Origin of the sequence: Kiloniella sp. (genome assembly GCF_048259265.1) — a bacterium.
Classification (GTDB): domain Bacteria; phylum Pseudomonadota; class Alphaproteobacteria; order Kiloniellales; family Kiloniellaceae; genus Kiloniella.
The window spans coordinates 57,672-115,342 of the sequence record NZ_JBLXHT010000006.1 but is presented as its reverse complement, the minus strand read 5'-3'; the positions used below and the strand labels follow the sequence as shown (position 1 = coordinate 115,342).

The window sequence follows — 57,671 nt, the reverse complement described above, 5'->3', positions numbered from 1 at the left end:
TACGTGCTTCAAGCTTCACAAATCAGATTTTTGTTCGATCAAAAGGGTGAAAGGCTTTGTTGTTCATCTTCAGTGGAACAAAAACCTTCAGCGAAAGCCAAAAGTTCCAAATCTGATCCATGCGCCCCCATCAACGAGAGCCCAAGCGGACAACCATCAACTGTTGCTAATGGCATCGTAATCTGTGGATTGCCAGCTAAACCAGATGCAGAGGTCAGCGACAAAATATTGGATCTGTGTATATTCAACACATCCGGATCTTCCTTAATTCGCGGCGCGATACCGGGCGAAGATGGCAGACAGACAACGGTCTTGGCGGGGATAAGAGCTTTCATACGCGCCTTGAAAAGTGATCTTTTCTCAAGCGCATCACTTACCTGTTCATCGGTGATTGTTTTGCGCCAATCCATCCGCTGTTGAATGCCCGGTCCCATCTTGGGCTTTACACGGTCAAACCATTCCCCATGGGTGTCCATGACTTCACGACCCTGAGTAATCTGGAAAAGAGTTGCCAACCCCTGTAATCCTTTTGATAGATACTCATCGAAACCGATTGCGTGAAAATTATCAGGGTTGAGGGAAACATATTCTGCTTTTCCCAAGCGCTGTTCAAGCCGTTCCAAATGCGGTTTGAGTGCAGCACGTGACTTTTCATCCAGCATGTCAAAGGCATCAACAGCAACCAAAAGCTTATCCGACATTGCATTCTGATCAGCCTTCGCTTCCATCAAGACTTCGCCCACCAAATTAAGCAACCAAGCATCACGGGCGAACCAACCGACGGTATCAAAGCTATCGGCCAAAGGAAGAACACCCTCTTTGCTTATTCGATCATGTGTCGGGCGTAAGCCAAACAAACCACAATAGCTGCCCGGTATACGAATAGAGCCCCCCGTATCTGATCCCAGCGCGAAATCAACCAATCCCCCTGCCACCGCAGAGGCTGAACCACTTGATGATCCACCAGGAATACGACCGGGAGCTTCGGGATTTGCGGGCGTACCATAATGATAGTTCTGTCCATCGAGACTACTGGCAAATTCATCTGTGATCGTCTTGCCAATAACCATTGCCCCGGCATCCAGCAGCTTTTGCACCACGACAGCATGCTTTTTCGAAGGACGTCGGCGGCTTTGCCAATCTGGGTTACCATAGCCGGTCACATATCCTTCGAGGTCATAGATATCCTTGACCGCAAAACCAAATCCTTTCAAGGGTCCCTTCTCGGCCCCCTCAAAGGTCATATTGCCACCGGGAACAAAAGCACCAAGGCTATCAAACATTCCAACCGTTCCTTATTTACTCATCTCTGCCTAAATGAGTTACCTTTGAAAAGGCTAGACTGCAAGCTCGCTTTAAAAACACGAGGCCATACAATATTTGTACGACCTCGGTTTGCAAGTCTTCGATCAAAATATTTAATCAATACTATTGCGACTATTATTCAAAATGAATAACCGTTCGGATACTTTCGCCCCTGTGCATCAAATCAAAAGCTTCGTTGATATCATTGACACCCATGGTATGGGTTATGAAGTCATTTAACTTGAACTCACCTTGCAGATATCGTTCTACATAATCCGGTAATTCAGAGCGTCCTTTAACGCCGCCAAACGCTGAGCCACGCCAAACGCGGCCAGTCACAAGCTGGAAAGGTCGTGTTGATATTTCCTGTCCAGCACCAGCAACACCGATGACGACAGATTCTCCCCATCCTTTATGACAGCATTCCAGCGCAGAACGCATAACGTTAACATTACCAATGCACTCAAATGAATAATCAACACCGCCATCTGTAAGCTCGATAATAACATCCTGAATTGGCTTATCGTAATCTTTAGGATTGATAAAATCTGTCGCTCCTAATTTACGAGCTAGATCAAACTTACTTTCATTAATATCAATTACGATAATTCTGCTGGCTCCCGCCATTGTTGCCCCAATGACTGCGGAAAGACCTATTCCCCCCACCCCGAAAATCGCGACGGTAGCGTCCTTTTCAACCTTTGCCGTGTTCATAACCGCGCCCATACCAGTTGTTACACCACAACCAAGCAAACAGATCTCTTCCAAAGGAGCTTCAGGATTTACCTTTGCCAACGAAATTTCAGGCAACACTGTATATTCAGAAAATGTCGAACATCCCATGTAATGGAAGAGGGGTTTACCGTCTTTATAAAAACGTGTCGTCCCGTCAGGCATAAGTCCTTTTCCTTGGGTCTCTCGAATTTTCTGACACAGGTTTGTTTTTCCTGATTTACAAAATTTGCACTCTCCGCATTCCGGTGTGTAGAGCGGGATTACATGATCTCCTAGAGCAAGCCCAGTTACACCCTCGCCAACGGATTCAACAATTCCTCCCCCTTCATGCCCCAAGACAACAGGAAAAATACCTTCGGGATCATCGCCCGATAACGTAAAGGCATCTGTATGACAGACCCCAGTGGCAACAATACGTATACGCACTTCACCTTCTTGTGGCGGATGAACATCAATTTCTTCGATAGATAAGGGTTGTTTTGGTCCCCAGGCAACAGCAGCTCTGGATTTAAGTATTTCAGCCATATGTGAGTTTCTCCACTAGAATAAAGCTTCCGGCATTTAGTTCCCGGTTGTTAGTTAGGGCTTTAAACTATTTCTCATTTGGTGTAATTAGCGTTTTTTGTAAATTACTATTACCATATTGCAACAATATAAATATACTAAGCACAATAAAACCAAAGGAGAGAAGATTGCATAACTGGGAAGGTGTTACTGAATTTGTCGCCGTCGCAGAACGCAATAGCTTTACAAAAGCGTCAAGACATTTGGGGATATCAACAGCTCAAGTTAGTCGTCAAATTAATGCGTTGGAAGACAGGTTAGGCATTAAATTATTTTACCGTACAACCAGAAAAGTTAGCATTACTGAAACGGGCCAAATTTATTATAATCACTGCAGGCAAGTACTCGACAGTCTGGAAGAAGCTGAGCGAATCATAACTGACCTCAACCAATCACTACAAGGAAGGCTAAACCTGACAGCCCCTGTGACTTACGGGGAAAGTGTGATTGCCCCCCTCGTAAATGATTTTTCGGCGCAGTACCCTGAACTCCAGATCAGTTTATCATTAACAAATCAAAGGCTTGACCTTGTCGCAGAAAGCTACGACTTGGCAATTCGTTTGGGACAGCTTGAAGACAGTACCATGATAGCAAAGCTACTTTCTTCAAGAACAAATTATGTCTGTGCATCACCAGAATACCTAAAAAAACATAGCAAACCACAAGACCTAACAGAGTTGGATCAACACAACTGCCTGAGAGGAACTCTGGACACGTGGCGTTTTAAAGAGAACGGCAAAACCCGACAAATCCGCGTAAAGGGAAATTTACAGTGCAACAGTGGCTGGTCACTTGTGGATGCAGCACTTAAAGGGATCGGGCTTATCCAGCTGCCTGATTATTATCTCCGATCATTTATTGAAACTGGCGAACTGATACCCGTGCTAGAATGTTTTCGAGCCTCTGACGAGGGTATATGGGCTGTCTATCCACATAATAGACAGCTCTCGTCTAAAATACGTTTGCTCATAGAGCATCTAAAAGAAGGCTTAACAAAAAGAGGTTGTGCGAAATAAGTCAGAATTTATATCTGTTTGGAATCTTCGGTCTCTTCCCGTTCCGGTGTTTCATCCAGATCTTCCCAGTCGCCTTTTTGTTTGCGGCGGATAATGATATCGCCGTTTTCGGTAATCACAGGCATTTCGTATTGCGGGATGGAATCAATGACAAGACTGAGAGATTTCATCATCAGCTCAAGGCTTTCCCGGGCTAATTCGCCGGGGTTTTCTTCTTCCTGTGCCCAGCTTTGTTGGGGCAAAGCAGCTGAAAGCACAAGACCACCCGTGATGGCCCCACCTGCAACAACCAAAGACAGAGAAAGCTTTTTAAGTTTTACCTTAAAATCAGTGTTCGACTTTTGAATATTCTTTGCCACAAGATCATCCTTTGTATGCTGCGTCATCTTTGATAAAGGCCCAGATAAATAATCTGCGGTTCACTTTCGAAAAACCACATCCTGAAAGTTTTACAACGAAATCCTATCCGCAGAACTCAACAGGCCTCTAATTCACCTATATAAACATATAATTCTGGCGAAAGTCTGACAGTATTGGGATTTTTACGTATCCCCAACAAACGACCTACCGCTTAATCTAGGACGTCTGTCAACTCGGCATCCAGCCGTTTTATATCATCATCCATTTTGACCATGATATCTGTTCGGGCATCTTCTGCCGCTAAAGCCATATTTTTAAGCGCATTTTTTGCCAAAGCATTTGACTGCCGTTGCTGAAAAAGAACTGTTTTGTGCTTCTCGACAGCGCTATAAAAACGCCGAATAGAAGTCAAAGTTTCCGGATTAAGCTCAAACGTCGTCGATGAATTACGCATCGTCAGCCAGATAACATCGTCCAGCTTATAACTTTCGCGCGGGGCAAATCGGCTATCATGCCACAGCATGGGGCCATCTTTATAAGAACTGGCCCAGCCTTCAACCTTGCTAATATTATCAGAAACTTCTGCACGAAGTGATATTTCCAGATTTCGCGCGTCCGACAGCCTTTGATATCGATCAAAATTGACCGCGATTTCAAACCCAGCGAAGCTCGCCAGATACACACCCAACATCGTGGACAAAAGAATAACAATCTGTGTAAACCAAAATTCTAGATTAGGCTTACCGCCAATACTCAAAACCCGAAATGGTTTTGCAATCGCACGAGCCGAGATAAAACGCATCACTTCACAACCTGATTACAGTACTTAATATAAAGATGAATGCTCATGAAAAAGTGCGCATTAAGGAAATAAAAAAAATCGCCATAAAAAAGGGTGCCAAAGGCACCCTTTCACATCACATAACGAAAATAGTCTTAAGCTGGCTTACCACCGGCTTCATTTGACTTGGCAGTTTCGCCTTCTTTCGCTTTGTCAGTTCCATTGCTGGAATTATTGTTGTTGCTGTTATTGTTACTGCTGCTATTACGGCTGCTTTTGGTAATGTAAGCGCGCGCGCAGTGTTCAGCACAATAAGGTTTACCAGGAATCGCAGGAGCACCACAGAAATGGAAATCCGCATCCCCAGGATCACCATGAGGCCAAAGACACTTAGGGCCTTTGCGTTTTTCCATGGCACCACTAAACAGCTTGCGATCAGCTGCATCCATGCTGGCTTTACGACGGGCTTTAGCAGGCAGCGAAGCCGCTTTAATCTCTGCAGCAGTTGGCTGCTTGGCAGCAGGTGCCGCAGGCCTTGGGGCCGCAACACGGGCAGCTGGAGCAATTGGCGCCTTTGGCTTAGGCGGAACAGGTGCAGCTACGGGCTTTGCAGCCGCAGGGGCCGCAGGTTTGGCAGCCGGCTTTGGTGCAGCAGGTGCAGCTGGCTTCGCAGCTTTAGGGGCCGCTTTTTTAGCCGGAGCATCTTTTTTGGTGCCGTCGCTTTTTACGCTTCGTTTGATAGGGGAAGGTCTCGCAGCCAGTTTCATCCGGTGCGCCTTGCCAACCACAGCGTTTTTGGAAACGCCCAGCATTTTTCCTATTTGTGAAGCACTATGGCCTTCTGCCCATAGTTTTTTCAGAAGCTCGATACGCTCTTCTGTCCAGTTCATCTAGACTGCCTTAAAGTGTAAATTAAAATAAATATGAAGCGAAAACCTAGGACACTTATCAGCATACACAGTTATCGCGAATGACGGGCTACCTTATAGATTTAGACAACCTGAGTCGAGTCTCTGATTTGAAATATCTTTCGATAAATCGCCAATAACACCAAAAATCAGGTAAACTCTCTCAAACTTCCCACATTTCTTGGTGCTGTTATGTCTTGCCGCTTCAAACGGTGTGAGGAGCTAAACATTTAAGCAGATCTTGTCAATAGAAAGAGTTAGCTGTTCCTATGATAACAACACCTAAAATTCTGCTGATTTAAGCATAAAAAAAGCCATTTTCACCCAAGAAACCAAGGCCAGTTTTCGGTATAAATTATTCGTTAGAGATCGACGCAGCTTCAAAGGGGCTATCTGTTTCCTCGGCCTGAAGCGAAGGTTCATTGGAAACTTTGTCTTCAAGGCTGTCTAACAGAAGCTTGCGAACCAGTCCGGTCTGTTTTTGCCCGCTGTCTTTTTGAAACTTTTTAACGGCCTCTGATGTTTTAGGGCCTGTCTTTCCATCCGCGCTGCCCTCTAGATACCCAAGAGCGATCAAAAGTTGCTGCGCTTCTTTGATCTGTTCTTCAGGTAATTCAAGGGTAGAGAAATAGCGTGCAATCGTGACATGTCCGGCTTGTTCGGCCATATATTCTGCCGTTTCACCAACAGTATCTTCTTGTTCGATATGGGCCCCAGATTTAACCATCAACTCAACCAATGGCTTGTTTCCAGCAACAGATGCCGCCATCAAGGCCGTCATCCCCAACCGATCCGCGACATTGATCTCGGCCCCCGCCTTTATCAAAGCCGTTGCTGTCACCCGATGGTTGTTAAGAGAGGCAAGCATCAAAGCCGTCCAGCCATCCTTGTCTTTTTTGTTAAGGTCAAACCCGACCTCAATCATTTCCTTGATCGTTTTGACAGCCCCCTTTTCGGCTGCCTTAAACCACCGAAGTGCCTTTTTTTCCAAAACGGTCAGTTCCGTTTTTTCAGGGCCGATTTTAACGTCAATCGGCTCCCAACTCGCCACAAGCTTTTGTGCCAGCGTCAATTCTTCTTTGGAAAAACCTTCAACAAGGTCCTGTTGCTCTTCGGCTGCAACTTTGATTTGTTGCTGAGCGGCTAGGGTAAAATAAAGTGAGGCCACAACCTTGTCTTTATTGGTTCCCTTTCCATCACGGTACAGACGGGCCAGTTCCAGCTGAGATTTTGCTTCGCCTCGGTCTGCACTGGTGTGCCAATAGCGAAAAGCCGTTGAATAATCTTCAGCATCATAGGCTTTTTTACCTTCTGCAAAGTCAGCAAAAGCAGCTTTTGGATTTATCCCCCCCAGGACAATCACAAAAACAATTATAAAAGCAATCGTACCGACAAACGGCAATAGGCCGAAAATAGGCTTTCGCATCAACAACACCGTGATATATTCCGCAAACAACAGGCCAGTAACAAAGATGTCACCGGGATCCCCCAACTCAGGTCGCACTCTATATCCCAAAAAGAATGGCCCTCGGGATAACTAGGCCTATATATAGTACAGCAGTACATAGAAAGTACATAACCAAACACTTCTATTTTTTTTACACAGGAATTGAGTTCAAAGCAACCATGCGAACAAACATATGGATCATCAGCGGCTTAGCCCTTATCACGGTCGTTTCACTGTCATTATTTTTTTTATTTCCCTCCTTATTTCTTTGGGAAAAAGCTGCCCCTGATCAGCGTCAATTTATCCGCGCTGCTGTAGGAAATTACGGGTCCCTAAAAGACAAGGGAATTGGCCAAGTCGAAATCCTTTCCAACACAGAAGTACGTTTTCTCATTACCGGTGCCTCAGATGACAATGCTCTCTCGCAAGAAGTACTGGATGGAAATCTGAAAAGCTTTTGTACTCTCTTGCTTCAAGAAGCGACTAAAAGCCCTGGTAGGATGTCACCAGACACAGAATTCACCCTTAGTTACCATCATCGCCAAATTGCTGCCATAAGCGGTGTCTATAGCTGTAAAAATGCACAAAGCTGATACCCACAGACCAAAAGTGTCTTCGCCCATTGGCGTCTTTGATTCTGGGTCCGGAGGCTTAACCGTTTTACAAGCCCTCCAGACCGCTCTGCCTCAACAAGATTTTCTCTATTTCGGGGACCATCTGCGTGCTCCTTACGGCGAGAAAGTGGGGCCTGAAGTTTATGAAATGACCCGGCAAGCCGTACAGTTCCTCTTTGATCAAGGCTGTAATCTTGTCATTCTGGCCTGCAATACAGCGTCGGCCATTGCCTTACGCAAACTACAACAAGAATGGCTACCCTTGTATGCACCAGAGAAACGTATTCTCGGTGTTCTTGTTCCCATGGTCGAAACCATTACGGATCGACCCTGGATAAAATGGGAACAGCACCCACAACAATATCTAAAGGGAACCGTCGGCATCTTTGCAACCGAAGCCACGGTTAAAAGTAAAACCTATCTTGTCGAAATTGGTAAACGAGCACCGCAACTTGATGTCATTCAACTGGCGTGTCCGGCACTGGTTCCTGCGTTAGAGGCTAAAAAAGATACGGTAACAACAGATGCTTTGGTCGAAGGTTACGTTGGCCAGCTTGTAGAAGAAAACAATAAAGTTCCCAACTGGATCATGCTGGGTTGTACCCACTACCCCCTGTTGAAAAAAGCCTTTGAAAAGGCGGCGGCAAAAATTATCGGAAACATTATGGGGCAAGGCGTCCCCATCCTCTGCCAGCCCTCTATCTGTGCCGACAGCCTGAAGGACTATCTAAAAAGACACCCTGAACTGGTACAGAAAACACCGAAACCTATGAGAAGAACAAAGTACTTCACCTCTGGCTGCCCGGATTACGTTGAAAAAACAACGGTTATTTTCAATCCCGTTCCCCCAAACGAACCAGCAAGCAAGACCACGTGGATCAAACAGGTCATTTCTGAGTACTGATCCAGAGAACAAACCTTATTCTAAGACCATCATCTTATCTTATTTGAGATAACATACAGGGCTTTTACGGGGCATAGCCCATGCGCAAATTGCCCCATTGCTGCCCCTTGACCATAATCGGCGTGCTCAGGTCTTTCATTAAGACAAACTTGCCGCCGCCCATATCCCGCAGATAACTTTGCAACAGATAATCTTTGGTATTTGCCCCGGCAGAGGCCCCTGTTCTATCCGTAAAAATACGTCGGTTTCGGCAATTCCCTGCATTCCAGATCGGGTCATCAGGTTTCTGCGAATTGTTATAGATCAGGTTATGCGTTGGCAGATAGCCATTCACATCAACCGCTGCACAAAAAGCAACCTTGTCATGAAAATCAAGCACAGGCTCTTGTGCATCGGGCAGGACACGATCAGTGAAATCCAAATACCTTGTTGTGTGTTGTTGTGGATCGCTGTTCTCAACAGGTTGATATTCTCTGTCGAATAAGTCTTCCAACGATATCTCACCCGCATCGATGGCTGCATCGAAACGCAAACCAATTACCTTTGCTGTACTGATACCCTTGGCGATAAAGGGTTGATCCATAGCGATCACACTCTCTAGGCACGTCTGGGCTAATTTTTGGGAATTCTGATCAAAAACCACCATAACACCCGATAGAAGGACCGCCTCTACGGTTCCTTTCAGGCAACCATAGGGATGAACCTCAATGTCGACGGCAGCGCCTTCCTCTACAGGGCCATTAAGCTTGCAAAGAAGCGTACCTTTATTCGTGAAATCGCGTAGGCTAACCGGCTCTCGATTTCCCTGAAAAGACAAGATACCGTCCAGATCATACGGAATACGTTGTAGCTTTTCACCATCGCCAGCGTGCGTTTCCTTAACAGCGGTTTCTAAACGCAGATTAAGCGCTTCGAGAAGATCGCGCATTTTGTTGGCATTGGTTTCCTGCGTTTGCGTTAGACTGCGCACATCGTTCACTTCTGAAACGACTGTCGCCATGGAATCTGTTACCTGCCTTGTGCTGACAGCTGCCTGTTGCGCATTTCGCCCAATTTCATTAATCGCCGCGACCTGTTCCTGTACACGGTCAGATACTTCCGAAGAAAAGTCTTCAACGGAATTAATGACAGAGGTGATATTCGCAATTACCTCGACCACCTGTCCGGTGACAGATTGAATTTCGGTAATTTGGTTAGTGATATCTTTTGTTGCTCCGGCTGTTTGTTGTGCCAGACTTTTCACTTCGCTGGCCACAACAGCAAATCCCTTACCGGCATCGCCAGCACGCGCAGCCTCAATCGTCGCATTTAGCGCAAGAAGGTTAGTTTGACCTGCAATGCCTTCGATCAGCTTGACGACATCCCCAATTTTTTCCGAGGCCTGTGCCAACACCTGAATAGTATCTGTGGCCCCTTTGGCTTCTTGCGCGGCCCCCTTGGCTCCTTCTGCCGTTTTGGCAACATGCTCGCCAACCAAGGCTATAGAGGCGTTCATTTCTTCGGTTGCTGCCGCTACGGCATCAACATTTTGCGTCGCTGTGTTGGCATCATTTTCTAATTCATTTGCTTTGTTGCTGACACTATCCAATGCGTTGCGCGTGGCCGCACTGGCATCCTGCATTGCATCGCCCGCCAACTTGGCCAGAGACATCGTGCCTTCAAATTCACCCTGTAATGCATCCCCCAGGGTCTGAAGATCACGCCGTAAAGCATAAGCCTGTCGTTCGGCTTTAATCAGGCTGTCATTTTCCTCGCCAGTATCAACAATGTCCGTAACTGCTTTCTCCATCTGTGGTAAAGTCCCCCTTTTTATGGGGTCTGTAGTCGCCCCATTATCACTGTTTGCACAGATAAAATGTCCCGTATTTAGGTTAACAAAAGGTTTGCTAAAAATAAGACATTTTATCTCAATGCTTTAGGGAATTAACAAGCAAAGGAAAATACATCCTAACTACCCAATCATCAATGGCCGTTGATAGAATTGACATTCACTTAAAAAAATTAACCAACTTGAGAAAGATGCCTTTATCAATTCCTGTTTCCACTCCATTATTGGACACTGAATTATAAAAATAACCTTCATCAACTAGTTTTTTGACTATCTTAGAAACCACCATGACCAATACGAAAACTGACAAATTTACAAGCCCTATAACACCAGAATTCATACTTCAAATTGCGTATAATCATAACCAAACATATACAAACACAAAAACGTTGTGTGCTGCATTACAGAGATCATTGCAGGCTTTATCAGACGATTATGGTCTTATAGGCGTATGGGCTACTATTTCATGGGAAAATGGGTCTATATATTTTGCCAACAACATGTTTTTTCATAAGATCCTTGAAATAAACAACTCAAAGATAGCCGTTTTCTATTCACCAGGCGGGCAAAAAGAGTACAAGCCATTATCATTGCCCAATTGACTATACCCCGCTCTTTGTAAATATCGATAGCACAAACAAACATCAAAACCCTCGTTTCAAGTCTTATATTCAGGTATCAAATGTTATTAAAAAAAATACATGAAGAACTTTTAAGTGAAGTAACGATTCATCCAAATAGGCTACAGCATTTGGTTGACAGCGCAGCAACCTCTAAATTTTTTGGATACTCAATGGAATTCGGTGTATACAAAGGGGATACGCTAAATCATTTAGCCACAAATCATCCAGCTGAAACATTTTGGGGTTTTGATTCTTTTTGTGGACTTCCTGAAAAATGGTATCTTTCACACGACAAAAAAAATGTTGTTCCAAAAAATTGGTTTGCATTGGATGAGCTACCCAAAACTGCTGAAAACGTGAAGCTTGCACCCGGATGGTTTGATGATGCCTTACCGTCTTGGTTAGAGAAAAATGAGGGACCTGTTTCATTTGCCCATATGGATTGTAACCTTTACTCGTCAACTAAGACTGTATTGACACATTTAGATGCAAGAATTGTCACTGGTACAATCCTTGTTTTTGATGAACTTCAACATTGGGAAAAACTTTCTCATGAATATGCATATGAAACATGGCAAGAAGGTGAATGGAAAGCCCTCTCAGAATGGGTTCATGAGTACAATAGAAATATAACTCCTTTATCACGCACCAAACACGGACAAGCAGCATTTAGAGTCTTAGAATAATTTGATATAATTACTCAAAATTTACTAAACTATTTAATCAGCATCATGAAAAATAAGACCCAGAGTATGACGTTGACCCGATCTGATTTCACTCACGCCGTGCCGCATATTCACCCGATAGATACCGCGCGTACCGTGTTTAGGTCGGTTGCGGACGGGAAAAATAACCGCATCCCCCTGATCCAGAGGAACAACCGCAGCGCGTGATTGCATCCGAGGGCGCTGTTCTGTGAGAACAAATTCACCCCCCGTAAAATCCTGCCCGGGTTTGGATAACAGACACGCCACTTGCAACGGGAAAAGCAGCTCGCCGTAAACATCCTGATGCAAACAGTTATAATCCCCGGCACCATATTGTAACAGCAAAGGCGTTGCTTTCGTCTGACCTGCTTCATGACACAGGTCGAGATACTGTTTATGTGTTCTGGGAAAACGTTGATCCATATTCATCAACGCATTCCATCTATTCCCGATCTCGGCCAATGGTTCATAAAGCCGAGTGCGTAAACGGCTGACCAGATCTGGTAAGGGATAGTCAAAATACTTGTATTCCCCCTGTCCAAAACCATGACGAGACATCACAACACGGGACCGATAGAGGTCATCGGCGTTATACCCACCAGCTAACGCAATGCAATCAGGTTCAGCAATTATTCCCTTGAGAGCGGCATAGCCATTTTTATCTAGGCTATGCGCGATCTCGGTGACAGAAATTTTGCTCTGGCTTAAAGTCTGACTTACTGTAGATGACACATCGGCAGAAACTTCTAACGCACGTACCTTTTCATCGACTGTCATTGGTTCATGTACCGTCATTGCGCAGCAACCGCTTCACAATCCAACAGCTGTTGTTTGCGCTCTACCCCCCAACGATAACCGGATAAAGCCCCATCGCTTCGTACCACCCGGTGACAAGGAATAGCCACGGCGATATGATTGGCGGCACAAGCGGAAGCAACAGCCCGAACAGCCTTGGGCGAACCTATTTTCTCAGCAACTTCCGCATAGCTCAAACGACTTCCCACAGGAATATCGACCAGGGCTTTCCAAACCCGCTGTTGAAAGGCCGTCCCGCGAATATCCAATGGCAAATCAAGACCAATTGCGGGGTCGTCGACAAAGCCGACAACCTGCGCCACCCACTTTTCGAACGTAGCATCTCCGCCTTTCAAAATGGCCTTGGAAAAACGGTCCTGAAGATCCTGTATCATGGTTTCGGGATCATCGCCGAGAAGAATGGAACATATCCCCTTTTCACTTGCGGCTACCAGAATTGACCCCAGTGAACATTCCCCAAGGGCAAAGCGAATTTCAGTATCCTTGCCGCCTTTTCGATAACTTGTCGGCTTCATCCCCAAAAGCTTTTCAGTATTAGCATAAAAGCGGCCGTTGGAATTAAACCCCGCGTCGTAAATCGCTTCTGTCACTGTTTCGCTTTTGCTTAATCCCTTACGTACCCGATTGTCCCGGTGCGCGTTGGTATAAGCCTTTGGCGTAACGCCTGTAATGGCCTTGAAAGTACGGTGAAAATAAAAACGGCTCATCCCCACAGCTTCTGCCAAGGTATCAAGATCAGGCGCTTCTTCGGCCTCTTCGATCAAACGGCAAGCCTTTTCAATGGCCAGTGCCTGACGTTCTTGTTTTTTCATTTCATTGGGACGGCACCGTTTACACGGGCGATACCCTGCCTTCTCAGCCTCAGCACAGCTTTCATGAAAACTGACATTTTTCCGCAAAGCCAAACGCGCAGCACAGGATGGCCGACAATAAACACCCGTCGTCAAAACAGCGTAATAAAAGACGTCATCCGCCGACGGGTCACGGTCCACAATCGCTTGATATCGCTCATCATCACTTTTAAATTTTGGCAAAATAATCATCTGAGTTGCCATTACCTTTGCTCCTGTCATCCAACTTGTAGCACAACATTTCGTCAGTTTCTAAAAGCTAGCTCAAAAATCATAGACCCAAACTCTGATTCTTGCTTTTGTATTCTATTTTTTTATTTCCCGTAATTCCCCGTTTTTAAAGATTTTTTTTGAATTACAGAACAAGAAGCGGAGTTCCAAAACCCCATGCTACCTCAATACTGATCCTTCAATATTTAAAACAAAACCATAAAGGATCTGAAAATGAGTAAATTAGAAAATCGCGTTGCCATTATTACGGGTGCAAGTTCAGGTATCGGCTATGCCGCTGCTAAGCTGTTTGCGGAAGAAGGCGCAAAGGTTGTTGTCGGGGCCCGACGCCAGCAAGAATTGGATAAACTTATCGAAGAAATCCGTGTTGCGGGGGGACAGGGCGTTGCTGTTTCCGGGGACGTTACCGATGCAAACTATGCCAAAGCTTTGGTCGAGGTCGCCACCGGAACCTATGGAAAACTGGATATTGCCTTTAACAATGCCGGAACCCTTGGCGCCATGGGGGACACGCCAACATTGGAGTTGGACGGATGGCATGATACCATCAATACCAATCTGACATCTGCTTTTTTAAGTGCCAAACATCAAATCCCTGCCTTGCTCGAAAGTGATCATGGGTCTTTGATTTTCACATCGACCTTTGTAGGTCATACTATCGGCATGCCCGGTATGGCTCCCTATGCCGCTTCAAAGGCCGGGATTAACGGAATGATGCAATGTCTTGCGGCAGAATACGGCCCCAAAGGTTTGAGGGTAAACAGTCTTATTCCCGGTGGCACAGACACCCCCATGGGACGTTCTGTTGCCTCAAACGAAGAAATGGAAGATTTTGTCAAAAGTCTTCACGGCCTGAAACGTATTGCTGATCCGAAAGAAATTGCCACGGCTGCCCTGTTCCTTGCCTCTGATGACGCAAGCTTTGTCACAGGGACCGCATTGATGGTCGAAGGGGGTGTTTCCATCAATAAAACTTGATTTAGCACAATACCAACAAACAAGGCCAACCAGCTGGTTGGCCTTGTTTGTTAAAATTAATTAAGCAAAAATTCAACGAACCCTTAGCTCAAAACAGTTATGCGCCCATCAAGTTTAGCGCCTGTTTCAGCCGAAATAACCTGACTTTCCCGAATATGAGCAATAACCTCGTTGCGGTAGATCAGACCGGTATGGTCATACTGTAGTTTGCGCATATCAAAGCTGGGAATATCACCCGCGACCCCGCCGCCGATAGGCTTACCATTCCAATTTTCACCGAAACCACCAAGCGCAAGATAGGTATTCACCACCATCGTATAGGTTTTATCCAAGCACTTTTCGATTGCCTCGCCTTTAAGGGTAATATTCACTGCGGTGGCATCGCGGGCAGATGCACCGAGGTCAATTTCATACCGAATGTCCGATGAAAAATGCAAAAAGCCGCGCGAGACAAATCCCTCTAGGTTGGTCCCTGCAACTTCTTCATCACGAAGCAAACGCTTGGCATTTGATTGCAGCATGTCAAATACCTGTTGACCACTGAGGCTCGCAATATGAATAGCATCTGCATAGGGCATAACATCGTACCAGTTTTTGAAACTTAACGGTCCCTTTTCCACCCCTGTTGAAATACCCGTGGCGTTAAACAAGGCAAAGTCGACCTCTCCGCCCGCAAAGCTATTTGATCGCGCCAACACAGCATCATTCATATAGTTGGCAAGTTTGTTTTCGCCGATATAACGCGACGCAATCATCTTGTCCCGGCTCAAATCAGTCGTATCAACAGAGCCAATAATCTCGGCCAATTTACTGTCCAATGCCTTGATGAGCGGGGCGATGTGCTGCTTTTCAAAGTCAGCGTCATAGTCATCTTCGTTTTGTAGCGTTTGATATTTTGGATCATCAACCGAGACGCGCTTGTCCCTCGGCTTTATTCGGTGTAGGGAAACAGAACTGTACCAATCCTTACGCCCGTTTTCAGCCGCGATAGACATAGCAATATCACCCAGATATTTGCCATGGGCCTCGGCCTGGGTAATCAGGACACCATCAATCAGGTTGTTTTCTTCAATTTTCTCTTCATTCAACCGGGTATGGGTATGCCCGCCAACGACAACAACCGGCTTATCTGTCAACTTGCCCGCCAGTCCAGCAATAGCAAAGTCGCCCTCACCAACATCGCGTACTGTCGCTGCCTTACCGGATGTATGCTGCCCTACACCATAACCACAGTGCGAAAGAATAACGACAACATCGGAAATCTCGGCAACGGCTGGCAAGATGTTCTCAATCGCTTTCAACGGTCGATCAACGGCCAGTGTCTTGTCATCAGGCTGCCCCACGCGCGTATCAATGTTGGTGGTCAAGCCAACCAGTCCAATACGTAAACCTTTGATTTCAGCAATGGCAGCCGCAACGTAATCTTCGTCTCGTTTCAGGTGTTGCGAGGAATGAACATTTGCTGACAACAAAGGGAAACGCGCATCCGTTAGTGCCGCTTTTTTCAAAAGTTCCGCACCCCGATCAAATTCATGATTACCGATTGCGGCGATATCCAGTCCTGCTGCCGAATAACTTCTGTAACCTGCATCAGCAACAAACTCATCCACACTCCAGCCCATGAGTTCATCAAAAATTGATCCTGTGTGGTCATCCCCCGCTGAAACAAAAAGCACTGCCTCATTTTCAGCCGCTGACGCGCGGGCAGCTTTTACCCGCTGTACGATTTGTGACAAGCGATAGGTATCACCCTTTTTACCATGCATTTCGGTGATGTGATTATGCATATCGTTGAAATGAAGAACACGTAAAACACGCCGTTCTCCTGGGATAAGTTTCGGCGACGGCACCGGATTGCCTTCTTCGGTCACGATCCGTTTAATCGCACCGCTTAATGGATCACCTTTGAGTAGAAACAGCTTTTCGATAGATCCCAAAGGGTTTGGCGTTGCTGGGACCAGTTGTAATTCCCCAGCCAAAGGCGCGGCATCACTGCGCGCTGTTAAAAAGGGTGAAAAACCAACAGCAGATGCCGCAACGACACCCCCCAGAAGTAAACGACGGCGGGTCATCCCCAATTTAACATCACTCATAACAGAAAATCACTTTCACACAGAATAAGTCGAACTGCGCCAAAATGATGCCGCTCTGTTACTGATCAATGACGGCAAGATGATTTTGTGATGATGTTTAGATGAATGTGATCAAAAATAATTCAAGACAACTGACTGGGCTTTTAAGTCAACTACTGGCCCGAAAACTATTTTCTCGATCAGAGGTTTTTCAATTTTATTCAAGCCTTATTGCAAAAAATCAGCTAAACTCAGAAACAGGCTTTACTGTCCTGTAATAATACAAACTTAGTTTTCCGATAACTATTGCTGCAATTTGTGCAGAATCATAATGACTTCCGAAAATTTATCCGATGAAGAAAAGTGGGTCGTAAAAGAGTGCCTTCTTGCTATTTCTTCTGGGAATTTTCTAGACGACGGGGAATTTCATACATTAATGGGGCTAACCTTAGCAGAAACCCATCTTATTGCGATTGCCTATCCAAATATTCAGGAGGCTTGCTTAGAAAGTCCATCCGCTCGCAATTCGAGTAATGATAATCTCATGGCCCAATTGAATTCCACTGCCATTAACAATTCCCTGAACAATTTAATAGGCTATCAAAAATGGTCCTCCTGCCTATGGACAAAGTATATTTCAGTTTCTCTTGATGAAGTGGAAAGAATTTTTAAGAAATGGAGGAGATAACTCTTTCCTTCCTCTTCTGGTCCCCAAATACCTCAAAATCGGTTTCACAAAGGAAAAACAAAATTGTCCTAAACATGCTGTGTCACAGTGATGGAATAATGATAGCTTTATGATCATTTTGAGCTTAGACACTGCTCCCAACCAATGGTCACTTATCCCCTAGAGACTAAGTATCTTTACGCAGCATCTTTTCAAAAGCGGCATGGTATTATCCGGCACGTTATTTACGAACAAACAGCATCATCAGCGTGCTTCATGATTGTTCTCACAATATCAATTTGACCTGCATTAAGGGGGAGGGTTTCAAAATGAATACAAAAGCATATGGTGCCGAATTTCTAGGTACTTTCTGGTTGGTTTTTGGCGGCTGTGGTTCGGCTGTCCTCGCCGCTGGCATTCCTGATCTCGGAATCGGTTTTGTTGGCGTCTCACTTGCCTTTGGCCTTACCGTTGTCACCATGGCCTACGCCGTTGGTCATATCTCGGGCGGGCATTTTAATCCGGCGGTTACTCTGGGTCTTTGGGCTGGGGGCAAATTCGAAGCCGGACAGATTGTTCCCTATTGGATCGCACAGCTTGCGGGGGGAATTGCCGCAGCCGGACTACTCTATGTGATTGCAAATGGTATCCCTGATTTTTCCGTTGCTGGTGGCTTTGCATCCAACGGATACGGCGCACACTCCCCCATGGGCTATTCCATGATGAGTGGCCTTCTTATTGAAGTTCTTCTGACCTTCTTCTTTCTCTTTATTATTCTTGGCGTAACAGATGAAAAGGCCCCCGCAGGCTTTGCACCTTTGGCCATCGGTCTCGCCCTCGTCCTGATTCACCTGATTTCTATCCCCATCACCAATACATCGGTGAACCCTGCACGAAGCACAGGCCCTGCTCTTTTTGTCGGCGGATGGGCACTTGAACAGCTTTGGCTCTTCTGGGTTGCCCCTTTACTTGGCGCATTAGGAGCAGGCTTCAGCTATCGCTGGTTCAAATCATAAAAGCAACATTCAAATTTACCGTGAAAGAAAATACAGCCCAAGAGAACCAAATTTCTCTTGGGCTTTTCATTTTGTATTCAAACAATAAAATCACAAAATAATAATTAAAAATCAATTACTTATAAAATAATTCATTTTTCAAACTCCACAAACACACATGTAATTTTATTGCGTTTTTTCATTTAAATGAAATTTTGACTATCTTTTTTCATTTAATACTGTCTTTATTGTGCCAGAACATAATTTAAAACGTTTGGCGATACAGATGGCACGACCCAAAGTAGAAACCCTGCATAAGCACAATCCTCCCAAGCAAGATCTCGACGACGAGTCCGTCACCGTCGGCGGACAGATCCGTGATCTGCGCAAGGCCAAACGGATGTCAGTGACCACACTCGCCGAAAAAATTGGCAAGTCAGTTGGTTATGTCAGCCAGATTGAACGGGGTATTTCCGTCGTATCCATTCCGATCCTAAACAAGATTTCTGCGGCTCTGGAAGTTTCAAACTCATGGTTTTTCCATGGCGAGGATATTGCTGATCCAACGGAAAAAAGCCACATCGTTCGCCACAATCATAGACGACGGCTCAGCTTTACCGGATCAGGCATGGTCGAAGAACTAATGTCCCCCGATCTCAGCGGTGATGTTGAATTGATCATGGGGCGTTTTTCCCCCGGATCAGCCACAGGTGAAGAACAGATTTCGCGGGAAAAAGTCGAAGTTTCCGGTCATATCATCAAGGGAAACATCGCAGTTGAAATTGGTGAACGGACCTATGATCTCGGTGTTGGTGACAGCTTTCGCATCAACCCCGGCGAACCCCATAAAACCTATAACAACGGCGCGGAAGACGCAGAAGTACTCTGGATACTCTCTCCGCCCCATTACTAACACGATCTGTGATCGCTCTACGGTCGGGGTGTACTTAAATTCCCCAACCCAAAATTTCAAAAACAAAATGCCCTGGGGCAATGCCCCTCTTATATGTCCCCCTTTGTATGGAATTAATACGATGGCGAATAAAAAAACTCTTCCCGAACAGGCACAGGTTGTTATCATTGGTGGTGGTGTAATCGGGTGTTCCGTTGCCTATCATCTGACCAAACTTGGTTGGAAAGACGTACTGTTACTGGAACGGAAACAACTTACTTGCGGCACCACATGGCATGCCGCCGGGTTGGTTGGGCAGCTTCGCGCGACTGAGAATTTAACCAAGATGGCAAAGTACACAGCCGATCTTTACAATAATCTCGCCGCTGAAACCGGACAGGAAACCGGGCTGGTTCATACGGGGTCCGTTTCTGTCGCCCAGACAGAAGGACGTTTTGAAGAGCTCAAACGTGGGGCATCCATGGCCCGTAACTTTGGCTTGGAAGTTGATGTCATCACACCAGAACAAATTCTGGAACACTATCCCATTGCTGATGTCAGCAACCTTGTTGGTGGTGTTTACCTGCCGGGGGACGGACAAACCAACCCGATTGATACAACACAGGCCCTTGCCAAGGGTGCACGTCAAGGCGGTGCCACGATTATCGAAGGCATCAAGGTTGAAGACATCATCACTGAACCCGGCCCCAATGGTGGCAAGGTAACAGGTGTTATCACAGATCAGGGTGAAGTCCGCGCCGAAATCGTTGTGAACTGCGGTGGAATGTGGGCCCGCGAAGTAGCCAAAAAGGTCGGTGTCAACGTCCCTCTTCATGCTGCGGAACACTACTACATCGTAACCGAAGCCATCGACAACCTGCCGAAACTGCCAACCCTTCGTGATCCGGATGGTTATAACTACTACAAAGAAGACGCAGGCAAGCTGTTGATTGGCTGCTTCGAACCCAATGCTGTGCCATGGGGTCACAAAGGTATTCCAGATAATTTCTGCTTTGATGAACTACCGGAAAATTGGGATCAGTTTACCCCGGCTCTGGAAAACGCCATGGCACGTATACCTCTGTTGGAAAGCGCTGGTATCCACACCTTCTTCAACGGTCCGGAAAGCTTTACCCCCGATAACCGTTTTTACCTTGGTGAAGCGCCAGAGATGAAGAATTTTTATGTCGCTGCTGGCTTTAATTCAACGGGCATCCAGTCAGCGGGCGGTGCGGGTAAAATTCTTGCGGACTGGATTGTTCAAGGCAATTGCCCCGTTGATATGTGGGACGTTGATATCCGTCGTGTTCAACCTTTCCAAGGCGGCGATAAGTATCTCTTTGATCGCACGACCGAGGCCCTCGGCCTGCTTTATGAAATGCACTGGCCAGAAAAACAGCCCGTGACCTGTCGCGATATCAAACGATCCCCCATTCACGACCGTTTGGAAAAAGCCAACGCCTGTTTTGGACAGATGGCTGGTTGGGAACGCGCCAACTGGTTTGCGCCCGAAGGTGTCGAACCAAAATATGAATACTCTTATGGTCCGCAGAACTGGCATGATTACTGTGGCGCAGAATGTAAAGCCGCCCGTGAAAACGTCGCCCTTTTCGACATGAGTTCTTTCGGGAAATACATGGTGCAAGGTAAGGACGCCGTAAAAATTCTCAACCGAATTTCCGGTGCCAATATCGACGTGCCTGTGGGTAAGATGGTTTATACCCAATGGCTGAACGAACGCGGCGGGATCGAAGCTGATCTGACCGTGACCCGTCTGGCCGAGAACAGCTTTATGGTACTGTCATCCGGTGGCACCCAAACCCGCGACTTCCATTTCCTCAACAGCCACATTTCAGAAGACGATCATTGCTTTGCAACAGACGTCACATCTGGCTATGCGCTCTTTGCCGTCATGGGGCCAAACAGCCGCGAGCTGTTGAAAAAAGTAACCCCTGCCGATCTTTCCAACGCTGCGTTTCCTTTTGGCACCTGTCAGGAAATCGAGATGGGCTATGCCAAGATCAAGGCCGGACGCATCACCTATGTCGGTGAGTTGGGGTGGGAGCTTTATGTACCATCCGAATATGCCGTTCACGTCTTTGATACACTAATGGACGCAGGCAAAGATATGGGCCTGACCCTTGGCGGTATGCATGCTGTGGATACGTTACGTCTGGAAAAAGGCTTCCGTCACTGGAGCCACGAAATTTCGGACGAAGACACCCCACTGGAAGCAGGTCTGGGCTTTGCCATCGCCTGGGACAAAACAGGCGGCTTTATCGGTCGTGAAGCCTTGCTTGAACAAAAGGGAAAACCGCTCACCAAGCGCATGGTTGCTCTACAGCTCAAGGATGCCAAAAACGCCAAGGGCGAGCCACCGATGATGTACCATAACGAACCAATCTACAAAGGCGATAAAATCGTCGGCAAGATTACCTCTGGTCGATACAGCCATACACTTGGCAGTTCAATCGGTCTTGGCTATGTCCACGATGACAACGGTGTTACCGCCGATTGGGTGAAAGAAGACAATTTCTCGGTCGAAATCGCCTGTGAAAGCTTCGAGGCAACAATGTCGCTGAAACCGCTTTACGATCCAAAATCCGAACGACCTAAAGCAGATGGGTGAAGGTCCGGGAATAAGCCCCAGCCGATTGTACCAGCCAGTCATCGGTTGTGGGCGGCTTCCCCGCTCGACACCACCTGCCAAGCGGGCACTTAACAAGCCCGTAGCACCCCACTGTACGCATCACTCAAGCCTCCCAAGTTTGAAGCCGTACACCAAGCCATAACTGGGTTCCACCAACAAGGGACCAACTCTGCCGCAGCACTCAAGCGAGTGTTGCGGTCTTTTTTATGTTACTCATATAATTTTGGAGGTTACCCTTAAATCCCACCCCAGTTGAAATGCACTTGTGTTTAAGTATCAGATCATAAATATTCACGCACTACGTGAATTTAATTTTATCTGGGGGATAGATAATGCGGGTTTTTGGGTTGGTTTGTTGTGGAGCGGCTTTGCTGATTGGGGGCTGTGCTACGCAGAAGCAAAAAAAGCTGGATGTGGCAACCTTAAGCACAGACGACCGCGCTTATTATCTCAATGTAGTTCAAGAAGATCTTGATCGGGAACAACGCATTAAATCCATCGCGATGCCAATGCTAGTTGCCTCGCGCGATCTTTGCAAAGATGATCTAGGCGTTTACACTGGGATGGAGGTGTGGAGCAGTCTGAACCTTCCCGATCGTCGTTATTCAGAGATCTTAATCGATGAACACAAACTTGACTTGAACCTGCGCGTGAAGTCGGTTTACGAAAATTCCCCCGCTGCGCTTGCCGGGGTCAAATTAGGGGATCAACTGGTTTCCATTGCCGATATGAAGCTGCACCCACGAAAAATCGAGGGTAAAGACTATACCCGCTTTGACTACATGCAAACGCCACCGCTTGAGGACTGGAAGGATGAAGGGAGTTATCAGCTTACGGTGTCACGACCGAGTGCTGATGGTGTTTATGAAGAGAAAAAGCTAACCCTGAATTATCAAGAACGCTGTGAATACCGGGTTAACTATCTGTTCAATAAGCTGACTGCCAACGCATCTGAAGACAGCGATGGTTTTACCTTTACCAGCGGGCTTGATTACTATCTGGAAACCGATGAACATGTTGCCCTGATGGTCGCGCATGAAATCGCCCACATGATCGAAGGCCACCCCGGCGATCGTAAAGCCAGTGGCCTTGCTGCTGGCGCAGGTGGATTGGTCGCCGAAACCCTTCTGGGCCTTTTAGTCGGGCACACCAACGGGGATATCACCCGTGCAGCTTACGAGTCAGGGGCGCGGGCCAATATGGACGAACACGAAATGGAAGCCGACGCCTTAGCCATGGTGATTTATGCCAGATCCGGGTACGACCCTGAAACCATGGTGACATTCTGGCAAAACGTAAGCGAAAATCTGGGCACAAACGGGAGTTCTATCGGCGCGTCACACCGGGTTAATGAACAACGCCTCGCCGCACTCAAAGATCTTGCAGGAGACTTAAGACGAAAGATCGACAACGGAGTAGATCTGGTTGAGGGGACAGAGTGATCTGATTGGCTGTGTGGGGGATGATGAATGAATTATTTTCTCCGGAACAAAACCTGTTCTCTTTAGGGAAAATTAAGGGGCAGCGTTTTACATAACACCTGTATTAAATGGCCTAAGTGTTATTCTTTGAAAGAAAAACATGTCCGTTTCCTCTCGTCTGCATCAACATAAAGAGCACATTCTTGACCAACGTAATACCTTCGCAGCACAGAAAAATATTTTTGAAAAATGCGCTGTTGATGTGGGCGGGTCTTACTGTACTGATCATTGGGCTCAGTGTTTGGCTCTCGGGTGGGCATCTGATTTATACGTTGGATGATCCCTATATTCACCTGTCTGTTGCCGAGAATATTATTCAGGGGGGGCTATGGTGTAAATGCCACGGAATATTCATCGCCCTCGTCTTCAATCCTGTATCCTCTGTTACTTGCTCTCGGTGAGTTTATTGGGCTTGGGTTTTATACGCCCCTGTTGCTAAACATCGTCGCAGCCGGGCTTTCCGTTTATATCCTGTTGGATTTTTTCTGGTGTCATGTTCTTCCCCGAACCACATCGTCAACGGACAACTTTGCGAACTTGGCTGCACTGCTACTTATCCTGTCGATCAGCGGTCTTGCCTTGCCGATGACGGGGATGGAACATTCACTTCATGTTTTGATCGCTTTAGCAACAATCCGTGGCTTGATTACACTTGCCGAAGGAACGCGCACGCCCCCCTGTCCCAACTGGTTTATCGCTGCTGTGATTTTGGGGCCGTTGATCCGCTTTGAAGGTATGGCCCTTTCAGGGGCAACGCTTGTTGCCCTACTGTTTTTAGGGCGTTGGCGGCTCGCTGTTTTTATCGGTTTGACGATAACCGCCCTTATTGCACTCTATGGCGTTACAATGATCTCGATCGGGCAATCTATTTTGCCAAGCTCGGTCATGGTTAAATCCAATGTTTTTGTTTCTGGAACTGAACAATCAGGCATTGCCAACAGTCTGCTGGCATTGGTGAATAACTTTCAGAACTCGTTATCTGAACGGTGGGGAATTATCTTTCTGGTGGCTATTCTGCTGACCTCGCTGTCAATTGTTTTGGCATGGAGAAAACATTCTTTATTTCAGGACAAGCTTTGGGCATCGCCCAAATTTATTATTGGCGGCGTTCTTATTCTGACACTGCTGGCCCACATGGTTGCCGGGCGGTACAATTGGTTCCATCGTTACGAAGTCTATGCAGTTAGTGTCATGGTCCTTGGCGGTCTTTATCTTTTGAGCAAGAACATCGACCCATCAATAATAACCAACAGTTTCAAGGCAAAATTACTCTTTATCGGAACCCTGTTGTTTCTCGCCATCCCCTATGGTCTTGCCGCAATCGCAACCCCCTTTGCGTCCAGAGGCATTTATGAGCAACAGTATCAGATGCACCGCTTTGCAACCGATTATTTTGCCCGGCCTGTTGCCGTGAATGATTTGGGGTGGGTATCCTATCAAAATGATCAATATGTGTTGGATCTTTGGGGGTTAGGATCAGAAAAAGCACGCAAATTACGTGCTAACGGCAAGTTTGATTCCCAAACAGTTCACACGCTGGCGACCAGTAAGCATATCGACTATGCCATGATCTATCCCGATTGGTTTGAACAAAGCATTCCTTCGCAATGGTGTCTGATTGCCACGCTGGAAAGCACAGCAATAACAGCAGCTTCAAGAACGGTGCATTTTTACGCCATTTCAGACTTGGCCACCAAAAACATGTCGGCCTCTTTAGACCTTTTTGGTGAAACGTTGCCAGACAGGGTTATATTGGAACGTTTTGAATGCACGAAATAAATACTCATTATTCCGACATCACACCACTGCTTAACGAAAAATAAACCAAGCTGACCGCATATCTATTTCTTTGAAGATGCGACAATCTTTAGAATAGTCTTATATACAACAACGGATTAAACTGTGCGCTAATCCCGCAGGACTGTTCTTTGATGAGTGTCCGGAAGAATGTGTTGAGTGAATAAAATTGACAGTAGCCTGTGACCTGAAAGACGTCGAATTTCTGATCGTCAATGATAATCCCGTTATGCAGCGTATTGTGAAAACAATCTTGCGCGCCTTTGATGTGAGCAATCCGCGTGTAGCCTCGTCAGCAGAAGAAGCCATCCAAGCCTTGCGGAATATGCCATCTGATATCGCGATTATCGACTTGGACATGACACCTGTGGACGGGAACCAACTTATTCAACAGCTACGAACCGAAGAAAATAGCCCCGCGCCTTTTATCCAGATTATTGCCTTAACCGCCCATGCCGAAAAAGAATTGGTCACAACATCACGGGATAAGGGCATGAATGAGTTTTTGCTAAAACCCCTTTCGCCCATGATGCTGTATAAAGCCATAGAACGGATTATCAAACGTCCCCGTCCCTTTGTTCGTATTGACGATTACGTGGGCCCCTGTCGTCGCCGAAGATATGATGATCCCAAAGAAGACCAGCGAGAAGAAGACGACGTTAGTTTTATTCCTGAAAACACCTTTCCCTGGAACAGAAACGCCTAGCGCGAGAAGTCTCCGTTAGAGGGCATAGAAATCCCCCTCAACAATAAGGACAGCTTAAGGGGCCTTATATTTCCCCGTAAGCTTTATAGCCCAGTAAACTTTATAGTAAGGCCTGAAAACGGGCTGCTCCCTCACGGATAACCGTATCATTTTCGCCACCGATAAAGAGAAAAGCATACCCATTTTTACGCCAACTGGCAGCTGCCATGCCTTCCAGCTTTTCCATACCAATGGTTTTTGTGTTGTCTTTGTTTGTTCTAATAATACACAAAGCAACGGGCCGCCCATCGGGGGCTAGGTAAGCCAGTTGAACCAATGGCTTCCCCTTGAACCCGAGCAGCTGTGCACGTTTGAATGACAATTCAGAATCAGCGGTCATTTTAACCAGATCAAAGCCAATCTGACCTGATATGTCTTCCAGATTTTTCTGTATCTGTTCCGGGGACAACTGAATATTACCAAGGGTATCGCCAACATACAGCGATTGATACGCCGCAACGTAGTGCTTCCACCCCTGCGCTGCGCTTGGTGCAAAATACGTCTTTCCAAACAAACCACCAACAACCAGACTAATCAAAACAGACGCAGCCAGAGATCCCGCATAAAGCAAGCTTCTTGGGCTTTTATTTGATGCTAATGTCCTATCGATCAGAACATCAGGTAAACTAGGGGCTTGATCCGTCACCTGTTGCATAGCTGTCTTAAGTTCATCCACAGGGATAGAAAGATCTTCGAGGCGCTTCATTAGAACGGTGTCAACCTCTAGCGCACTTTCAATTTTTTGGGCCAATTCCGCAGAGGTTTCGCCATCAAGAAAAGCCGTCAGATCTTCGTCTGAGAAATGTGTTTTCTGGCTCATTCCGACCCTGTCCCTTCTCTGTCCATTCGTTTCGAAATTCTGCCCCGTGCCGCGGCCAGTCTGCTCATAACCGTGCCAATTGGTATATCCAGCACCTGTGCCGCGTCTTTATAACTAAATCCTTCGACATAAACCAAAAGAACGGCTATGCGCTGCGCTTCTGGCAAGAGGTACACCTCTTTCAACACCTGAGAAGCATAAATATTCGTTTCTGTGTCCGTTTTCGTATCTGGCAGGTCAACATCATCGACAGATACCAGCCCGCCGCCCCGACGAACCGCTTGGGATCTTAGTTCATTCAACCAGATCCGTTGCGCAATTTTGAAGATCCAGCGATCAAGATGCGTACCGGTTTCAAACTTGTCGGCTTTTTCTAACGCACGTTCACACGCAGCCTGGGCAAGGTCGTTCGCATTGTCTTTGTTCCGTGTCAGAACCAGACAATAGCGCCACAAGCGGGGGAAGATTTCAGCCAATCCCCGACGCACAGCCTCTCTTGATTTCTTTTGACCAAAGATCGGAATAGCCCGGCCTTTCCCTGTTATATTTGGGTAAATTAAATAACTTTCAATCTTCCCGTCTGCCAGCTTTAACAAAAGCCAGAGGAATAAACCAGCCCAGAGATTAAAGCCTGTATTATCTTGAGCACAATATCAGATATTTTTTCGTAAGATGTCGCGCTTTTAAGCTTTATCTCACGCCTTCAATCTTACGTCTTCGCACCCATGACCTTTGCCATGTGGTTGAGCTTGGTTAGAAGGTCCTGAAATTCATCGAACGTCAGGCCAACAGAGCAAGATACATCTTGCTGCATCTTTGCCACGCCTTGTTCCAGTGATCGCCCTTGTTCCGTCAGCTTGATCATAACTCTGCGCTCATCCTCAACAGAACGGTTTCGACTGACGAACCCGGCCTGTTCCATTCGCTTAAGAAGCGGGGATAATGTACCTGAATCAAGCCCAAGATCTTTTCCCAAAGCATTCACCGTGGTCTCACCCTTTGGTTCCAACGCCAGATAAACCAGATACTGTGGGTAGGTCAGGTTCAGTTTCTTCAGGTACGGTTGATACTTTTTGATAATAGCTTGCGAATTACGATAAAGCGCAAAACAAAGCTGTTCTTCCAGATGTGAAACCTTGGGCAATTTTACTACCTTTGACGCGGCCTTGGCCTGTGACAATTCTTTTTGCGTAATATTAGTCATTACACCAAAAAAATATTTTCAAACAGAGACAATATTAACGGCTCCCAGGTTATCCTGCCGTTTATATTTGAATGCCCCATTTAAAACCAAAGCGCATTGCCGTTATCTTAAAAAAGAAACAGGCAATACGCTTTGACCTAGCTTTAATTATCTTACAACCGTATTAGGAAACAAGTTTAAGCTCAACATCCACGTTGCCACGGGTTGCGTTTGAATAAGGGCATACCTTATGCGCTTTTTCGATAAGATCTTTGGCCACAGTTTCTTCGATACCCGGAATACTGATGTTCAATACAACCGCAATGTTAAAGCCACCCGGAATTGGACCGATACCAACTTCCCCAGCAATTTTAGTTTCATCCGGAAGTTTCACTTTCGCCTGCCCAGCGACAACCTTGAGCGCGCCAATAAAACAAGCGGCATAGCCACCCGCAAACATCTGTTCCGGGTTCACCCCAAAAGTTCCAGCGCCGCCCAGTTCTTTTGGTGTTGTCAAAACAATGTCCAGTGCGCCGTCATCTGATTTGATCGTTCCTTCCCGACCACCCGTCGCTTCTGCATAGGCTGTATAAACGACTTTTTCCAATTTTTGTGCTGCTTGGCTCATAAAATTAACTCCTGGGTAAATATTAAATTGTGATTAATTATATTGCGCACAATTAAAATTAATCAAGAGAATTTTTCCAAATTTTAAAATTCCCTCCATTAACAAGAAAAAATACCCGCTGAGTAACAGTAAATATCAAACTTTAATTAGGTATCTCGCCTTGCAAGATCTTACTCCTTGCAATGAAGTCTTGCATAAAATCTCGCAAGCACTTCGCCCGAGCACTCAACAACCGTCCCGTCGGCCAGACGGCAAAGATCTCGCGCTGAGCCCCCTGCCACTCGGGTAATACACGTACCAACGCTCCCTGTTTCAATTCCTTTTCGATTTCACTTACAGGTAATAAAACAATGCCGTGCCCATCCCGGGCAAGTTGGCTTGCCAACCCGATATCATCGATAATGGTTGTTGCTTGAGGGCGGATCTCTTCCCAACGATGTTTATCACTATAACCATCAGGACAATACTGAAGTTTCCATAGCGGAACAGTATTTACAAGAATGATCCTGTGCTCTTCTAACGCGTCAAGACCATCTGGCCCTCCTTGATCAGCAAGGTAATCTGGTGAAGCAACCAGAATTGTCGATGTCTCCCCCAACTTCTTTTGGAAAAGCAAAGAATCTTCCTGAGGGCCAACACGCAAAGCCATATCCACCTGCCCCAGATGAATATCTTTGGTTTGGTTACTCAGGAAAAGGTTAAGCTGTATGTCAGGATAGAGACGAATAAATTCAGACCACATCGGCTGTAGAATACCGACAGAAGCATTGGTTGGGGCAAGGACGGTCAACTTGCCATTGAGTTGCTGTACATCGGCACTTAAATGTCGGCTCGTAGCCTCGAACTGCTGCACCAAATCAGCATAAGCTTTGTAATAAACCTCGCCCTCTGCCGTTAAGTTAAACTTACGTGCAGATCGGTGAATAAGCTGACACCTCAATTTATCTTCAAGTTTTTTCAATCGACGGGAAACTGTTGCCGCAGGCAAGTGTAAATCCTTTGCCGCCGCGGCAAGGCTGCGCTTTTGGACAATACGAACAAAGAGTGAAATATCGTCAAACATGATTTCATTTATGGAATTTAAAAACTCGTTATTAGCTATATATCCTATTAACGAAATTAATTAAAGCTATTGCCTGTAGCTAAAACATTTACCCCACGAACAGTTACACCCACGAACAATTATATAGAGAGAAAAAATGAACAAACTATGGATTAGTGCAGGCATCGAACTTCAGGACAGTGCGGATTTAAACACTGTAAAATCAGCACTCAACCAACTGGTTGCTGACACTGTCAAAGAACCCGGCTGTATCAAGTTCGAAATTCTGCAACAACAGGACAAACCGGAATGTTTTACCTTGTGGGAATGCTGGGTGAACGATGATGCCCTCAAGGCACATTTCGAAGCCCCACATACCATCGCCTTTCTGGAAAATAACTACACCAAGGTGAACTACATAGAACGTCTGCAAATGAATACTGCGGCTTAAGAAAAGAGACGACAAATGAAACACCGCATCGTCTTTTCAATCCTGATGTCCTTTATCCTTTCCCTTCTGATGACCTGTTGGGTTACCTGGATCAATTTGGGATGGGGCTCGGACTTTATAGATAAGTGGTTCATCGCCTTTCGGTTGGCTTGGCCCGCAGCGGCCATCATTGCCTTTGCTTTAGGCCCTTTTATTCAACTCACAACTCAACAAATTGTCCGTAAAATATCTTAACCAAGATAAGTAGGAAAACATGCCAATGGAACGAATCAATTATCCAGAACTAGAGCTGCCCGTCGGTCCCTATACCCACGCAGTCATCCACGGGAACGCTCTCTATACATCAGGCTTCACAGCGTTTGGAACGCCTGAACAACACGCATCTATCAGTGATCAGGCAAAAGCGATTTTCTCGCAACTGGAAACCATAGCCAAAGCCCAAAACACATCCTTACAAAATCTCGTCAAAGTTACCATTTTTTTGACTGATATGTCTGACATGGATAGTCTTCGACTTGCGCTTGTGGAAATCTATGGTGATCACACACCCGCAAGTTCCCTGATAAAAATCGAGGCCCTTTTTGCCCCGGAATTAAAGATTGAGATCGAAGCGATTTTTGGTCTCTAACGCAGGGGTTTACCTTATACCATTTAGGCAAAGACCCACCAAACAAAGACCTGAGCCTTCATCTCAGGCCTTTGTTTGGACGTCGAGAAGGATATTCGGCAAGCTCAATTAAATGACACTATCAACAGTTTGCACTCAGCCTGACAGTTTGGTATTTTCCCTGTGGCCGATCAAAGAGGCCGCCGGGTCCGCGGAAAGCTTCATTGCACTTTGTTCGATATTGATTGTTTCTGGATTTCCATTCCCCAGATCAGCGGACCATCGGGTGAAGAAAATGGGAAACCAATGCCTTATCAAAACGCAAATATCGACACGTTCAAAAAACAAGCCAAACGACTAAAAAAGGCCTATGCCTCTGGCGATACTGAGGCTCGGGTACGTATGCAGGAAATCGCACCTGACAAGTTGACACTCACCCATGCCGATTTCCTGTTTGTAATTGCACGGGAACAAGGACACCAAAGCTGGCCAAAGTTTAAATTTGCACTAGAAACTTCGGGCATGAATAAAGAGCAAAAAGCTGATCGTTTGCGTTCAGCTCTTTATCTAGGACATCGATGGATTATCGAAAAATTACTCGCAGAGAGCCCTGATCTAACTTCTTATGATCTGGGATTACAGATCGCGACCTACGATATCGAAGCTATTCACAAGGCACTTGCTGATAATCCCGGTTTAGTGACCAAAGCAATCAAAGGGCGATTGCCTTTTCACCACCTGTGCTTTTCTCATTACATACATGTTGAACCAGAGAAAGCAGACAACATGTTAGCCATGGGCCAGCTGCTGCTCGACAAGGGTGCAGATTTTAATCATGGCATGTCGCCAGACTTTAGTTCACATGAAAATAACGAACACACCTTATCCCCGCTTTATGGCGCGCTGGGTCATGCGAACAATATGGTTTTGGCTGAATGGCTTTTAAGGCAAGGTGCCAACCCTGATGACAACGAGAGCCTTTACCACGCTACAGAGTTGAGCCACCATCAGGATTTAAAGCTCCTCTTAAAATATAATGCTAATCCTAAAGGCACCAATGCCTTAGCCCGAGCACTGGATTTCAAGGACCAAACCGCCGTTCAGCTTTTACTTGATCACGGCGCAGACCCTAACGAAGTCGCCAAAGAGCACCCAAGCGGTCAGCCCGTTGACACGATACCAGCGCTGCATCAGGCCGCTCGTCGGCAATGTGGATCAGATATAGCCGAGCTGCTTTTAGAATATAACGCAGATGCCAACTACATTTGGCAAGGGCATACAGCCTATGCTCTCGCCCTTATTCACGGAAATTCTGATTTTGCAGACACTTTATCAAAAGCGGGCTATGCACATGCCCTTACGCCGAACGAAGTCGTTCTGGCCAGTTGTTCTAGGGGGCGCCCAACAGGCAAAATTACAGAAGAGCTAGAGGGCGAAGATCGTCTATTAATTACCAAGCTCATCACTGAACCCGACCGTCTTGACCATGTAAAATCTCTTATTGCTGCTGGACTTGATATAAACCAGACCGATGCAATGGGGCTTTCCCCTCTTCATGCGGCTTGTTGGGCCGGGTTACCGGATCAGGTTTCATACCTGTTAAAATTCGATCCTGATCTTGAGCAACTCAACAATTTTGGTGGGAATGCTTTTCACACCACCCTTCATGGGGCTTCAAACTGCCCGGAACGAAAACAAAGAGATCACATATCCTGTGTCCGATTACTTCTTGAAGCTGGTGCAAAATTAGACCCACGAGATATCCAGAACGTTGGTTCTGAAAATATGGCCTTGTTCCTCGAAGACTGGCTGGATAATCATCCGACAGCCATAAACTAAAAAACTTATTCCGGAAGACTATTACTTCCGTCATTAAGGGGCCGCTGCATGAGAACGCTATCCATCCAGCGGCCAAACTTAAACCCGATGGACTTGATGGTTCCAGCCAGCTCGAATCCCATTTTTTGATGGAACGCTATGGATGGCAAATTTTCTGAATCACCAATAACCGCGATCATCTGGCGATAACCACGGGCTTCGCACTGATTAATCAAATCATCCAACAGCAAGCGCCCAAGCCCCAAACCACGTGCATCCTTGTGCACATAAATCGAGTTTTCCACGGTATAACGATAACCAGGACGGGGACGATAGGACGAAGCATAGGCGTAGCCCACAACCTTATCGTTTTGAATCGCAACCCGGTAGGGATACCCCCCACCGACGATACCATTTTTTCGGTTCAGCATTTCTGCTTGATCAGGTGGCGTTTCTTCCCAACTGGACACACCGTGCAGAACCTCATCTGCGTAAATTTCCTTAATAAACGGCATATCACCGTTATCAACATTTCGGATTAGGATTTGATCTCTTGGTATGCTGCTCATGATGGCCTGATCTTCTGAAAACAATTCCATTTACTATCATTGTTAGTCGTAGATTCTTGCAAGAACTAAGAACGTTTCACCCAAAATAGAACAGCTCTCTATTTCCTGAAATCAGTAATCCGCTGTTTGCAAACCATCAACACCAACCAAGACACAGTCCGTCCCGATAGTATTACAAAATTGTCGATAAATCCGTGACTCGCTTAAATTGGCTTCCCGGCGACCTGAACAGCGCTGGCAATAATGTTTTGAGAGATCATCTCTTTTAGCTCGGGGCTATGCATGGCACGCGCAAGATTAACCCCGCCAATTAAAACACTCAACATGGACCAGGCTCGCGCAGCTTTTTCTTCTTCTGTGCCGCCCGCAAGTCCTTTGGCAACAAGCGCCGTTATTTTACGCATCTTACTTTCAAACAGAACACGAAGTTCCTGATCAGAACGAACCACTTCGGATGTCAGGCTCGACATGGCACAACCACAGGCGCGATTATCCCGGTTATCTGCCCCAAGATAATACCGTGCAAAAACCTCTACCCAATTTGAGCCATTTTTCTGCTGGAAGGTAGGAATACCCGCGATAACTTCGTCCAAACCATCCAACACAGCAGCCGAAAAAGCACCATCTTTTGATCCAAAGTGTGCGTAGAATGCCCCCGAGGTAACGCCAGCTTCCTTGGCAATGCCATCAACGCCAATCCCCGCATAGCCATTGTGCCGAAAACTTCGCCCCGCGGCAGCCAACATACGTTTATGAGTTTCTTCCCGTTTGCTTAACTTCTGCACCAAGGTGTCATAACTCCAAAAAGCCTGATCTTTTCTTGGATATACCAACTCATTTGGCATACCGATCGTTATATTTATGTAATAAAAATTTTCTCACCCTACAAGAGACAACATGAACATTATTCATGAAGAATACGGGATTGATCTGCAAAAAATTTTGTTATGCATGGGGTTTAAATTTTTTCGTCATACCGTAACTAGCTGGGGAGACAAGCTTGTAACCCAGTTTTTCATAGAAAACAGATTCATCGGCAATCATTGAAACATATGAACCAACAAGGACCACTGAAGATAAATAATTATCTATATGTTCGACAACTTTTCGTCCCAAGCCTTGCCCTTGATAATTGGGATTTACAGCAACATCTACGATTTCGAAATTACATGCTCCATCACCAACAACACGGCCCATCGCTATAAGCTTTTCGCCATCTCTGACCGATACACCATAAAGAGAATTTGGAAGCCCAATTTTGGCCGCTTCCAAAGATTTCGGTCACAAACCTGCTGTCACTAGCGTATCACAGTATTTTTGCGGGCTAGCACTTGTTCTTTAAATTTAACGTCATCGTTTCTTACTTTTTGATGCAGGGGCAATGCCCTTAGCCCAGTTTCATGTGGCGGTTTACGTCTTTATAGAGCAAGTAGCGGAAGGGACCGGGGCCGCCGGCGTAGCAGGCTTGCGGGCAGAAGGCGCGCAGCCACATGTAATCGCCGGCTTCGACCTCGACCCAGTCCTGATTGAGGCGATAGACCGCTTTGCCTTCAAGTACATAGAGCCCGTGTTCCATGACATGGGTTTCGGCAAAGGGGATCACGCCGCCGGGCTGGAAGGTAACGATATTGACGTGCATGTCGTAGCGCAGATCGTCCGGTTCGACAAAGCGGGTGGTCGCCCACTTGCCGTCGGTATCGGGCATGGCAGTGGGGGCGATATCTTTTTCATTGGTGACAAAGGCGTCAGGTTTGTCCAGCCCGTCAACGGCTTCATAGGCCTTGCGCACCCAGTGGAACTTCACCTGAGTATTCGTGTTGTTGGCTAGGCTCCAGTTACAGCCCGCCGGCAAGTAAGCATAACCACCCTCGGTCAGGTCGTGAGTTGTTCCTTCTATGGTTAGGCTTAAGCCGCCCTCGACCACAAAAATCACCCCTTGCGCCTGGGCATTAGGCTCGGGCTTGGTGCTACCGCCACCGGGCTGGACCTCCATAATGTATTGGCAAAAAGTTTCGGCAAAACCGGACAGCGGCCGCGAAAGCACCCAGAGCCGGGTCTTCTCCCAATGGGGCAGGAAGCTGGTGACGATATCGCTCATGGTTCCCTTGGGGATCACGGCATAGGCCTCTGTAAACATGGCGCGGTCAGTCAAAATCTGGGTCTGCGGGGCCAGACCGCCCTGGGGGGAATAGTAAGAAGAGTGCGACATGTCTACGACCTCGAAAAAGGGTGGTGAAATGGAAGATGGATTAAGTAAATATTGCTGTGAGGTAATATCACTATTCTAGGCTCTGTTGCAAAAATTTCAGAAGCCCTTATGTTTTCTTGCAAGGCTCATTTAAGCAGTCAACCTATCTGTACCGTCACGATAGAACAGGAAAACTTCGCTCAGGGTATTCGGTCCAATACTCAACGCACTGTCAATAAGACGTCCTTATCCCATGATATCAAGCTGGATTTTTAAGGTACTGGCTTGACCTTTTTTTAATGACCTCATGATTCCCCCCCCTATAGCTTGATTACGTATCAATCAACCACCTGGACTGGACGTCACGCCATAAAGGCGTAAATAGCGGTCATAAATTTTTTCGTATTCGCCACTATCTTTTATATTTTGCAACGCCTTATTAAATTTAACGCAGAGCTCTGTATCCCAAAAACCCATACGAGTATAAACAACGGGAAGGATATCATGAATTTTAAACAGCCTTGCCGGAACATTATTTCCAGAAAGGTTCTTTAAACTATTCAAGAAAATAAACAGGTCCCCAACACTGACATCAACACGCCCATCCCAAAGAGCTTGCGCCTGAACCCCCGGTTCAGAAGCAACTGAAAACATGCTCTCTTCAACTGTCGCCGCAAACTCTGGACTAAAAAAATCTTTCGCCCCCTGAAAGGCAATAACATTTAACCCTTTGAGATCCTTGATTTCATCAATAGACAGATTTTCTTCTGCAAGCGTAATTGCCACATCCCGAAACCTGAAAGCCGGATCAGATCGACATGCATCGACCTCCACACTGTCGAAAAGGTTAGAAACCGCATCAACTTTTCTGCGATTAAAATCTTGCCACAATCGATTATTCGGACGCCCAAAGATAAAAACGGGGTCATAATCCGGAATTTCCAGAAAAACAGCTGTTATAATCTCAGTAAAAATACCGGTATGATTCTCGGTAACATAATAGGGTTCGAAGTTCCCCATAGCTATCGTTACGTCCTTACTAGACGCTTGCGTCGAAAAGAAAACGAAACCAACAAGAAACAGTAATAACTGGATAATTTTAAGAACTGGCAAAAGTGACGCCACCTAACTCTCCCCACAGAGAACCCCCGACATCAACTTCAAAGACCTCAACATAAACAAAAATTGATGATTTTTATCGTAGTCTTTTTTTTTACTTTTCGCCAGCCAAACAGACACCAAATTAATATTCTCCCTGTCTATAGTGTGGATTGGCGTTTCTTCACACATTTTTCGAGATAACGAATTAACCGATAAGTCAAACCTTCGCGCGGTGCATTGGGGGGCCATATGGCATAAACAGGTAAGCTTTCGACCTTCCAGTCTGGAAAAAGTTCGATCATTGTGCCCTGCCTGATATCTTCTGTCACCAGGAAATCCGGTGGTGTAATTACCCCTAAACCAGCGCGTGCCATTTGTACAACCGCATGAATATTATCCAGGACAATCTGTGGTTCATAAGTCAACCGCACACACTCCCCCGACTTGTTTATCAACAACTTATCATTTGGACGCATCCGAAGACCGATAAAATCCCAACACGACAGATCCTGAATTTTCAACGGCTTTGGACGGTTTTTTAGATAAGCAGGAGAAACGACAAGCTTACGTTCCATGTCTGACAGCTTCTTGGATTTTAAAGTACTATCACGAACGGTCCCGACACGGATGGCAACATCAATTCCATCACGAATAATATCTTGTTGATGGTCGCTGAAATTAATCAACAACTTTATCTTGGGATGCTCTTGGGCGAAACAGGCCAAGTCGTCAACCACTGGCCCCTGAATTAGCCCGGCAGGTAAGGTAATACTTAGCTTCCCTATGGGCTCCGTCGCTTTTGTCGCAATAGCGTCAAAGCCGCTTTCAGCCAGTGACAGCATTTCCTTTGCATAGCCAAAAAGTTTTTCACCATCATTGGTTAGGGATAACCGCCGGGTGGATCGATATAGCAAGGCCACGCCCAGTTTGTCTTCTAGTTGGGAAACATGGTGGCTAATTACAGACGGAGACAGCCCCAATGCGCGCGACGCAGCCCGAAAAGACCCGGTTTCTACCGTCTTAGCAAAGACGGTCATTGCTCTTAACTCATCAATCATTAGGTCAATATTTCAAACAGTCAAAATCAATTAGCTTATATTATCACAGTAACTAGACAAAGCTATAGTCCCCAAGCCTTATCAATTTCAGCCAACGCAGGAAAAACAAAAATGGATAACAGAACCGGGATTGATGCGGTGTCCAATAATGGCTTATCGACAAACAAAACTAATGAAATAAAGACGGCGATTATTCATGCTTCAGATACATCCCCCAATCTTCCTGCTACGCATAAATGCGTCATTGTTGTTGATCAAGCGATGCCTATTGGTTTCATCGCCAATACGGCCTCTGTGCTCTCTCTTTCTATCGGAAAACAACACCCGGAATTAATCGGTCAAAACATCAAGGATAATGATGGCAACTTACGTCAGGGGATTACAACCCTGCCCGTGCCTGTGTTGAAAGGTACCGCCCCCTTGTTGCATGAACTGCGGAAAAAGGTTCGACCGTACGAGCCTGACCTGACAGTCATCGACTTGATCACAGCAACACGAACCACCCGGACTTATGCGCAATATTCAGAACAAATGCTGACCACACCTGTGGAGCATCTACACTATTGTGGTATCGCGTTATACGGCACACAAAAACTGGTCAATAAATTCACCGGAAATCTGGGGCTGCTTAAATAAAACAACCATGCCTTAGACCCAACGGCGCACTTTGGCCTTATAGTCCAAATAGGTTTGCCCAAAAATTTCAGCCATCATCTTTTCTTCGTAGGAAATATACCACCGATCCGCCACGAGAATAAACAAAGCACAGATCAAAAAGGGTGACAAAGCCCCCAAATACAGCGCGACACCAAAAGTAGAAATGGCAAACCCCAGATACATCGGATTACGGCTAAATCTAAAAAGCCCGGTTGTAATAAACTGATCCGGCCTGTTAAACGTTTTTAAGTTGGTCTTTGCGCGCATGAACTGCATACCTGCGATCAACGTGAGACTCAAACCACCTACAAGATCCAGAATTCCTATCAGGGTCCAAGGGTGCTTTAAAAACCTGAGGATCGGGTAATAAGTACTCAATAACGCCATTATCACGACACAGACTAAAAAGAAAAAAGGCGGCAACAGCCTTTGTATATTCTCAACCCTTCAATCTGTTGTAGATAATAATAATCACAGGCAACGCCTTAGGATAAACCGCTTAACTTCCCTTGGCTTGAGAAGATATAATACCGCAATTGCCTTTGCCCCCGAACGAACAAAAAAATCACAAGAGCACTAAAAACACCGATGCACATTCCCAACAGAATTTGCGACGGAAAATAATTTCCAACAAAAACGACGCCCCAAGCATTTGCCATACCAAGAACGAATAGACTGATGCTAAACAGATAGCTCCTGAACCAGACGATACATGCAAATGTTAGTGTTGATAAAAAGATAGGATAAGGCCCCATCCACTGTCCTAAAGAAGCCCCATGCATCCAGGAAAACCCAATACTTATATCACTGGGTGTCACCAATGGATAAATCCATGCAACTAAATAGTTTAGCACAGTCGCTATCCCGATCGTCGCAATAACGGGCAAAATCCCATCGGCAACATCGTCCTTTTTCCCCAGGATAAAAATCAACAGTCCGCATACAGCAATAAGCTGTGGCCACCACGATAAAAAACGCCCCCAGTCAATCAGCCACAAAGCTGTGTTGGATGTCGCATTGATGATTGTAAAAAGATCTAAATTCAAGTTCTGCACGGGGACACCAAATATTAACACACCAATTTCTCTTAACCTCAAATGACACTGCGCTATCAGAGCTTTTAAAGCACTGAGCTGTATCAATCGTCATTAATTCATTTGCCTCTGGGGTTTTATGAATCATTTACTCTTAAGAACTTATGAAACATGCTTAAAATTCCCAATGTGTCTGATGTAAAGGTCCTTCCTTACGGAAACCTGACGGTACATTTTAATACCGCAGTTTATAAATCCCCCTCCTTGATGCCCCTGTATCACGCTAAAAATTATTCCCTTATTGAACTTTCACCCCTGCCTTATAAACTGCCTCATCCGATAACTTTTATTTTAGCGATTTGTTTATGCTGACTCTTTCTCTTTTTAATATTGCGGCAATAACCATTACACTTGCCGCCTGTTTCGGTTATATCAATCACCGCTGGCTTCGGATGCCGATTTCTATCGGTTTGGTCATCATAGCTTTGTTTGCCTCAATTATTGTGATGCTGATTGACATTGTCCTGCCAGAGTTGGGAATTCAAAACGCTGTCAGGTTCTCTCTCGCTCAAATCGATTTCCATGAAACCCTGATGAAAGGCATGTTATCCTTCCTCCTTTTTGCCGGGGCGCTCCACGTCGATATCGAAGACCTGTTACATCGTAAGTATGCCATTACCCTTATGGCAACTTTTGGGGTGTTGATATCCACCTTTTTGATCGGCTTTTCCATGTTTTATCTGACAGGTCTGATCAATCTTGAAATCCCGCTGATCTATTGTCTGATTTTTGGCAGCCTTATCGCCCCGACCGATCCCGTTGCTGTTCTTGGCATCCTCAAAACGGTAAAAGTACCGCGTTCACTTAAGGCTAAGATTGCCGGGGAAAGCCTGTTCAATGACGGTGTCGGGGTTGTTGTATTTACCATTCTGGTTGCTATTGCTACCCAGACCCCATCAGATGATGCCATTGGTGCTTACGAAATCACACGCCTTTTCTTGCTCGAAGCTGGCGGAGGTGCCGCACTGGGGCTGGCAACCGGATATATTGCCTACCTTGCCCTCAAAAGTATTGATGAATACACCATAGAAGTCTTGATCACACTCGCATTAGTCATGATGAGCTATAGCCTAGCCTATGCCCTGCATTTCTCAGGCCCCATTGCCGTTGTCATCGCCGGACTTCTTATTGGGAACAGGGGCATGCGCTTTGCCATGTCAGAAAGCACCCGGGATCACGTCAATAAGTTCTGGACCCTTCTGGATGAGATCATGAACGCGGCACTATTCTTGATTATTGGCTTTGAGATCCTCGCTATTACCGAAACAGCAACAAATTTGATCGCAACCTTGATCATGATCCCTGTTGTTCTTATCGCGCGTTTTATTGCTGTGGGGCTTCCCATCAGCCTATTAAGTCTAAAAGCAAAATACACCCCCGGTGCCGTTGTTGCCCTAACCTGGGGAGGTCTTCGTGGTGGTATTTCGGTTGCGTTGGTTCTTTCCCTGCCTAGCATCCCAGAAAAAGAAAGCTTGCTCGCCATTACCTATGGCGTTGTCATTTTTTCTATTATTATTCAGGGATTAACCGTGAAAAAAATTGTAGAACGCTTTGTGAAATGAGCAGGTCATCGAGAACAAAAAAGGCAGCGGAGGGATACCGCTGCCTTTAAAACTCACAAGAAAATCAATTAACCTATCTCACCCCAGCCTATCTTATCTCAGCTTACCTTAACCTCGGCCTATTTTACATAGCCCCTGTTATACCCATTTCCCAAAACCCGGCTTCCAGTCTGGTTGCCGTAGAAAAGGTATTACACAGATCCTTCCAGCGTCCTGAATTCTGATAATCTTCACCCAAGCGAGACATCGCAACCCGTTCCAGCTGTCCATAAGCACCAGCGGCCGCCTGTTGGTATTCGCTTGAAGCATACATTTCAATCCATGGACGATAAGGATTATTTTCCATGTCTGCGACGTGATCATCGGCTAGACGCGATCCGATTTCGGCATATCCCATCACACATGGGGCCAAGGCCACCAGAAGGTCTAGAATATCACCGGAAAGGCCACGCTCCATCACATAGCGGGTATAAGCAAGATTTGCTGATGCTTCCTTAACACCTTCCAGTACTTCTTTTTCTATGCCCCATTCAGCACAATAACTGATGTGTAACTGCATTTCGTCGTTCAACAACGCATTCATCGTTGCCGCGGCTTGACGCATATCGTTCAGGTTATCGCTTTTGAAAACGGCCAGTGCATAGGCGCGGCCAAAGTTAATCAAGAACAGATAATCCTGAATGAGATAATGCTTAAAGGCCTCTTCCGGCAATATCCCTTCGCCCATCCCCTGAACAAAGGGATGATAAACATAAGACGACCAGTCATCTGGGCATTGAGCTTTGAGATCTTCATAGAAAGACATGATTAGATTATTTCAATCGCGAAATTTTAATTACGAAAAAAGCCGTTTGAGAACCAAACAGCCATATAAAACATGACTTAGAGAGCCTCTGGCAGTTTAACCTTAAGGCCGTCCAACTCTTCAGTGATAATTAGCTGACATCCCAAGCGCGATGTTTCTGTCAAATTGAAAGCAAGATCAAGCATATCTTCTTCGTCTTCTGATACTTCTTCCAACTTTCCATACCAACTGGGGTCAATAACCACATGACAGGTCGCACAGGCTAATGAACCTTCGCAAGCACCTTCGATATCAATATCATTGCGTTGAGCAATTTCGAGAACGGAAAGCCCAAGTGGCGCATCCACTTCTTTTTCGGTTCCGTCATTTTCGACAAAAGTCATCTTTGGCATCTGCCAATTCTCCTAACAAAACCGCGATCTGCCATCATTCTAATGCGGCAGTTACGGCAATACCCGAATATTCCAGCCTATATACGCTGCCTGAAGCTATTTTGGGAAGTTTTTTTCATCATCTGCTAGCGGAATAACGACCCACACAGTCCATTACAAGCATTTTAGGACTTTAAAATTCCCGACCAAACGCTCGCCTTACAAGCGTTATTATACCGTTCTAATTTTTTTTAGAGTAATTTAAAATCTTTTGTTGTGAATTTGTGATACAAAAACTACCCTGATACAGTAATAATAAGTAACTATAACTCAAAACCAATCCAAACGTTTAATTCCACAATATAAAAATCAAAGCTGCCATTAATACTATCCGGCAATCCGATATTATTAATGGCATCAATACGTGGTCCATTTGAGGAGGAAATCGATAATGAAATTTACAGCCAAAAGAATGGCCGCAGGCATACTGACTGCGACCGCTTTGACCTTGGGGGCAGTCTCTGCTCAGGCCCAGGAAATTAACTTCTTTACCATTGGTACAGGCGGTACAGCCTATACCTATTATCCAGTTGGCGGTGTGATTGCCAATGCTATTTCCAAGCCACCGGGATCTCGTCCTTGTGAAGAAGGCGGTAGCTGCGGTGTAGATGGCTTGATCGCCTCTGCCGTATCATCACGCGGTTCTGTTGATAACATCAATGCCGTTCTTTCCGGCCTCAGAAATTCTGGTTTTGCCCAGTCTGATGTTGCCTATTGGGCCTTCACAGGCACAGGCACAATGGAAGGTAAAGATCCCGCAACAAAGTTGCGTTCAATCGCAGCCTTGTTTGAAGAACATATCCATCTGGTTGCTCTTGATAAAAGCGGCATCAACTCTGTCGCAGATCTAAAGGGTAAACGCGTTTCTTTGGATGAGCCGGGTTCTGGAACCTACGTAGATGCAGGACTTATTCTAGAAGCTAACGGTCTGGCTCTGGATGATGTTACTGCAGAAGCATTAAAAGGGAATGCTGCCGCAGAAGCACTCAGAAATGGTAAAATTGATGCCTTCTTTGTTGTTGCTGGCTACCCAACTGGTTCACTTGTGGAATTAGCATCTGCCGACGACATCAAGCTTGTCCCAATCGATGGTAAAGGCGCCCAGGCATTGGCCGAAAAATATGGCTTCTTTTCACAAAGCGTGATCCCATCAGGTGCCTATGAAGGCGTCGAAGAAACACCAACTGTTGCTGTCGGGGCTCAGTGGTATACTTCTGCCGATCAAGACGAAGAACTGATTTATCAAATTACCAAAGCTCTTTGGAACGATAAATCACGCAAATTGCTGGATGTTGGGCACTCCAAAGGCAAAACAATTACGCTTGAAACCGCGCTTTCAGGTATTGGTGTGCCAGTTCACCCAGGTGCAGAGCGTTATTACAAAGAAGTTGGCCTTATCAAATAAACCAGTTTCTGTTCAAACGTTTCCCTCAATCGGAAACGTTCCAAACAAACCAAGGTCCCGGAATTATACTCTATGATTTCGGGACCTTGGTTCAATAAAAACGGGAACCAACCCCGATAATAAGGGAAAACAAGACATGCGTGGCGAAAATTTAACAGCAAAACAGCTGGCTGAAATAGAGGAAAAATACGATCCTGAAATGGCCTTTCGCCCAACCGGACGTATGATCACTTATTTGGTTACCCTGTTATTGGTTTCCATGTCTGTTTACCACTTTTATGCTTCTGGCTTTGCCCTCATTCGCGAAGTTCTACACCGGGGCATTCATCTCTCTTTTGTTCTAAGCCTTGTGTTTTTGCTTTTTGGATTTCGAAAAGGGTTCGGTAAAACTCCACAAACAGGCTTCTTCTATTTTAACGGCGTTTCATTTCTCGATTTAATTTTTGCTGTTCTTGCAGTGGTCACCGCCCTTTACTTACCATTACTTCCCCCTGAACAACTTGCAACCAGAGTGGGCAACCCTTCGCAAAACGATGTTTTGATGGGGACTGCACTCCTAATACTGACGCTAGAAGCCGCAAGGCGCTCGGTGGGGCCGACATTACCAATTATCGGGCTGATTTTTATACTCTTTGCTCTATTTGGTCCCTTTGCCCCCGGTGCTTTAAAACACGGTGGCACAAGTTGGGCCGGGCTAATTAATCACCTCTATCTAACCAATCAGGGAATTTACGGTATCGCCATTGGCGTCATGGCCCAGTATGTCTTTCTCTTTATTCTTTTTGGCGTTCTGGCAACACGTATCGGATTGGGCCAATTGTTTATCGATCTTGCTATGGTCATTGCCGGACGATATTCCGGCGGGCCGGCAAAGGTCGCGATTTTTTCATCCGCTTTTATGGGAACAATTTCCGGATCGTCTATCGCTAACACAGTTACAACAGGCGCGCTAACCATCCCCGCGATGAAACGGGTCGGGTATCCACCACACTTTGCAGGGGCAGTTGAAGCAACCGCATCAACGGGTGGTCAAATAACCCCGCCTATCCTTGGGGCTGCAGCTTTTATTATGGTTGAATATCTGGAAATACCACTCCGCGATATTCTCGCCGCGGCTCTCTTCCCTGCCCTGTTACATTACTTCGGTATATTTATCATGGTTCATCTCGAAGCCAAAAAGCTTGGTCTTAAAGGTTTATCCAAAGATGAACTGCCCAAAGCTGTCTTGGTTTTGAAACAGCACTGGCTATCAATTATACCTCTCGCGATCCTCGTCTATCTTATATTGAGTGGGAAAACCCCCGATTTTGCGGCCGTTTACGGAATCATTGCCTGCGTTGTTGTCGGCTTTTTAAATCCCGTCAACCGTCTTAACTTACAAGATTTGTGGAACGCACTTTCTCTTGGTGCGAAAAACACCTTGGCTGTTGGTGCCGCCGCGGCCTGTGTCGGCATAATCGTCGGTGTTGTCACCTTAACGGGCGTTGGCTTTCGCTTGGGCTATGTCGTTATACAAACGGCTACAGATCTTGGTAATCTTGTTGGCAACATATGGCCCTTGTCTTATTTTGCCATTGAACAATGGGCATTGTTTTTTACGCTTATTCTTATCGCGCTATCCTGTATCATTATGGGCGCGGGCATTCCCACCACAGCCACCTATATTATTCTGGTTGCGGTCGCAGCCCCCGCCCTTGCGCAGCTCCAGATACAGCCCTTGGTTTCCCACTTCTTTGTCTTTTATTACGGGGTACTCGCAGACATTACGCCGCCCGTTGCGCTCGCGGCCTATGCGGCAGCGGGAATAGCCGGGTCCAACCCCTTTCAAACTGGAAACACCGCTTTTAGATTGGGCATTGCAAAAGCACTGGTTCCGTTCATTTTTGTTTATTCCCCTGCCCTGTTGCTTGTCGCAGACGGATTTACTTGGACCGCATTTACGATCACACTTGCGGGTGCCATGATGGGAATTAGTTTGATCGGGATGTCCTTTGCCGGTTATTTTCTTGCCCCTCTCAGCACATTACAACGCTGGTGGATCGGCTTGGTTTCCCTGCTATTCATTGCACCAGGGTTAGAGACAATGGGCATTGGTATTTTACTTTTCGCCCCCATTCTTTTGGCTCAATTAAAACAACGTAAAAGCCCGATTCCTGAAACCAATTAGCGGTCTAGGTCAGAGATAAGGCCCGACAAAGACGACGCAAACAGGCTGACAGGATCTTAATCTGCTTATGAGCGCATTTTCTTTACCGTAGATGCCAAAATTTCGACGGCCTCATCGACTTCTTCTTCTGTCGTATAGCGGCCAAACCCGATGCGTAAAGAGGCTAGCGCTTCTTCATCACTGTGCCCAAGCGCTTTGAGAACATAGGACGGATCAAGATCAGCCGATGTACAGGCTGACCCCATTGACAGGGCCAGTTTAGGAGCAGCCTTCATAAGGTCGGCCCCTGATATACCCTTGAAGGTTACATTAAGATTGCCCGGAATACGCTGATCTTCATCACCATTAAAGCGTAAGCCATCTACCTTGCTCTCAAGAGCATTCTTAAACCGCAGACTCAACGAAGACAGGCGGTCATATTCCGTAAACAAAGCTTCGTTCGCATATTGAGCTGCAGCCCCCAACCCCACACAAAGCGGAGTTGCCAATGTGCCGGACCGAAAGCCACGTTCTTGCCCGCCACCATCCATCAAAGGCTCTAAGCGGACACGCGGACGCCTGCGCACATAAAGCGCCCCGATACCTTTGGGGCCATAAATTTTATGACCGGAAATGCTCATCAGATCGATTTGCATCCGGTTTACATCCAGTGGAATTTTACCAATTGCCTGTGCTGCATCGCTGTGGAACTTCGCGCCAACCTCTTTGCAGATGTCACCAATCCGGGTGAGATTTTGAATAACACCAATCTCGTTATTTACCGCCATCAGCGAAACAAGAGCCGTTTTTTCAGAGACGGTATCTTCCAACTGGTCCAGATCAATCAGACCGCCAGCATCAACAGATAGCCTCACCACATCAAAGCCTTCGCGTTCCAACCGGGCCACAGATTCCAGAACACACTTATGTTCGGTTACGGCCGTGACAACCTGATCGCGCGGCGTTCCTTTGGGATTATCCCGAATAAAACGTGCCGTGCCTTTAATTGCCAAATTATTTGATTCCGTTGCACCAGACGTAAAAACAATTTCCCGTGGATCAGCGCCAATCGCATCTGCAATCTGCTCTCTGGCTTTATCAACGACCTCTTCGGCTTCCCAGCCATAGACGTGATCGACAGAATGCGGATTGCCAAAGCTCTCGGTGAAATAGGGCATCATGTCCGTCACAACCCTTGGGTCAGTCGGGGTTGTAGCCTGATAATCAAGATAAATAGGCTTTTCAGATCGGTTGGCTTTTAACTGTGGCATTTGTTTCTGGCTAAGGTTCTCTGGTTATTAGTTTGGGGCATCAACATCCTACAATAAAGCAGCGGTATACTATATCTTTAATCAGGCAGCCTTCTTAATCGGCTACGATTAATCAGGGCGCTCCCCTTTGCGTTTGAACAGCGCAATCCAGGCATCCGCGAACTGGTCCAGATCAGTATCAGCGCTGGCCCACCCCGTAGAAATACGGATCGCTTCACCAGACGTTTTCTCATCTGCCCCCATAGCCTTTAGCACATGAGACGTCTGAACCTTGCCTGAAGAACAAGCGGAACCGGACGAAACAGCATAGCCTTCCAAATCCAGAACCATGAGCTGGGTATCCGACGGAACGCCCGGCATGGTTATGGTCGTCGTATTTGGCACTCGATCTACCTCTGCCCCAAACACACGCGCAGCCGGGGCCGCCGCCAACATTTTGCGTTCCATCTCATCCCGAAGATATGACTTTTCCTGAATTTCGACCAAACCTTCACGAGATAGTTTGGCCGCAACCCCAAAACCCGCGATACCCGGCACATTTTCCGTACCGCCCCGGCGGCGACGTTCTTGCCCACCGCCAAGTTGCTGAGATTTAATCTCTAGCCCCTTGCCAAGAATAAGAGCTCCAACGCCTTGTGGTCCTCCCATCTTGTGCGAGGAGATCGTTGTAAAGTCGATATTCAGTTCTTCACAGTTGATATCTGTCTTTCCCGCCGCCTGTACAGCATCACAATGAACCAATGCACCTTTTGAATGCGCAAGAGATACGATCTCTTTCACGGGTTGCAAAACACCGGTTTCATTGTTCGCCATCATCACAGAAACCAACGTATTTTCAGGATCAACAGCCAATAATTCTTCAAGTGCTTTCAAATCAATTCGACCATGCTGATCTACGGGAACTCTGATCGCACCTTCATGGACCTGCAAAACGGAATCGTGTTCGATGGAAGAAATCAAAACGCGGGATCTTTCCGCCCCGCGTAATGCCAGGTTATTGGCTTCCGTACCACCGGACGTAAAAACAATCCGGGCAGGTTTTGTGCCCATTAGGGATGCAATTTCCGCACGGGCGTCTTCGACCAATCGACGCGCAGATCGACCATAGGCATGAATAGATGACGGATTGCCCGTTTGCTTCATCGCCGCTGTCACAGCATCAATGGCTTCGGGGCGAACAGGTGCGGTTGCATTATAATCCAGATAAATCGGGCTGATCATAAAGAGACATCACATTCTTAAACAAATAAACAGGGCTTAAACAAATAAACAGGGCTTAAGCAAATAAACAAAGCTTTAATAAGCCCATATGGTTTTGGTTAGGGATTTTGGCCTGACAGTATGCCTTTGACACAAAAGACTCGTATCTTTTAACTAAGCTCGCTTATTGGGCTGCGACACCGTCATTGGGATCAAACGTCATAAACATATCTGCCCCGGGATCAATCCGTCTCTCAATCACATCAGCTATCGACACACCATGAAGGTAACGATAGATATGATTGGAAAGGCCTTGCCACAAATCATGCGTAACACATCTGCTTTTATCGCTGCGGCACCCATCGGGAGACATTGGATTACAGGTCGTTGCCCTTATCGGTTCTTCAACTGCTTTGAAAATTTCGGCAATATCGGTATCTTTTGCATCCTTAGCCATGCGATAGCCGCCGCCGGGACCACGTATAGACATAACAAGCTTTTCGCGCCTAAGTTTTGCGAATAGCTGTTCAAGATAAGAAAGCGAGATTTCCTGTCTGTCCGCAATCTCTGCAAGGGACACCGGGCGCTCATTGGCATAAAGAGCCAAATCAACCATTGCCATTACAGCATAACGACCTTTTGTGCTCAGTTTCACGGCCTTACTCTCCTACCATTATGGATAGCTTTCTTCCGAAACTATCCAGTCACTTTTGGTCAATAGCTTTTTGGTAGCGCATCATCCTGACGTTACCCAGCAGGTAAGACTACCATTATTTTACGAAGAGGTTTTATCCCCAACGTCATCTTTCTTGTCATTCTCTGCCGTTTTTGTCAGTAGATTTTTTTGATAATCGTCCTGACCTTCCAAGGTATTCAATCGACTTCTCAACGACTGGACCTCGTTCAATAGCCCTTCCAGCGTCTTTGCCACCGGATCGGGGACATCCCACGTTGGGGTACCATAGGCAACAAAGGGCTGATCTTCCACAACAGGGAACGTTGGTGTCGAAGGTCTGTCTTCTTTTGTATTCACGACCTTACCCGGAATGCCAACAACTGTCGCGCAATTGGGAACATCTTTGGTCACAACAGCATTGGCACCGATACGTGCGCATTTAGAGACTGTAATCGGCCCCAATACCTGTGCGCCTGATCCAACGATCACACCACATTCCAATGTCGGATGCCTTTTTGTGCCCCGCTGACTGTTAGAATCGACACTAGGGGCAACACCACCCAAAGTCACGCCATGATAAAGCGTCACATTGTCGCCAATGATAGAGGTTTCCCCAATAACCACACCCATGCCATGATCAATAAAGAAGCCTTTGCCAATTGTCGCGCCGGGATGAATTTCAATTCCCGTCATCACTCTTCCGATATGCGACAGACAACGCGCCAATAAGCGCCAATTACTGCGCCAGAGCTTGTTCGACAGGCGATGGAGAGTAACGGCCTGAAAGCCGGGATAGCACAAAACCACTTCCATACGCGATCGCGCAGCGGGATCGCGAGACATAGTTGCGTCAATTTCGGCCTTAATTCTGTCGAACATCGGTTCGTTTCCTTGTGAACCTTTTTACTTTAATTGAAAAAGGTATTTGGCTCAGGGCAAGCACTGGCTTATATACAATGCATTGAAAACACATTGCACATTGTCTGCGATATAATTATCAAGATCGTCAGGGTCAAGTGTAACTATCGTGTTTAGTCAGTCCATCTTGGCTTACAAGCTTATGTTTTGGTCAGTCTAAACAGGTGCTCGGCTGAAATAAAGCCTCGAAATTCGACGAAGGGGAACTGTGACTGCATGCCTGATATTATTTTGAACGGTCCGGAAGGACGTCTCGAAGGACGCTATTTTCACAATCCAACACCAAACGCGCCCATTGCCTTGATGCTTCACCCGCATCCACAGCACGGCGGTACAATGAACAATAAAATCGTTTACACGATGTTCAACTCATTCAAGGCACAGGGCTTTTCCGTTCTGCGCTTTAACTTCCGCGGCGTTGGTCGTTCACAGGGAACTTTCGACGAAGGCGAAGGCGAACTGTCTGATGCAGCATCCGCATTGGATTGGCTACAGTCTGTGAATGCCAATTCAAGCCAATGCTGGGTTTCCGGTTTCTCTTTTGGGGCTTGGATCAGCATGCAACTTTTGATGCGTCGCCCAGAAATTGACGGTTTTATTTCTATCGCCCCACCAGCAAACATGTTTGATTTCAGCTTTCTGGCGCCTTGCCCGTCATCTGGTCTGATTGTTCAGGGCGAACGCGATGACGTCGTCCCGGAATCTGCAACATCGAAACTAGTTGATAAGCTAAACGCACAAAAAGGTATCGCTATAGATTACCGCGTTGAGCCAACCGCCGGACACTATTTCGAAAACGAAATGGAAATCATCGACAGCCATATTCAAGACTACGTCAGCCAACGTCTGGTTGCCCCTGTTGAAGAATAAGAGCTGAGATATATCCAATCATTACAAAACATTTAAAAAAGATCGCTGAAATCAGCGATCTTTTTTAATTGTAATGTTTAGATCACATATGTTTCTTGAGCTGATCATCCATATAGATAAGCGTAACTATTCTATAATTTTCAACTACAGCCATCCACCTCAAGAAATCAGGATAGTGCTGCCCTTCTTCAGTAATCCAATCAAAAATAAAGCGATGGCTATAAATTGACCCACACCGCAAATGCTCGTCAATCAAAGGCTTAATTTCTCTAAACTCGGCGATGGAAGCCGCGAACGTTCTTGATGCTAGTCCGGCAATATTTGCCGAAATCAAATCAACATCAAACGGAATTTGATATTCCTCTGCATTTTGCTTCGCTTTTTTGAAGGAAATTTGCGCTAATTTATTTCTCTCAGAAGCACAATCATGAAAGCATGAAATCTCTAACTCGTAGAAAAATCTTACAAGCTCTTTTGATAATGACAGTCTCTCACGATCAAGGCGATCTTCACCAACATTAAGAAAATTAGCCTGCTTTGGCCACTTTTCAAGAAAGCAATGTTCCAGCCCTGAACGGAAATTTTCCAAAACAAGCAGATAATCTATTGTGGTCTTACAATTTTTGTTTTGCTCATTTATACACTGAATAAATGTACTTGATTCATACATCGACAGCTTTTTCAATTGAGAGAGTGTAGCTTCAACATCTATATTTCCGCTCTTTAAAAAGAGATGATAAATATCAGTTAATGATAAAGCTAGCTTTTCAGCTATTAAAAATAACTCATTACCTTTAATGGTTTGTGTATCTTTTAGGGTCAAAGTTACTGACGACACCAAATCCCAATGATCAAGCTTGGATTTTTTTTGTGTACTCTCGACAAGACTGTATAAATTCTTCAGTAGCTTAGAAGAACTCCGCGGCATATATAAACCATATGGGACACCCCCATTTAACTATCTCTAGGGAAACAAGTTTATATTACCCAATTCTCACTTTGTAAAACAATCCAATGACCATCAGCATCATCAAAAGCCTTGTCCCAAACGCCCCATTAAGAATTAAATGATATAACTGCTATGTAGTCACAATCAGACATTTTTTGAATGGTCACATCTCACTCTTCTTAAGCCGCGTGCAACACCCCACCAAGGCAAGGCTTTGGAACCTTTGTTGTTGTTGGCAGAGACAACGGTAGTTTCAACTGGCTGCGTTTGGCGAGGAATGCAAAGGCTTGCGCTTCGAGAGCATCACCATCCCACCCGACACGTTCCACAGGATCGACAGTTACACCTAATGCTGATCGTAACGCCTCCATCAGTACGGGGTTATGTCGGCCACCACCTGTTACCACCCAGCGTTCAGGCCGCGTCGGCAGGAAGCTCACAATCTTTGCATTCACAGCAGCAGTGAATGCCGTCAGGGTCGCGGCGCCATCTTCTGGGTTCAATTTTTGAACGGCATCCAAATTAAAATCATAACGATCCAGTGACTTTGGCGGGGCTTGATCAAAAAATCCATTGTTGAGCATTGTGTTCAAAGCTGTTGCATTCACGGCGCCTTTGGCCGCGATCTTTCCGCCCTCGTCCATTGATTGGCCAAAATGCTTTTGGACCCAGTCATCAATCAAACCGTTCCCCGGACCAGTATCACAGGCCAGTACAGTGCCATCCGGGTCGAGATACGTGATATTGGAAACCCCGCCAATATTCAATACAACAAGCGGCTTTTCTAACTCCTGCGCTAACGCCTGATGATAAAGTGGCGCGAAAGGAGCACCTTCACCGCCCGCAGCTACATCGGCTTTACGAAAATCATTAATCACCGGAATGCCAGAAAGCTTGGCAAGCAGATCACCATCCCCGATCTGAATTGTTATGCGCCGGGATGGATCATGAAAAGTTGTCTGCCCATGAAAACCAATAAGTTCTATGTCATCCGGGGCCAGATTGGCTTTGTCCAAGAGCGCCATCACAGCGTCATGATGCCAGCGTGTCATCTGCGCCTCGGTATCCTGAACATCCTTCCCCTCGCCCATAACGCCTTCCAGCAAAGTCCGTTGCGCTGGGGTGTAGTCGTAACTCAGTGTCGCCCCGGTTTCTGTTACGTTATGTCCATCACTTTTAATCAGGGCAGCATCAATACCATCCATGGACGTCCCGCTCATCAACCCCAGAAGCCATTTATCTGTACCCATTTATTCGACCCTATCTTTGTAATCTGATGGACTTTCAGCCCGTTGTTTATAAAGCCCTTGTTTCAGGGCCCATTGTTTGGCCCATTGTTTCTAGGAAATGATTGTGGTAAATCCCAGCGGTTACGGCAAGAGGCACGTTGTCTCTTGTCCACTATTTTTATGACCTTTTTCGAAACAAGCGAGAGTTACAATGACTGCGCCACAAAAAACCGATTTCCGTTCAGAATTCCTTCGTGAACTGAGCGCACGCGGTTATATCCATCAATGCACGGATATGGACGCCCTAGATTCAAAACTCGAAAAAGGTCCAATTGCAGCCTATATCGGCTTTGACTGCACAGCAGATTCCCTGCACGTCGGCGGTCTGATACAGATCATGTTACTACGCTGGCTCCAGAAAACGGGTCACAAGCCAATCGTTTTGATGGGCGGCGGCACCAGTAAAGTTGGCGACCCGTCTTTTAAAGACGAAGCCCGTAAGCTGATTACTGAAGAAGAAATTCAACACAATATGGATGGTATCAAAAAGGTATTTTCCAAGTACCTGACTTTCGGTGATGGCCCGACAGATGCTGTTATGGTCAACAATGCCGATTGGCTTGATAACATAAATTACCTTGAGTTTCTCCGTGATTACGGCGTTCATTTTTCGGTCAACCGGATGTTGAGTTTTGATTCTGTAAAACTGCGTCTCGACCGCGAACAATCTCTGTCGTTCCTGGAATTCAACTACATGATCTTGCAAGCCTATGACTTCATGGAACTGAACAAGCGTCGGGATTGTCTGCTACAAATGGGTGGCTCAGACCAATGGGGCAACATTGTTAATGGTGTGGATCTAACCCGCCGTATCAGCCAGAATGAAGTGTACGGCCTGACCTCACCGCTGTTGACCACATCATCCGGCGTCAAGATGGGTAAAACCGTCGGTGGTGCAGTATGGCTGAACGAAGAACGCCTGTCGGTCTATGATTTCTGGCAGTACTGGCGTAACACCGAAGATGCCGATGTCGGTCGCTTCCTGCGTCTTTTCACGGAACTTTCTGAAGCCGAAATTCAAAAGCTTGAAGCCATGCAGGGCGCAGACATTAACGAAGCGAAAAAAGTACTCGCCACGGAAGCAACACGTCTGTGTCACGGGCTTGAAGCGGCTGAAGCTGCTGCGGAAACAGCGCGTAAAGCCTTTGAAGAGCGTAGTATGAGTGCGGATCTGCCAAGCCATGACATTGAAAAACCACGCTTGGAAGAAGGGATTCCTGCCTTCCTGCTTTTCAAGGAAATCGGTCTGGCAAATAGTAACAGCGAAGCCCGCAAGCTCATCAAAGGCGGCGGTGGACGCTTAAACGATGTTCAAATCAAAGATGACAGTCTTTCTATTAGCCTGTCAGATCTGAACGACGAAGGGTCGATCAAAGTCTCTGCAGGCAAGAAAAGACATATTCTGGTTAAACCAGCTTAAGCAGATATATCATTGCTTACAATTGCCACTTGGTAACGTTAAAGGGCTGCTAATTTAGCAGCCCTTTTTGCCTATTGGCCCAATGTCTTTTTTCTAATCCGAGGTATTTAATCTAAACAAAGACAAGGTCATCTAAGCAAAACAAGGCCTAGTCTTCTGGCTTCGTTCCATCTAAAGGTTCTTTTTTCTTCTCGGGCTTCTTTTCTGTCGTTGGTGTCGCATTACCAAAGATATTCCGTAAAAAGCCAGGGGCCAGACCTGAAAGTGGATTAATCGAAACCTCTGGCTCGTCCAAATCACCTTTCAGGCTATAATTAAACGCAACAATACCCTGCCCGTCCCCCCCGGTCAGAATGTCTCCCAAAATAGGAATACCGCCAATAATACGGTTGATCGTATAGGCAGGCACGATCGTGCCGTTCAGCGCAACAAGCTTTCTGTTCGTATCAACTTCACCCTTGGCCGTCAGACCAATAGAAGACGAATAGAGCTTAATCAGATCACTGCGCAGTAAACCGTTCTGAAGCGTAAAATCACCTTTGAGTTCATTAAAAGCAATACCTTCGGTCGTCAATGTTGTGACTGGCCCAGTCAAAGACGCAAAGGCCAGCATTTTTGCAAGCGTTGGCGCCTTAACCAGTCGCAAACCACGCGCCTCAATATTGCCTGTTAAAAGGCTTTCGCTGCGATAGTTCTCGGCAATCCCTGTAACCTGAAGCGAACCGCCCTGAACAGTATCTTGAACATCAAGCGCCCGTAACATCGCACCAAAATCATTGGCTGTAATATTCAATCCCTGCCGCCCATCTTCAAGCGGTTGATAGGCCATAGAGAAAGTGCGCTTTACGTTTTCAGTTTCCGGATTGGCTTTTGCCCCCTCTGCATACCAAAGCTCTTTTGGTATTTCGCCGGAAAACTGCATACGTTTCCAGCCTTCGGGTTCTTTATCAAGCCACAGCGATGCATTACGAAAAAACCGATCTTCGGCCATGTATATTGCATCAAGGTTTTCTGCAATCACGCTAATGGGCGCTGTCTGTTTTTCCTCTTCGTCAACGTTGGCGTCCTTAACCTCAATCTCACCGCTCTCTGACTTAAGCGGATCGGCCTTGGCATCTTCTTCGTTGCTATCGTCACCGATAAACCATTCAGCATCCAAAACGCCACCACCAATGACAATCGACGGTTTATCAGATGATAGATCAGCCTGAACATCTGTTAGCAAAGAGTTGCCCAACTGGAACTGATCAAGATCAGCTTTCGCAATCGTGCCATCAATCAAAGACAATTCACCCTCTGCCGCGAAATCATTCGCTTCCAGATTAAAGCTGTCAATGTGTTGGGCTTCACCATCATTCAACGAAACAATGGCTTGTATCTGCCCCGGATCCCCAGGTTGTTTGAAGTAATTCAGGTCTTCAATTTTCAACAAGGCATCCTGTAAATTCGCCGCGATCTGAACAACGCCTGTATCATCGACCTTGTTTTCCAGCGCCAAAGATAGAGAAACCGGGCCATCCAGATAATCAGAAACAGGGATACCCAGCTTTGACAGGCCATCTGGTTCAATACTCGGAATATCTGCTTTCAGGTTTGTTCTGATCGTAACGTCACTGCCAAACTGTTCCTTCCAGTCCACGGTCATCGGAATGTCAGCTAATAAAAGTGGCCCCGTGACGTGCATTCCTTCTCTGGTAACATTGAGCTGCAAGTCACCATCTGTTGCATCGTGTCCGTTATAAATCTTACCGATCCGTGCTTCTTTGATCTCTGCCGAGGCATCAATGGACATATCTTTAAACTTAAGATCTTTTAACAGTAGAAACGCAAAATCAACGGCAACAGCCGCCTTACCACTTGTCTCCTCCGGCTTGATGCCCAGTTCATCAATGAGCCGCAGGTTCTCGCTATTCAGAATGGACAATGCCGTGTTTACAGGTCCTTCAACTGCGGTTTGAATGGCAATATGCTCTTCTTCAATATCCAGCCCGGTTATTTCAATGGTCGACGGCAGCACCGACATATCTTCCAGCTTGCCGCCTTCGGTAAACAGAGACAACCCATCGGCACGTATCTTAGCTGTACCAGAAACATCTTTGACAGGCGGCAAAGGCCGTAGATAGTGCACATCCAGGCCGCGATACTTCATGCTGCCGTCCAGTGACACCAACTTGGCCTGTTCAAAATCCCCCGCAGGAATATCCAAAACCGCTTTGACAACAGCTTCTTCGGCAATGCCCGTTTTGATATTATCCGTAATCCATTCCCGGGCATCGGTCGCCATAGGCTCTGGCCAGTAGAGGGCAAGATCATCAATAGGAACTTCGACGGCCTTAACACCAGCAAGAACCTGCATATCGCCGTCTAATCCTGAAACGGAACCGGCCACGGAAAGCTGCGGTCCTTTTTCCCCTTCCGGTCCAAAATTGATCGCGGCATTATCAACAGTAAGTTTTTGATTACTGCGGCTATAGCTCCCTTTCAGGAAAAGCCCCTGAACAGGAAGCGGCGGTACTTTAAGGTCGGGAATTTCAATTGTTCCACTCCCGCCAGAAACTTCAAATCGGCTCCGCCCAAACTCACCCTGTACATTCACAGACGTCGCAACAGAGGCTGCGAGAGGTATCTCAAAGGTTTCCAATCCCGCAAGAGCCGGATCCAGTTGCGCCAAAGTCGGAGGATTGATCCCAGCTATTTGAAAGGCAAGATCAACAACCTGAAGCTCGCTATCATAAACAAAAGCGCCATTTAAAATCGCTTCTTCGTCGGCAATATCAACGGTTAAATCAATATCCCCCTGCAAACCCAGCTTGTCGCGACGAATACTGATATTCGCATAGGGAACGTCAAAGATCATGCCCAGCTTGCGATCATCAATCTGCATTTTTGCGCCAACAATCTGCAACTGATTGAAATAGGCCAGCGGGTGCCCAGCCTCGCGTTCTGCCATTAGATTGTCTAAAATTTCCGGCAGGGCGTCCCCGAAACTTTGTCCGGTTTCATCCTCATCATTATCCAGAGCATCATCTATTTCAAAATGACCATCTTCAGCCCGAACAAGCTTTAGTTCTGGTCCAATAATATCAACCCCAGTGGGTACGACGTTTCCACGAACCAAAGCACCAGCGTCCAAATCTACACCCATCAAAGGAATAGCCGCTATAATACGCGCAGAACCATCCAAAAGCCGGACATTTGCAACTTGAATTGCAATCGCCCGTTCTTTTGGCAGCCAAACAAGGACTGTTGTATCCACATCCAGCCGTATTTCCCGGTCAGGGTCGTCAAAGGCCTCTTCCACATAAGGGGTTAGGAAATCAAGCTGCACAGGGCCGGAAGAAAGACGCCAAATGGCAATACCCGCCAAAACAGCAGACAGCACAAGCAAGGCCGCGATAATTTCCAGAATAACTACAGATGTTTTACGAATCATACGTCGAAAGAGCTCCGCACAAGCACAACAGTTGTCAGGCGATTAGAATAGGGCATATATTTACGAACGGTTACTTTTGACCATTTTCTACAGCCTTTGCACTGTACTCGAAA

Annotated in this window: 55 protein-coding genes; 23 read left to right on the top strand and 32 right to left on the bottom strand. The window is 46.3% G+C overall.

Annotated features, from left to right (window positions below; genetic code table 11):
* Positions 1 to 38: 38 nt before the first annotated feature.
* On the bottom strand, positions 39 to 1,283 hold the full coding sequence (locus ACN0QW_RS11360) for an amidase (RefSeq protein WP_417431566.1): 1,245 nt from the start codon (positions 1,281 to 1,283) through the stop codon (positions 39 to 41).
* 157 nt (positions 1,284 to 1,440) lie between these two features.
* On the bottom strand, positions 1,441 to 2,556 hold the full coding sequence (locus ACN0QW_RS11355) for an S-(hydroxymethyl)glutathione dehydrogenase/class III alcohol dehydrogenase (protein WP_417431806.1): 1,116 nt from the start codon (positions 2,554 to 2,556) through the stop codon (positions 1,441 to 1,443).
* 176 nt (positions 2,557 to 2,732) lie between these two features.
* On the opposite strand from ACN0QW_RS11355, the gene ACN0QW_RS11350 reads away from it, so the two are divergent.
* The gene (locus tag ACN0QW_RS11350; RefSeq protein WP_417431564.1) at positions 2,733 to 3,620 is read left to right on the top strand and encodes a LysR substrate-binding domain-containing protein; all 888 of its coding nucleotides are present in this window, start codon (positions 2,733 to 2,735) and stop codon (positions 3,618 to 3,620) included.
* 8 nt (positions 3,621 to 3,628) lie between these two features.
* On the opposite strand, the gene ACN0QW_RS11345 is transcribed toward ACN0QW_RS11350, so the two are convergent.
* From ACN0QW_RS11345 to ACN0QW_RS11330, 4 genes are all read right to left on the bottom strand, one after another.
* The gene (locus ACN0QW_RS11345) at positions 3,629 to 4,006 is read right to left on the bottom strand and encodes a hypothetical protein (protein ID WP_299381076.1); all 378 of its coding nucleotides are present in this window, start codon (positions 4,004 to 4,006) and stop codon (positions 3,629 to 3,631) included.
* A gap of 185 nt (positions 4,007 to 4,191) precedes the next feature.
* Positions 4,192 to 4,782, bottom strand: a complete 591-nt coding sequence (locus ACN0QW_RS11340) for a hypothetical protein (RefSeq protein ID WP_417431562.1) — start codon at positions 4,780 to 4,782, stop codon at positions 4,192 to 4,194.
* Positions 4,783 to 4,916: 134 nt separating this feature from the next.
* The gene (locus tag ACN0QW_RS11335; RefSeq protein WP_417431560.1) at positions 4,917 to 5,651 is read right to left on the bottom strand and encodes a GcrA family cell cycle regulator; all 735 of its coding nucleotides are present in this window, start codon (positions 5,649 to 5,651) and stop codon (positions 4,917 to 4,919) included.
* 373 nt (positions 5,652 to 6,024) lie between these two features.
* Complete coding sequence (locus tag ACN0QW_RS11330; RefSeq protein ID WP_417431558.1) at positions 6,025 to 7,173, bottom strand: ankyrin repeat domain-containing protein; 1,149 nt, start codon at positions 7,171 to 7,173, stop codon at positions 6,025 to 6,027.
* Between the two features lie 122 nt (positions 7,174 to 7,295).
* On the opposite strand from ACN0QW_RS11330, the gene ACN0QW_RS11325 reads away from it, so the two are divergent.
* Positions 7,296 to 7,709, top strand: a complete 414-nt coding sequence (locus ACN0QW_RS11325) for a hypothetical protein (RefSeq protein WP_417431556.1) — start codon at positions 7,296 to 7,298, stop codon at positions 7,707 to 7,709.
* Entirely contained in the window at positions 7,696 to 8,634 is a 939-nt protein-coding gene (murI, locus tag ACN0QW_RS11320; RefSeq protein ID WP_417431554.1) for a glutamate racemase, read from the top strand. The genes ACN0QW_RS11325 and murI overlap by 14 nt, the downstream gene beginning before the upstream one ends.
* Before the next feature lie 64 nt (positions 8,635 to 8,698).
* Here the strand turns inward: murI and ACN0QW_RS11315 are convergent, their stop codons facing one another.
* A complete protein-coding gene (locus tag ACN0QW_RS11315; protein ID WP_417431552.1) occupies positions 8,699 to 10,423 on the bottom strand; it encodes a methyl-accepting chemotaxis protein in 1,725 nt (574 codons plus the stop codon).
* A gap of 326 nt (positions 10,424 to 10,749) precedes the next feature.
* Between ACN0QW_RS11315 and ACN0QW_RS11310 the strand changes: the two genes are divergently transcribed.
* Together ACN0QW_RS11310 and ACN0QW_RS11305 are read left to right on the top strand one after the other, a co-directional pair.
* The gene (locus ACN0QW_RS11310; protein WP_417431550.1) at positions 10,750 to 11,064 is read left to right on the top strand and encodes a hypothetical protein; all 315 of its coding nucleotides are present in this window, start codon (positions 10,750 to 10,752) and stop codon (positions 11,062 to 11,064) included.
* Between the two features lie 80 nt (positions 11,065 to 11,144).
* Positions 11,145 to 11,771: a TylF/MycF/NovP-related O-methyltransferase gene (locus tag ACN0QW_RS11305; RefSeq protein ID WP_417431548.1), complete on the top strand. Its 627-nt coding sequence runs from the start codon at positions 11,145 to 11,147 to the stop codon at positions 11,769 to 11,771.
* Positions 11,772 to 11,804: 33 nt separating this feature from the next.
* Here ACN0QW_RS11305 and ACN0QW_RS11300 read toward each other — a convergent pair whose 3' ends face one another.
* Complete coding sequence (locus ACN0QW_RS11300; protein ID WP_417431546.1) at positions 11,805 to 12,587, bottom strand: 2OG-Fe(II) oxygenase; 783 nt, start codon at positions 12,585 to 12,587, stop codon at positions 11,805 to 11,807.
* The gene (ada, locus tag ACN0QW_RS11295; RefSeq protein WP_417431544.1) at positions 12,584 to 13,663 is read right to left on the bottom strand and encodes a bifunctional DNA-binding transcriptional regulator/O6-methylguanine-DNA methyltransferase Ada; all 1,080 of its coding nucleotides are present in this window, start codon (positions 13,661 to 13,663) and stop codon (positions 12,584 to 12,586) included. The genes ACN0QW_RS11300 and ada overlap by 4 nt, the downstream gene beginning before the upstream one ends.
* 240 nt (positions 13,664 to 13,903) lie before the next feature.
* Here ada and ACN0QW_RS11290 point away from each other — a divergent pair, with 240 nt between their 5' ends.
* Positions 13,904 to 14,668, top strand: a complete 765-nt coding sequence (locus tag ACN0QW_RS11290) for an SDR family oxidoreductase (RefSeq protein WP_417431542.1) — start codon at positions 13,904 to 13,906, stop codon at positions 14,666 to 14,668.
* A gap of 83 nt (positions 14,669 to 14,751) precedes the next feature.
* Here the strand turns inward: ACN0QW_RS11290 and ACN0QW_RS11285 are convergent, their stop codons facing one another.
* A complete protein-coding gene (locus tag ACN0QW_RS11285; protein WP_417431540.1) occupies positions 14,752 to 16,761 on the bottom strand; it encodes a bifunctional metallophosphatase/5'-nucleotidase in 2,010 nt (669 codons plus the stop codon).
* A 310-nt stretch (positions 16,762 to 17,071) separates the two neighbouring features.
* On the opposite strand from ACN0QW_RS11285, the gene ACN0QW_RS11280 reads away from it, so the two are divergent.
* The 7 genes from ACN0QW_RS11280 (at position 17,072) to ACN0QW_RS11250 (ending at position 25,928) form a co-directional block, all read left to right on the top strand.
* Positions 17,072 to 17,428 carry a hypothetical protein gene (locus ACN0QW_RS11280; protein WP_299371411.1) on the top strand — a complete coding sequence of 119 codons (357 nt, stop codon included), beginning with the start codon at positions 17,072 to 17,074 and terminating at the stop codon, positions 17,426 to 17,428.
* Between the two features lie 308 nt (positions 17,429 to 17,736).
* Positions 17,737 to 18,423, top strand: coding sequence for an aquaporin Z (gene aqpZ / locus ACN0QW_RS11275; protein WP_417431538.1), 687 nt, complete (start codon positions 17,737 to 17,739; stop codon positions 18,421 to 18,423).
* 265 nt (positions 18,424 to 18,688) lie between these two features.
* Entirely contained in the window at positions 18,689 to 19,315 is a 627-nt protein-coding gene (locus tag ACN0QW_RS11270; protein WP_417431536.1) for a helix-turn-helix domain-containing protein, read from the top strand.
* A 121-nt stretch (positions 19,316 to 19,436) separates the two neighbouring features.
* A complete protein-coding gene (locus ACN0QW_RS11265; RefSeq protein ID WP_417431534.1) occupies positions 19,437 to 21,923 on the top strand; it encodes a GcvT family protein in 2,487 nt (828 codons plus the stop codon).
* A 353-nt stretch (positions 21,924 to 22,276) separates the two neighbouring features.
* On the top strand, positions 22,277 to 23,386 hold the full coding sequence (locus ACN0QW_RS11260; RefSeq protein ID WP_417431532.1) for a M48 family metalloprotease: 1,110 nt from the start codon (positions 22,277 to 22,279) through the stop codon (positions 23,384 to 23,386).
* A 315-nt stretch (positions 23,387 to 23,701) separates the two neighbouring features.
* On the top strand, positions 23,702 to 25,204 hold the full coding sequence (locus ACN0QW_RS11255; RefSeq protein WP_417431530.1) for a hypothetical protein: 1,503 nt from the start codon (positions 23,702 to 23,704) through the stop codon (positions 25,202 to 25,204).
* Between the two features lie 187 nt (positions 25,205 to 25,391).
* Positions 25,392 to 25,928 (top strand): response regulator, encoded by a 537-nt coding sequence (locus tag ACN0QW_RS11250; protein ID WP_417431528.1) that lies wholly within the window; start codon positions 25,392 to 25,394, stop codon positions 25,926 to 25,928.
* A gap of 100 nt (positions 25,929 to 26,028) precedes the next feature.
* Here ACN0QW_RS11250 and ACN0QW_RS11245 read toward each other — a convergent pair whose 3' ends face one another.
* The 5 genes from ACN0QW_RS11245 to ACN0QW_RS11225 all read right to left on the bottom strand — a co-directional run bounded on the left by ACN0QW_RS11245 (position 26,029) and on the right by ACN0QW_RS11225 (position 29,661).
* Positions 26,029 to 26,787, bottom strand: coding sequence for an anti-sigma factor family protein (locus ACN0QW_RS11245; protein ID WP_417431526.1), 759 nt, complete (start codon positions 26,785 to 26,787; stop codon positions 26,029 to 26,031).
* Positions 26,784 to 27,275 carry an RNA polymerase sigma factor gene (locus tag ACN0QW_RS11240; RefSeq protein ID WP_417431524.1) on the bottom strand — a complete coding sequence of 164 codons (492 nt, stop codon included), beginning with the start codon at positions 27,273 to 27,275 and terminating at the stop codon, positions 26,784 to 26,786. The genes ACN0QW_RS11245 and ACN0QW_RS11240 overlap by 4 nt, the downstream gene beginning before the upstream one ends.
* A 221-nt stretch (positions 27,276 to 27,496) precedes the next feature.
* Positions 27,497 to 27,991, bottom strand: a complete 495-nt coding sequence (locus tag ACN0QW_RS11235) for a MarR family winged helix-turn-helix transcriptional regulator (RefSeq protein WP_417431522.1) — start codon at positions 27,989 to 27,991, stop codon at positions 27,497 to 27,499.
* Between the two features lie 163 nt (positions 27,992 to 28,154).
* Complete coding sequence (locus ACN0QW_RS11230; RefSeq protein ID WP_417431521.1) at positions 28,155 to 28,598, bottom strand: organic hydroperoxide resistance protein; 444 nt, start codon at positions 28,596 to 28,598, stop codon at positions 28,155 to 28,157.
* Positions 28,599 to 28,740: 142 nt separating this feature from the next.
* A complete protein-coding gene (locus tag ACN0QW_RS11225) occupies positions 28,741 to 29,661 on the bottom strand; it encodes a LysR family transcriptional regulator (protein ID WP_417431519.1) in 921 nt (306 codons plus the stop codon).
* A 136-nt stretch (positions 29,662 to 29,797) separates the two neighbouring features.
* Here ACN0QW_RS11225 and ACN0QW_RS11220 point away from each other — a divergent pair, with 136 nt between their 5' ends.
* The 4 genes from ACN0QW_RS11220 to ACN0QW_RS11205 all read left to right on the top strand — a co-directional run bounded on the left by ACN0QW_RS11220 (position 29,798) and on the right by ACN0QW_RS11205 (position 32,537).
* Positions 29,798 to 30,091 carry a putative quinol monooxygenase gene (locus tag ACN0QW_RS11220; protein WP_417431517.1) on the top strand — a complete coding sequence of 98 codons (294 nt, stop codon included), beginning with the start codon at positions 29,798 to 29,800 and terminating at the stop codon, positions 30,089 to 30,091.
* Between the two features lie 15 nt (positions 30,092 to 30,106).
* Positions 30,107 to 30,325 (top strand): DUF2798 domain-containing protein, encoded by a 219-nt coding sequence (locus tag ACN0QW_RS11215; protein WP_417431515.1) that lies wholly within the window; start codon positions 30,107 to 30,109, stop codon positions 30,323 to 30,325.
* Between the two features lie 25 nt (positions 30,326 to 30,350).
* Positions 30,351 to 30,719: a RidA family protein gene (locus tag ACN0QW_RS11210; protein WP_417431513.1), complete on the top strand. Its 369-nt coding sequence runs from the start codon at positions 30,351 to 30,353 to the stop codon at positions 30,717 to 30,719.
* A 162-nt stretch (positions 30,720 to 30,881) separates the two neighbouring features.
* Positions 30,882 to 32,537 (top strand): ankyrin repeat domain-containing protein, encoded by a 1,656-nt coding sequence (locus ACN0QW_RS11205; protein WP_417431511.1) that lies wholly within the window; start codon positions 30,882 to 30,884, stop codon positions 32,535 to 32,537.
* 5 nt (positions 32,538 to 32,542) lie between these two features.
* On the opposite strand, the gene ACN0QW_RS11200 is transcribed toward ACN0QW_RS11205, so the two are convergent.
* From ACN0QW_RS11200 to ACN0QW_RS11175, 6 genes are all read right to left on the bottom strand, one after another.
* On the bottom strand, positions 32,543 to 33,115 hold the full coding sequence (locus tag ACN0QW_RS11200; protein WP_417431509.1) for a GNAT family N-acetyltransferase: 573 nt from the start codon (positions 33,113 to 33,115) through the stop codon (positions 32,543 to 32,545).
* Positions 33,116 to 33,288: 173 nt separating this feature from the next.
* Complete coding sequence (locus tag ACN0QW_RS11195; RefSeq protein WP_417431507.1) at positions 33,289 to 33,930, bottom strand: TetR/AcrR family transcriptional regulator; 642 nt, start codon at positions 33,928 to 33,930, stop codon at positions 33,289 to 33,291.
* A gap of 100 nt (positions 33,931 to 34,030) precedes the next feature.
* Complete coding sequence (locus ACN0QW_RS11190; protein WP_417431505.1) at positions 34,031 to 34,357, bottom strand: GNAT family N-acetyltransferase; 327 nt, start codon at positions 34,355 to 34,357, stop codon at positions 34,031 to 34,033.
* A 115-nt stretch (positions 34,358 to 34,472) separates the two neighbouring features.
* The gene (locus tag ACN0QW_RS11185; protein WP_417431503.1) at positions 34,473 to 35,294 is read right to left on the bottom strand and encodes a bifunctional allantoicase/(S)-ureidoglycine aminohydrolase; all 822 of its coding nucleotides are present in this window, start codon (positions 35,292 to 35,294) and stop codon (positions 34,473 to 34,475) included.
* Between the two features lie 321 nt (positions 35,295 to 35,615).
* The gene (locus ACN0QW_RS11180; protein ID WP_417431501.1) at positions 35,616 to 36,398 is read right to left on the bottom strand and encodes a substrate-binding periplasmic protein; all 783 of its coding nucleotides are present in this window, start codon (positions 36,396 to 36,398) and stop codon (positions 35,616 to 35,618) included.
* A 134-nt stretch (positions 36,399 to 36,532) separates the two neighbouring features.
* Positions 36,533 to 37,411, bottom strand: a complete 879-nt coding sequence (locus ACN0QW_RS11175) for a LysR family transcriptional regulator (RefSeq protein WP_417431499.1) — start codon at positions 37,409 to 37,411, stop codon at positions 36,533 to 36,535.
* A 132-nt stretch (positions 37,412 to 37,543) separates the two neighbouring features.
* Between ACN0QW_RS11175 and ACN0QW_RS11170 the strand changes: the two genes are divergently transcribed.
* Entirely contained in the window at positions 37,544 to 38,068 is a 525-nt protein-coding gene (locus ACN0QW_RS11170; RefSeq protein ID WP_417431497.1) for a DUF2000 domain-containing protein, read from the top strand.
* 12 nt (positions 38,069 to 38,080) lie between these two features.
* Here the strand turns inward: ACN0QW_RS11170 and ACN0QW_RS11165 are convergent, their stop codons facing one another.
* Positions 38,081 to 38,476 carry a methyltransferase family protein gene (locus tag ACN0QW_RS11165; protein WP_417431495.1) on the bottom strand — a complete coding sequence of 132 codons (396 nt, stop codon included), beginning with the start codon at positions 38,474 to 38,476 and terminating at the stop codon, positions 38,081 to 38,083.
* A 98-nt stretch (positions 38,477 to 38,574) separates the two neighbouring features.
* Positions 38,575 to 39,165, bottom strand: coding sequence for a hypothetical protein (locus ACN0QW_RS11160; RefSeq protein WP_417431493.1), 591 nt, complete (start codon positions 39,163 to 39,165; stop codon positions 38,575 to 38,577).
* 323 nt (positions 39,166 to 39,488) lie between these two features.
* Between ACN0QW_RS11160 and ACN0QW_RS11155 the strand changes: the two genes are divergently transcribed.
* A complete protein-coding gene (locus ACN0QW_RS11155; RefSeq protein ID WP_417431491.1) occupies positions 39,489 to 40,745 on the top strand; it encodes a cation:proton antiporter in 1,257 nt (418 codons plus the stop codon).
* Positions 40,746 to 40,869: 124 nt separating this feature from the next.
* On the opposite strand, the gene tenA is transcribed toward ACN0QW_RS11155, so the two are convergent.
* Both tenA and ACN0QW_RS11145 read right to left on the bottom strand, forming a co-directional pair.
* Positions 40,870 to 41,550, bottom strand: coding sequence for a thiaminase II (tenA, locus tag ACN0QW_RS11150; protein ID WP_417431489.1), 681 nt, complete (start codon positions 41,548 to 41,550; stop codon positions 40,870 to 40,872).
* A gap of 77 nt (positions 41,551 to 41,627) precedes the next feature.
* A complete protein-coding gene (locus ACN0QW_RS11145; protein ID WP_417431487.1) occupies positions 41,628 to 41,942 on the bottom strand; it encodes a ferredoxin family 2Fe-2S iron-sulfur cluster binding protein in 315 nt (104 codons plus the stop codon).
* A 430-nt stretch (positions 41,943 to 42,372) separates the two neighbouring features.
* Between ACN0QW_RS11145 and ACN0QW_RS11140 the strand changes: the two genes are divergently transcribed.
* Positions 42,373 to 43,386 carry a TAXI family TRAP transporter solute-binding subunit gene (locus tag ACN0QW_RS11140; RefSeq protein WP_417431485.1) on the top strand — a complete coding sequence of 338 codons (1,014 nt, stop codon included), beginning with the start codon at positions 42,373 to 42,375 and terminating at the stop codon, positions 43,384 to 43,386.
* Positions 43,387 to 43,522: 136 nt separating this feature from the next.
* Positions 43,523 to 45,553: a TRAP transporter permease gene (locus ACN0QW_RS11135; protein ID WP_417431483.1), complete on the top strand. Its 2,031-nt coding sequence runs from the start codon at positions 43,523 to 43,525 to the stop codon at positions 45,551 to 45,553.
* Between the two features lie 65 nt (positions 45,554 to 45,618).
* Here the strand turns inward: ACN0QW_RS11135 and ACN0QW_RS11130 are convergent, their stop codons facing one another.
* From ACN0QW_RS11130 to cysE, 4 genes are all read right to left on the bottom strand, one after another.
* Positions 45,619 to 46,803 carry an aminotransferase class V-fold PLP-dependent enzyme gene (locus ACN0QW_RS11130; RefSeq protein WP_417431481.1) on the bottom strand — a complete coding sequence of 395 codons (1,185 nt, stop codon included), beginning with the start codon at positions 46,801 to 46,803 and terminating at the stop codon, positions 45,619 to 45,621.
* Positions 46,804 to 46,911: 108 nt separating this feature from the next.
* Entirely contained in the window at positions 46,912 to 48,024 is a 1,113-nt protein-coding gene (locus ACN0QW_RS11125) for a cysteine desulfurase family protein (protein ID WP_299381626.1), read from the bottom strand.
* A gap of 163 nt (positions 48,025 to 48,187) precedes the next feature.
* The gene (locus ACN0QW_RS11120) at positions 48,188 to 48,658 is read right to left on the bottom strand and encodes an Rrf2 family transcriptional regulator (protein WP_299381629.1); all 471 of its coding nucleotides are present in this window, start codon (positions 48,656 to 48,658) and stop codon (positions 48,188 to 48,190) included.
* A 120-nt stretch (positions 48,659 to 48,778) separates the two neighbouring features.
* Positions 48,779 to 49,558 carry a serine O-acetyltransferase gene (cysE, locus tag ACN0QW_RS11115; RefSeq protein ID WP_299381632.1) on the bottom strand — a complete coding sequence of 260 codons (780 nt, stop codon included), beginning with the start codon at positions 49,556 to 49,558 and terminating at the stop codon, positions 48,779 to 48,781.
* 255 nt (positions 49,559 to 49,813) lie between these two features.
* On the opposite strand from cysE, the gene ACN0QW_RS11110 reads away from it, so the two are divergent.
* Positions 49,814 to 50,467, top strand: coding sequence for an alpha/beta hydrolase (locus ACN0QW_RS11110; protein ID WP_417431478.1), 654 nt, complete (start codon positions 49,814 to 49,816; stop codon positions 50,465 to 50,467).
* An 82-nt stretch (positions 50,468 to 50,549) separates the two neighbouring features.
* Here ACN0QW_RS11110 and ACN0QW_RS11105 read toward each other — a convergent pair whose 3' ends face one another.
* Positions 50,550 to 51,395 (bottom strand): hypothetical protein, encoded by an 846-nt coding sequence (locus ACN0QW_RS11105; RefSeq protein ID WP_417431476.1) that lies wholly within the window; start codon positions 51,393 to 51,395, stop codon positions 50,550 to 50,552.
* A gap of 200 nt (positions 51,396 to 51,595) precedes the next feature.
* On the bottom strand, positions 51,596 to 52,666 hold the full coding sequence (locus ACN0QW_RS11100; protein WP_417431474.1) for an anhydro-N-acetylmuramic acid kinase: 1,071 nt from the start codon (positions 52,664 to 52,666) through the stop codon (positions 51,596 to 51,598).
* Between the two features lie 190 nt (positions 52,667 to 52,856).
* On the opposite strand from ACN0QW_RS11100, the gene tyrS reads away from it, so the two are divergent.
* On the top strand, positions 52,857 to 54,125 hold the full coding sequence (gene tyrS / locus ACN0QW_RS11095; RefSeq protein ID WP_417431472.1) for a tyrosine--tRNA ligase: 1,269 nt from the start codon (positions 52,857 to 52,859) through the stop codon (positions 54,123 to 54,125).
* A gap of 148 nt (positions 54,126 to 54,273) precedes the next feature.
* Here tyrS and ACN0QW_RS11090 read toward each other — a convergent pair whose 3' ends face one another.
* Positions 54,274 to 57,558, bottom strand: a complete 3,285-nt coding sequence (locus ACN0QW_RS11090; RefSeq protein ID WP_417431470.1) for an AsmA-like C-terminal domain-containing protein — start codon at positions 57,556 to 57,558, stop codon at positions 54,274 to 54,276.
* Between the last annotated feature and the right edge of the window lie 113 nt (positions 57,559 to 57,671).

Excerpts from the sequence above, each read along its gene's own strand:
- ACN0QW_RS11225 (WP_417431519.1), bottom strand. The coding sequence starts at position 29,661 with ATGTTTGACGATATTTCACTCTTTGTTCGTATTGTCCAAAAGCGCAGC.
- ACN0QW_RS11285 (WP_417431540.1), bottom strand. The coding sequence starts at position 16,761 with ATGAGTGATGTTAAATTGGGGATGACCCGCCGTCGTTTACTTCTGGGG.
- ACN0QW_RS11230 (WP_417431521.1), bottom strand. The coding sequence starts at position 28,598 with ATGAGCCAAGCAGCACAAAAATTGGAAAAAGTCGTTTATACAGCCTAT.
- ACN0QW_RS11170 (WP_417431497.1), top strand. The coding sequence starts at position 37,544 with ATGGATAACAGAACCGGGATTGATGCGGTGTCCAATAATGGCTTATCG.
- ACN0QW_RS11165 (WP_417431495.1), bottom strand. The coding sequence starts at position 38,476 with ATGGCGTTATTGAGTACTTATTACCCGATCCTCAGGTTTTTAAAGCAC.
- murI (WP_417431554.1), top strand. The coding sequence starts at position 7,696 with ATGCACAAAGCTGATACCCACAGACCAAAAGTGTCTTCGCCCATTGGC.
- ACN0QW_RS11345 (WP_299381076.1), bottom strand. The coding sequence starts at position 4,006 with ATGACGCAGCATACAAAGGATGATCTTGTGGCAAAGAATATTCAAAAG.
- ACN0QW_RS11215 (WP_417431515.1), top strand. The coding sequence starts at position 30,107 with ATGAAACACCGCATCGTCTTTTCAATCCTGATGTCCTTTATCCTTTCC.
- ACN0QW_RS11195 (WP_417431507.1), bottom strand. The coding sequence starts at position 33,930 with ATGCCAAATGAGTTGGTATATCCAAGAAAAGATCAGGCTTTTTGGAGT.
- ACN0QW_RS11090 (WP_417431470.1), bottom strand. The coding sequence starts at position 57,558 with ATGATTCGTAAAACATCTGTAGTTATTCTGGAAATTATCGCGGCCTTG.
- ACN0QW_RS11260 (WP_417431532.1), top strand. The coding sequence starts at position 22,277 with ATGCGGGTTTTTGGGTTGGTTTGTTGTGGAGCGGCTTTGCTGATTGGG.
- ACN0QW_RS11265 (WP_417431534.1), top strand. The coding sequence starts at position 19,437 with ATGGCGAATAAAAAAACTCTTCCCGAACAGGCACAGGTTGTTATCATT.
- ACN0QW_RS11155 (WP_417431491.1), top strand. The coding sequence starts at position 39,489 with ATGCTGACTCTTTCTCTTTTTAATATTGCGGCAATAACCATTACACTT.
- ACN0QW_RS11340 (WP_417431562.1), bottom strand. The coding sequence starts at position 4,782 with ATGCGTTTTATCTCGGCTCGTGCGATTGCAAAACCATTTCGGGTTTTG.
- ACN0QW_RS11175 (WP_417431499.1), bottom strand. The coding sequence starts at position 37,411 with ATGACCGTCTTTGCTAAGACGGTAGAAACCGGGTCTTTTCGGGCTGCG.
- ACN0QW_RS11270 (WP_417431536.1), top strand. The coding sequence starts at position 18,689 with ATGGCACGACCCAAAGTAGAAACCCTGCATAAGCACAATCCTCCCAAG.
- ACN0QW_RS11325 (WP_417431556.1), top strand. The coding sequence starts at position 7,296 with ATGCGAACAAACATATGGATCATCAGCGGCTTAGCCCTTATCACGGTC.
- ACN0QW_RS11280 (WP_299371411.1), top strand. The coding sequence starts at position 17,072 with ATGACTTCCGAAAATTTATCCGATGAAGAAAAGTGGGTCGTAAAAGAG.
- ACN0QW_RS11145 (WP_417431487.1), bottom strand. The coding sequence starts at position 41,942 with ATGCCAAAGATGACTTTTGTCGAAAATGACGGAACCGAAAAAGAAGTG.
- ada (WP_417431544.1), bottom strand. The coding sequence starts at position 13,663 with ATGGCAACTCAGATGATTATTTTGCCAAAATTTAAAAGTGATGATGAG.
- ACN0QW_RS11200 (WP_417431509.1), bottom strand. The coding sequence starts at position 33,115 with ATGGAATTGTTTTCAGAAGATCAGGCCATCATGAGCAGCATACCAAGA.
- ACN0QW_RS11105 (WP_417431476.1), bottom strand. The coding sequence starts at position 51,395 with ATGCCGCGGAGTTCTTCTAAGCTACTGAAGAATTTATACAGTCTTGTC.
- ACN0QW_RS11300 (WP_417431546.1), bottom strand. The coding sequence starts at position 12,587 with ATGACGGTACATGAACCAATGACAGTCGATGAAAAGGTACGTGCGTTA.
- ACN0QW_RS11255 (WP_417431530.1), top strand. The coding sequence starts at position 23,702 with ATGATCCCTATATTCACCTGTCTGTTGCCGAGAATATTATTCAGGGGG.
- cysE (WP_299381632.1), bottom strand. The coding sequence starts at position 49,558 with ATGTTCGACAGAATTAAGGCCGAAATTGACGCAACTATGTCTCGCGAT.
- ACN0QW_RS11235 (WP_417431522.1), bottom strand. The coding sequence starts at position 27,991 with ATGACTAATATTACGCAAAAAGAATTGTCACAGGCCAAGGCCGCGTCA.
- ACN0QW_RS11110 (WP_417431478.1), top strand. The coding sequence starts at position 49,814 with ATGCCTGATATTATTTTGAACGGTCCGGAAGGACGTCTCGAAGGACGC.
- ACN0QW_RS11140 (WP_417431485.1), top strand. The coding sequence starts at position 42,373 with ATGAAATTTACAGCCAAAAGAATGGCCGCAGGCATACTGACTGCGACC.
- ACN0QW_RS11335 (WP_417431560.1), bottom strand. The coding sequence starts at position 5,651 with ATGAACTGGACAGAAGAGCGTATCGAGCTTCTGAAAAAACTATGGGCA.
- ACN0QW_RS11185 (WP_417431503.1), bottom strand. The coding sequence starts at position 35,294 with ATGTCGCACTCTTCTTACTATTCCCCCCAGGGCGGTCTGGCCCCGCAG.
- tyrS (WP_417431472.1), top strand. The coding sequence starts at position 52,857 with ATGACTGCGCCACAAAAAACCGATTTCCGTTCAGAATTCCTTCGTGAA.
- ACN0QW_RS11290 (WP_417431542.1), top strand. The coding sequence starts at position 13,904 with ATGAGTAAATTAGAAAATCGCGTTGCCATTATTACGGGTGCAAGTTCA.
- ACN0QW_RS11210 (WP_417431513.1), top strand. The coding sequence starts at position 30,351 with ATGGAACGAATCAATTATCCAGAACTAGAGCTGCCCGTCGGTCCCTAT.
- ACN0QW_RS11305 (WP_417431548.1), top strand. The coding sequence starts at position 11,145 with ATGTTATTAAAAAAAATACATGAAGAACTTTTAAGTGAAGTAACGATT.
- ACN0QW_RS11135 (WP_417431483.1), top strand. The coding sequence starts at position 43,523 with ATGCGTGGCGAAAATTTAACAGCAAAACAGCTGGCTGAAATAGAGGAA.
- ACN0QW_RS11310 (WP_417431550.1), top strand. The coding sequence starts at position 10,750 with ATGACCAATACGAAAACTGACAAATTTACAAGCCCTATAACACCAGAA.
- ACN0QW_RS11315 (WP_417431552.1), bottom strand. The coding sequence starts at position 10,423 with ATGGAGAAAGCAGTTACGGACATTGTTGATACTGGCGAGGAAAATGAC.
- ACN0QW_RS11220 (WP_417431517.1), top strand. The coding sequence starts at position 29,798 with ATGAACAAACTATGGATTAGTGCAGGCATCGAACTTCAGGACAGTGCG.
- ACN0QW_RS11245 (WP_417431526.1), bottom strand. The coding sequence starts at position 26,787 with ATGAGCCAGAAAACACATTTCTCAGACGAAGATCTGACGGCTTTTCTT.
- ACN0QW_RS11125 (WP_299381626.1), bottom strand. The coding sequence starts at position 48,024 with ATGATCAGCCCGATTTATCTGGATTATAATGCAACCGCACCTGTTCGC.
- ACN0QW_RS11100 (WP_417431474.1), bottom strand. The coding sequence starts at position 52,666 with ATGGGTACAGATAAATGGCTTCTGGGGTTGATGAGCGGGACGTCCATG.
- ACN0QW_RS11360 (WP_417431566.1), bottom strand. The coding sequence starts at position 1,283 with ATGTTTGATAGCCTTGGTGCTTTTGTTCCCGGTGGCAATATGACCTTT.
- tenA (WP_417431489.1), bottom strand. The coding sequence starts at position 41,550 with ATGTCTTTCTATGAAGATCTCAAAGCTCAATGCCCAGATGACTGGTCG.
- ACN0QW_RS11130 (WP_417431481.1), bottom strand. The coding sequence starts at position 46,803 with ATGCCACAGTTAAAAGCCAACCGATCTGAAAAGCCTATTTATCTTGAT.
- aqpZ (WP_417431538.1), top strand. The coding sequence starts at position 17,737 with ATGAATACAAAAGCATATGGTGCCGAATTTCTAGGTACTTTCTGGTTG.